The following is a 51,424-nucleotide window of genomic DNA, read 5'->3' as shown; positions in this document are numbered from 1 at the left end:
CACGTCGTTCACATAGTATATCGGCGTCGTGATGTAGAACTTCTCCATCGGCCACACCCTTCTCGGAAGCCGCGACAGACCCCCGGTCCGCCAGGCGTAGGTCTGATTCTAGGCCCGGCCGTTTGAGAGTGTCAAATGCTGGGGTTCTTGTAGGTCGCTTTCCAGCCCCGAACTAGACACCGCCTCACAGCATCATAGGAGGAGGACCGCCTGCGCCTGGACATATGCCCGATGCGGCCTCCACATCCTGCTCCTAGACTAGAAGCGGAGGTGGGTGCCATGCAGCACCAGACCACGGGTCCGCCGCAAGCAGCGCAGAAGAGCGGGATCCTGCCCCGCGCAGCCGGGCTGAGCTTCGCGCTGGGCCTGATCGCCCTGCGCGTCTGCTGGCTGCCGGGCATCAACTGCATCCTGGCCCTCGGGGCAATCACGCTGGGGATCCTGGGGCTGTACCGGGTTCTCAAGACCCGTGGAGTGGGCGGTCTCGATGAGGCCGTCACCGGCATCGTGCTGGGTATCGTGGTTCTGGGCCTCTCCACGTTCTTCATCGCGGCGTTCACGACCGCGTGGCGGTAGAGGATCCGGCCGCCTGCCTGTGGTCCATGACAGGGCAGCCCGCCAGGCGGCTCAACGCCTCTCGGCCACGAAGACCGCCGCCTCCGAGTCCATCGTGTAGGGCTCACCTGCAAGACTGCCGTAGAGGGCCACCAGCGCGAATCCGGCCGCGCCGAGCATCTTCCTCACCTCCGCGACCGTGAAGGCCCGGATGGACTGCGTCCATGCCTCGCGGCGGCCGTCGGGATAGATCACGGTGTTGACCCAGCTCAACCGGCCTGCCAGCGGCTCGAAAGTCCAGTCCTCGATCTCCAGGATCTCGTCGTCGCGCCGGTCCAGCACTACCGGCTGGAAGTTGCGGATCTCGTGCTCGTGGTTCCAGAAGTCAATGAGCAGGCGGCCGCCGCGGCGCAGCACCCGCGCCACGCCGTCCAGCATCGCCTGGCTCTCGGCATCGGTCGCGAAGTAGCCAAACGAAAGGAACATGTTGATCGCGGCATCGAAACCGGCCCCTAGCGGGAGCGCCCGCGCATCGCCCACCACGAACGCAGGGCCGACGCCGGCAGAGGCGGCATGGTGGTGCGCCTGCGCCACCTGGGCCTCGGAGATGTCCACGCCGGCGACCGCGAACCCCCTTCGGGCCAGCTCCACGCTGTGGCGGCCGTAGCCGCAGCAGACGTCCAGCACGCGCGCGGGCGGGCGGAGGTCAAGCAGGGAGAGCGCCTGATCTACCTGTTTTGCGGCGCGGTCCAGGTCGGCCTTCTGGTAGAGAGCGAAGAACGCCCGCCGGTTGAACACGTCCTGCCACCATTCGGAACGGCGGGTCACGGCGGAGCGTCCTCCTCCTCGAGTGCGGCCAGGTAGTCGGCAATCAGCGCGCGGGCGTCGTCCTTCTGCTCGGGGCGCACGATGATCTCCGCCACGATGCCGGCCTGGTCGCCGGCCATCGTCGGCACCCCGTAGCCGGGAACCACGCGCGAGCGGATCATCGCGTGCACGCCGACGGCCTCGAGCAGATCGCGGATCGCGATGGCCTCGAACTCGCTGGCGGCGCTGTGCACCACCACGACGTCTCCCGGCGCAGGCCAGACGGGCATCTCACACTACCCCGCTGGCGATCTTGTAGGCGTCGCGCGATGGCAGGCCGTACGCCTCGGCGAGCGCCTTGGCAGCGTCACGCCGGGAGAGCCCCTGCGCCACAAGGCGCGCCGCGAACTCCTTGGGGGACGCGCGCTCCTGTGCCCGGCCGCCGGACGGCGAAGATCCGGCCGCGATCACGGCCTCGCCCGCGCCCGCAACCGAACCCTCATCCGCGCCCTCAACCAGCAGCGTAACCTCGCCCCTGGGCGCCGCGCTCAATGCCGCGCGCACCTCGGCCGCGGTGCCGCGCAGGACCTCCTCGTGCACCTTGGTAAGCTCGCGCGCCAGCACCACCCGGCGCGGGCCCAATACCGACTCGATGTCGGCCAGCGTGTCGCGCACGCGGTGCGGGCCCTCAAACAGCACAAGGGCCATCGGCAACTGGGCCAGCGCGGCAAGGACGCGCCGCCGCTCGCCGGCCTTGGCCGGGAGGAATCCTATGAAGGCGAACCGATCCGCCCGGAAGTCGGCCAGGGGCACGACCGCGGTCACGGCGCTCGCGCCTGGGACCGGCACTACCTCGAACCCGCCCTGCACAGCCGCGGCCACCAACCGAGTACCTGGGTCGGAGATCGCGGGCGTGCCGGCATCGGACACCACGGCCACGCTCCTGCCCTCGCGCAGCAGGCCCAGGATCTGCGGGATGCGGGCGCGCTCGTTGTGCTCGTGGAGACTGAGCGTCGGCGTCCGGATCCCCAGGTGGGCCAGCAGGCCGCGCGTGTGACGCGTGTCCTCGCACGCGACCACGCTGGCCTCGCGCAGCACGCGCACCGCGCGGCCCGTAATGTCCTCCAGGTTGCCGATCGGCGTCGCCACAAGGTAGAGCGTGCCTAACGCGCTCATCTCTCGCCCCTCGACCCTGCAATAGCACCAGCGCCGCCTGCTTGTCCAGCGGCATAGAGCGGCACCTGCCGCGTCCTTGACAGCACCGCGGTTGGCTGGCTATCCTTGATTTTGGATTTTGCACTAGATGCGTGCGGAAGTGGCGGAATTGGCAGACGCGCAGGCCTCAGGAGCCTGTGGGCCAAAAGCTCGTGGGAGTTCAAATCTCCCCTTCCGCACCAACCCCTATTGATCTTTCCAGGTCTTCAGCCGGTCGAAGTTGGCAAGGCCCCCTCCGCCGATCCTCGATGCCGGATCCCAGTAGAAGTCGGTATTCTGGTCGAACTGCATCTGATACGAGAGGATGGCGCCGTTGGTGAGCTGCGCCTGGTCCAGCTCGAAGCCGCCGCCCGGCACGATGAAGGTCCCGGAGATCAGCCCGGATTGGTTGAAGTGCACGGCGCCGCACGTGGCATCCCCGGCCAGACAGTCGCCCGCGTCTCCATTCGGCTTGTTGGACAGGACGTTGATCGTGAACCGGTCGCCGGTGATTGCAGAGGGGGTCGCTCCGGTTGTGGTAGATCCGAAGACGGACAACTGCTCTGCCTTGAGCGCCTGCCTGGCCGCGCTGGCAGGGTTGGATTCGGGCTCCAGCAGCCAGAGCGCCACCCTTCCTGATCCGGTGATCACCAGGCGGGCGCACTTGCCGACCCAGAGCCGGCGCATACGCACCGTGACGGTGGCGCTGGGATCAGTGCCGGAGTCTATGATCAGCGTAGCGCGCTGGGATACGTCGGCCGGGCAGACACTGGTACCGGATGAGGCCAGGGTCACGTCGCCGTAGTTCACCGACGGATCGAGCGTTACGGTGGTACCCGCGGCCACAGTGAGGGGGCTGGCACCCGCCGACGAAGGAGGGGCAAGCGTCACGGCCGGGCAGACCGACCCTGCCGGTTGGTTGGGCGCAAGGGTCCCTTCGATCTGCGCCGAGGTGCAGGCGCCGCCGCCGCAGGTAATCGAGCCCGCCGCGTAGACGCTCCCGGAGTAACCCTGCGCCGGGGCCGGCACCGGTGCCGGACAGGCGCCGCCGGCGTTGGAGTCACAGACCTTTGACGGTGTGCCTCCCCGGGCCAGGGTGATGTTGCCGTTGCTGCCCACGTCGCCGTAGATCCTCACGCCCTGATCGAGGTTGACACCGTCGTAGGCACAGATGGCGTAGTTGCTGGTGGAAGAGGTCGTGCCCTCAACTATCGCGCTTACCACACGCGTGGGACCCGGGGTGGAGAGACGGCCCTCGGACCGAATCCGCCGGTAGGCGGAGTTCTGGGTGCAGCCGGTGCCGGTAGGGATCGTGGTGTCCAGACACCTGACGGTGATCGCGGCGAAGCCTACTGCCCCGCCAGCGGTTCCGTCGGTGCTGATGGGCACAGCCGCGGCCTCGCCGGTGTAGGTGGCGGAAGCCGGGCCGAGGGCCTGCATGCGGGCGATGGCGTAGTGAAGGCCGGCCTCGGCCACGTTGAAGACCTGCACGGCCTGCTGCTGGCGGATTCCCGCCGCCAGGTCGGACCTGACCACGATCATCACGGCAGCGGTAACTATCATGATCAGCGTGAGTACGAGGTGAGTACGAGGATCGTGGAGAGCAGGGCCGCGCCCCGCTCGATGCTGCTTGCGGTTTTCATGGCGGATTCGTCTCCGATGGGCTTATCCAGTTGTTCACGTCGGGCCGGGGATTGCGCAACATGACCAGGCGCGTGAAGGTCTGTGTCTGCGCGCCGGACGTGCCTTCTTCTCCCTGGACGGTCAGCGTGACCTCGATGAGCCGGATGCCGCGGACCTGCTCCGGGTCGGTGATCTGCCCGCCAGAGGGGACGGGAATCAGATCGCCCGTGCGCGCGAAGTACCTGAACACCAGCGAGGTCACAGGGATGCGCGGGTTAGAGACCGCGGACGAGGAGACGGTGGAGGAGTTCCAGGCCACGGAGCACGGAGCCATCTCCTCTACGACCACGCCGTTCTCGAGGCGGTAGCCCAGAGTGATGACCTCGTTGCCCGCGACGAGGTCCGAGTTCAAGATCTCGCCGCTCACATGGACGCTTCCCGACCGGGGGCGAAGGCCGGAGTCCTCCGCCACCACCATGTCCCTGCAGCGCAGCTCCACCTGGGCGTTTGGATAGACGTTCAGGCCGGCGTTGCGCAGCCGTTCGGACATCCACTCCAGGGTCTGCCGCGCCGACTCGGTATCGGCGGTACGCACGGCGACGATCATCTTGCCGCGCACCGCTGCGCCCACCAGCACCGACATCGTCCCGATCACAATAGCCATCACGAGGATGGCAACCAGCATCTCGACCAGGGTGGTCCCGGCCTGACCCCGGAGTACGCCCGCCGGCCCCTGCCCCTGCGCCGGCATCCTGGTCGGGGCCCTACTGGTAGGTGAAGTTCGACACATAGGTCACCAGGATTGTGTATGGCTGCGAGGTCGGCGTCTGATACAGCCGCACCACAAGCCGCTTGAGCGGTATGCCGGAGACCGGGGTCACCTCTACTTCGGCCTGATAGAACCCGGCCGGAACGCGGGGCTCAAGCAGATTCGCGTAGTCAATGTACCCTTCGTTGGGCTGAGTGGTGTCCGGGAACCGGCGCGGCGCCGTCGTGACCGGAATCCCGTAGCCCTGGACCCGCAGGAAGTCCAGCTCCGACTGCACCCAGGCCGCGGCCTGTGCCCGAATTTGGGCCCTGCGCGACTGGGTCAGGCTGAAGAGAACCCCTCCCAGCACGGTGGTGGCCATCACTCCCAGAACGGCCACGGCAACGACCACCTCTATGAGGGTGAAGCCGCCCCGGTTCCTCCTACTGCTCACTGTAGCTCACCCTGCCTGTGCCGCCTGCCACCTGAATGGTGTATGACCGCCCTGTGGAGATGCTGCTTACCGTCAGCGTCAGCGGTGCCGAAGGTACGCCCCTGCGGTCGAAGACCACCTGCTGCTGCGGGGACCCAAACGTGATGTGCCCGGGCAGGATCTCCTGCCGGAGGATCGCACCGCCGTCCACGGCGATCGTGTACGTTTGATCCATGAACGTCGCCCGCACGCTAGCCCGCCGGGTGATCGCGTCCTGCTGCCCGGAGCTGAGGTCGGCCGCGACGCCGCGGACCCACCCGTCAATCTCCTCGCGGGCGGCGGCCAGGCGAATGCTATGAACGGCCAGCGAGAGCAGGATGCCCACCAAGGATAACACGACCACAAGCTCTATGAGCGAGTAGGCCCGCTCTCCACGACTTCCGCTCACCGTTTGAACCCCCTGCCTTCCATGCGCCCGACCGTTAGCCCAGAACAATACACAATAGATAGAACGCACGCGACGCGGCAGTGATTCCGAAGTCGGCCAAGGCCACGCCTGGCGCGCCGCAGAACGCCCTACCCATGGTATGTGGCCCCGTGGGTATGCGGTCCCATGGGTCCGTGTACCCGGGTGGGGCCTGTTCTAGTCCCTACCGAACGCGAACACCTTCTCCAGGCGAATCACCGCGCGCACGGCTCCGCGCGGCATCGGGGTGCGGTTATCCGCCATTATCACCTCTTCGCCCACCCGCACGTACGCGCGGTATCCCGCCCCCAGGAAGAGCACATCCACAATCTCACCATCCACCCAGGCCGAGCCCGCGGGCGCCGGTTCCCGCGGCGATGCCAGTTGAATGTCCTCCGCGCGGAAGATGAGCGAGCCGGCCGCGGATGGCAGGATCCGGCCATCGGGATCCATCACCGCCGCAAGCACGTTCGTGGAGCCCAGGAACTCCGCCACAAATGGGCTCTTGGGTCGCGCATACACCTCTTCGGGACGGCCTGCCTGCGCAACGCGCCCGCCCTCCATGACCACGACCATGTCCGCGATGCTCATCGCCTCTTCCTGGTCGTGGGTGACGTAGATGGCGGTGATGCCTGTCCGGCGCTGAAGCGCCCGGATCTCGACGCGCACGCGGTGGCGGATTTTCGCGTCCAGGTTGCTGAGCGGTTCGTCCAGCAACAGCACCTGCGGCCGCACGACGATGGCCCGGGCAAGGGCCACGCGCTGCTGCTGCCCGCCCGAGAGCTGGCGGGGCCTCCGATCCTCTATCCCGGGCACGCGGTCGAGTTCTACCAGGTCCAGCGCCTCACGCACCCTCCGCCCGACATCGCCGCGGGAGACCTTGCGCAGTCGCAGGGCAAAGGCCAGGTTCTCAAAGACCGTCATGTGGGGCCAAAGGGCATAGCTCTGAAAGACCATGGCCGCGTCGCGCGATTGGGGCTGCGTGTGCGTAACGTCCCGATCACCCATCCAGAGCCGGCCGCGGTCCGGGGCCACGAATCCGGCCAGGCAGCGCAGTAGCGTGGTCTTGCCGCACCCCGAGGGGCCGACCACCGCGGTCAGGGCGCCCGACGGGAAGGTCTGGCTCACGCCGTCCAGCGCGGTGACCTGTCCGTACCGCTTGGTTAGGTCTTCGACGCGAACGTGCATCGTTCTATGTCACCCTCCGACCAGATCACACTCCGGGCGCGCTCACAGGCGCCCAAAGAACGCCAGGTATTCGGCCCGCAGGAAGCGTTCCATGAGCACCAGGAGGAGCACCCCGGGCACCATCAGGACGAGCGCGGTGACCGAGGCAATCTGGAGTTCATATCCCAGGCTCGCTGTGTACATGTAGACGGGCAGCGTAGTGACGTACGGTGCGCCCACCAGCAGGGTTCCGGTGAACTCATCCAGCGAGTATATGAAGACCAGGATCGAACTGGCCACCACGCCCGGCAGCGCCAGCGGCAGCGAGATCCGGAAGAACGTCCGCGTAACCGAGGCGCCGAGATTTATGGCCGCCTCCTCAATGTCCTCCCCTATCGCGCGGAAGACGGCGGTCATTGTCCAAACGGCGTAGACCAGCCCGCCGACCAGGTGGATCAGCACGACGCCTGCATACGTGCCCGCCAGGTTCCAGCGGTAGAACAGCACCGCGGCGCTGGCGAAAACCGGCAACTGCGGAAAGGCCTGGGGCAGAAGGAACAGCATGAGCAACACCGGGCCCAGCGGCAGGCGCGCCCTGGCGGCCCCGTAGGAGACCGGGATTGCGGTTACCAGAGCCGCCACGGTGGTCACCGATGCTATCGCCACGCCGCGGGTGAGGGCGGCCAGCAGATCTCCCTGGGTGATGCGGGCCCAATACTTCAGTCCGACCTGCTGGGGCAACAGCGCCGGCCAGTGCCAGCGCTCGGCAACCGACCACAGCACCAGCCCTGCCAGCGGCCCGACAATGGCTCCCAGGAGCACGGCCACGAGCGCCGCCCTCAGGGCCAGCGCCAGCAGTCCCCTGGGCCGGTCTCGCAGGTTGGGCGCACGCAGCCCGGTCGCGTTCACTGTCGCATGACGCCCTTCAGGTAGTAGTAGGCCGCGCCCGCGGCCAGGAGGTAGGACACGACACCGATAGCGCTGGCCGTACCGAAGTCGCCGTGCAGCCCGTAGCGGTGGTACAGATCAATCATCAACATCTGCGGCCCGGACCCCTTCGTCATCATCAGGGGGATCGAGAACGAGGCCAGCATCGACGTAAGCGATAGCACCGCGGCCAGCCCGATTGACGGTGCCGCCATGGGAACTAGCACCGCCCAGATCTGCCGGAACGTCCCAGCGCCGAAGCCCCGCGCGGCCTCCAGGTACTCCTCGCCCACCCCCCGGAACGCGCCCATCAGCAGCAGGACCACCAGGGCCAGGTGCTTCCACGCCAGTGCTATCGGAAGCCCAATCCATCCTTCGCTGATTGCCAGGGTCGTGTCTGGTGATACCAGCCCCAGCGCGTGCAGCAAGGAAGGCAACGTGCCCCGCGGTGCCAGAAAGATGCGCATCGCGTGCCCGACGACCACGAACGGCACGAAGAGCGGGACCTTCAGCAGGAACTCCGCGGTCTGCGAGTGGCGCAGCCGCAGGTAGCCGCTGAGGGGGATGCCGATCCCGAAGGTCAGCACCAGTCCCGCAGCGGCCACCATGACCGTGTAGACGACGTCCTGCCTGTACAGCCGGTAGACCAGCTCGTAGTTCGCCAGCGTCAGGACGCCGTCGCGCGTGAACGACGCGACCAGCGACTGCACCAGCGGAAGCCCAAAGCCAACGATGATCACCATGGTGGCCGGTATCGCCGCCAGCCACCACAGGACCTGCTCTACCGGACGAGCCGCGCTCACCTAGCGGACGATCTCCTCGTAGGCCAGCAGGATGAAGTCGTAGTACTCGGCCAGCGGCATTTGCCTCGAATAGCGGGCCAGGTCCTCAGCGGTCACGCCTCGGAACAGCAGTGCCTTGGCCTTGTCCGACACCAGCGGCATCACCCGGTTGGGATCAATCCCCGGATACCAGCCGAACTGCTCCACGATGACCTTCGCCTGGATGTGCGGGTTGGCAACCAGGTCAATGTACCGCGCGGCCCAGTCGCGGTTGGCCGCCTCGCGCGGTACCGTCAGGTAGAGCGGGTAGATGGGCAGGCCGGGCCCGATCAGCACCGGCGTAATCTCCGGGTTCATGCGCCCCTCGTTCTTCCAGGCCACGAGCTGGTCCACCCACACCGCGCCCATCCATATCTCGCCGCGGTTCAAGGCGTCCAGTGTGCCGGCATTGCCCGAGGTGACCGTGACGTTCCGGTTGAACTCCCGGAGCTGCTCGACGGACGAGCGGATCATCCCCTCATGGGCCTTGTCGTAGGGTCCCTGGACGAACAGATCGTACTGCCCGGTCTTGTAGAACACCCACCCCATGGTGAAACCGATCCCGGAGACACCGCCGCGTATTCCGTTGTAGCCGAACCGCCGGGGGTTGGCCCTCACCCAGGTCTCGAGTTCTGCGAACGTCCGGGGCGGCTTGCTCACGAAGTGCGGGTTGTAGGCTATGGCGATCTGGTTGCGGAACATGGGGACCACGTAGCCCTTGATGTCCACCCCGAACGCCCGTACCGTGTCTGGGCCCACGACGTAGGGCGCGAACTGGAGATCGGAGGTGAACCGGTGCAGCAGGTTCTCCCTCGCCATCTGTGCGGCGTAGCGCATCGAGACCAGCGCCACGTCAATGTCCCAGTTCCGGCGCCCGGCATCGGCCTGCGCCTTGAGTTTGGCATAGATCGCCCGGCTGGCCGCCTCGCCGGTGCCGGTGCCCACAACGTTGAAACCCACCGTCGGATGGTTCTTGCTGAACGCCACGCCCAGGAAGTTCCGGTGAACCTCGACGACGTTGACGTCCGCGGCGATGGCCACCTGCAGCGTCACACGAGACTGCCCGTACCCTGTCGGGCCTGTGGCCGCGACGGCCACCAGCACCACCAGGACTGCAACCAGCCTTCTCATGGTTCTTCCCTCCTCCCCGTTGGGGAACGTGCTTCGTGAGACACGATGCCCTCCAGCGCGCGCCGGCGCTCGACGGCCGCCTCCCAGGCAAGTGCCACTGCCTCAATGGGTCTGTCCACGCGCCAGATGGGATCGGCCTGCAGCCCGGCCCGCTGGAGCACCCATGTCTGATAACCCACCACCGGGACTCCCATCTTGAGCGCGTATGCGATCTCCGAAAGCGTTCCGAAGGCGCCGCCGATCGCGATCACCGCCTCCGCCGTACGCGCGATCAGGACGTTGCGCCCCTCGCCCATGCCCGTGATGATGGGTATGGTCACGTGGGGGCTGCCTCCGTCGGCGGTTGACCCAGGGAGGATGCCGATAACGACGCCACCCTCGCGGGCCGCACCCCGCGCCGCGCCGGCCATCACCCCTCCCATCCCGCCGCAGACAACCACGCCCCCCCTGCGGGCGACCTCCCTGCCGACTTCCTCGGCCGCGGCAACAAGCGCCGGAGTGGCGTCCTGCTCGCCTATCACGCCGATCCGCAGCGGCCTATTCACGGTAGACCTCGTAGCAGTAGTCTATCGGGATCTCCCGGTCCACGAACGTCGTGCCTTCCACGACCAGCACCTGGTCGCCCGGCGCAACCCCCAGTAGCGCGGCCTCTGCCCGGCTGGGTTTGGCGGCGCGGTAGGCCCGGTCGCCGCGCGTTATCCGATAGCCGTACCGGTTCTGGATGATGAGGTAGAGCGAGTCTTCCTCGAGGTTGCAACGGTCCAGATCGGGGCAGCGGGACACCGGAATGTTGGAAACGTTGTAGGCGATGGGCTGGCCGTGCACAGCGCGGATGCGCCGGATCTGCAGCACGCGCTCCCCCGGCCGCAGGCGCAGCGCCTTCTGGATACGGCCGGATGGGATCACGCGCCGGACGCCGAGCAGCCTGTTCTGGACCTCCAGCCCCCGGGACCTCATCTCCTCGGTGAAGGAGATCACCGTCCAGAACCGCCGGAGGGCGCGGGGCCGCGTGACGAAGGTGCCCTTCCCGTGATCGCGGCGGAGGAAGCCGTCGTTGACCAGTTCGGCGACGGCCTGTCGCACCGTCATCCTGCTTACCCCAAGCTGCGAGGTCAGCTCTTGATCAGACGCGAACCGTGCACCCTCAGTCCAGCGTCCCTCCTGAATCTCGCGCATGAACTCTGCTTTGAGCTGAAGGTACTTGGGAACGCGGGAGTGGGGGTTGATCGCAGGCCGCACTAGACGTCTAGATGACATTGCCCTCTAAGAGTGACCCAGGTGGCGCGCCTCTGTCAATAGGGTCCTTCTGGTGCGGCCTTCGGGATCTCCTTGCGCGATGACCGCGCATCACCCACGCCCTCCGGACCGCAGCAGCCGCCCCGAGTTCAACAGTATCAGGAAGTCGGGAATCACCTGCGCAGCCGCGGCCAGCACCGGAGGCAGCAGGCCGACGGCCGCCAGCACAATGCCCGTCAAGTTGTAGGCAACGGTGCCGTACAGGTTCTGGCGAATGACGCCGAACGCCTCCCGACCGATTCGTACCGCGTCCGGCACCAGGCGCCAGTCATCCCGCATGATGGCGACATCGGCGGCCTCCAGCGCCGCCGATGTCCCGGTGGCGCCCATGGCGATGCCAACGTCGGCCTGGGCAAGGGCCGGGGCGTCGTTGATGCCGTCACCGACCATGGCGACCACCCGGCCTTCGGCCTGAAAGGCCTGCACTACGGCGATCTTGTCCTCCGGAAGCATCTCTGCCCGGTGGTCCACCCCCAGAGCGTCCGCGATCGCCCTGGCGGCGCGCGCGTTGTCGCCGGTGAGCATGGTGATGCGCTCCAGACCTAGAGTACGCAGCGCCCGGAGCGCTTCGGGCACCTCGGGTCTGGGCGCGTCGGCGATGGCAATGAGACCGACGGTGCAGCCATCATCGGCGACGAACAGCACCGTCTGGCCGGCGGCCTCCAGCGCCGCCGCCTCGTCGGTCAGCCGCTCGGGCAGGGGAAGATCGCGCTCGGCGAACAGTCGCTGGCTCCCAACCACGACCTGCCGGCCGTGCTCGCGCACGATCACGCCGCGGCCAGGAGCTACCTCGATCTGCGCCGCGTCCTCTCCTCCGCCGGCCTGTGGGGCCGCGGCCATCACCGCCGCGGCCGCTGGGTGTTCGGAGTAGCGCTCGGCGATGGCGGCGACTGCCAGCACCTCGGCGGTGGTGCGGCTTCCATCTGGACGGACGCGGGTCACCTGCGGCCTGCCCACGGTCAGGGTCCCGGTCTTGTCCAGCAGCAGGATCTCCGCCCGCGCCAGGCCCTCCAGCGCGGTCCCGCCCTTGACGAGGATGCCTCGCCGGGCGGCGCTTCCGACAGCCGCGACCACCGCGACCGGGGTCGCCAGCGCTATCCCGCACGAACACGAGACGACGAGCACGGCCACCCCGGCGCTTGCCGAGCCGCCGATCAGCCATGCTGCCGCGGCCGCCACAGTCACGACCGGGATGTAGTACGCGGTGACGCGGTCGGCCAGACGCTGCGCACCACTCTTGTGGGCTTCGGCTTCTTCCACCAGCCGCACGATGCGGCCAAAGGTGCTGTCGGCGCCCACGTGCTCGGCGCGGATCCGGAGCGCGCCATCCAGACTGATCGTGGCGGCGAGCACGGCCTGTCCCTCGGTCCTCTCTACTGGCATGGCCTCGCCGGTGATCGGGGCCTGGTTGATCGAGGCCCGCCCGGAGATAATCGTGCCGTCAACCGGGATCCGCTCGCCCGGTTTGACCAGGACGATCTCACCGGCGCCGACCTCGGAGGCGGGCACGTCAATCTCGATGCCGTCGCGGATGATCCGAGCCTCGAGGGGCTGCTGCGCCACCAGTTCCTGGATCGCCTGCCGGGCGCGGCCCGCGGTGTAGGCGTCGAGGAAGTCGGCGAAGCGCATGAAGAAGACGATGACCGCGGCCGCACCGTACTCTCCGATGATCAGGGCTCCTGCGATGCCCAGCGTCATCAGGGCGTGAGGGGTTACGCTTCGGGCGCGGACTGCCAGGAAGACCTTGCGGAAGACCGGAAGGCCGCCTACCAGCACCGCGGCAAGCGCGACCGGCGCAGGAACCAGACGGGACGCCGCCTCGATCAGCCCCAGGCGCTCGACGGCCAGTCCGATCAGGACGACGCCGGCGACCGCCACCACGAAAAGCCCGGAGGCGATCCCGAAGAGCCGGGGCGCGGCTTCTTGACGGGCCCGGAGGGAAGCGCGTAGGCCTGGAGCACTGGAGCCCGGCACACTGTAGCCCAGCGCCTCCACAGCCTGCGCCAGATGCGCCTTTGACGCCTTCAAGGGGTCGAATACGACCGTGGCGCGGCCGGTGCCCAACGAGACGTGCGCGCTTTCGACCCCTGCGACCCGGCCCAGCGCACGCTCGATCCGAGCGGCGCAGTCAGCGCAGTCCATGCCGGCGATAGGGAGATCGCAACGCTCCGTGGCCGCGGCCACTACCGGCGTCCTTCGTAGCGGGTGCAGCGGAAGACCTGTTCGCCGACCCGCTCCAGCAGGCGTTCGGAGCCGCGCAGCAGGTCGAGGACGATGGGATCTGCGATGGCGTACTTGACGAACTGCCCCTGCCGCCGCCGGGTCACGAGCCCGCATCCTTCAAGGCATGCCAGGTGCATCGAGGCGTTGGGCTGGCTCAGCCCGGCGCCGCGCGCGATCTCCGACACGCACTGAGGACCGCCGCGCAGTGCCTCCAGGATGGCCAGCCGTGAGGGATCGGCGAACCCGCGGAAGAGCTTTCCCTTGAGCGCCAGGGCGGTCAATGCGGCAGGCATTAGGGGCCCACCTCTATATCAGCGTATACTGATATTCTAATGGACCTGCGGGCTGTCCGTCAACGGGGATCAGGCCCGGCCGAAGAGCGCTACGATGTTCTGGCCGCCGAAGCCGAATCCGTTGGCCATGGCGACCCCTACCTCCATGCGCCGGGCCACGTTCGGCACGCAGTCCAGGTCGCACTCCGGATCCTGCCGTTCGAGGTTGATGGTGGGAGGTACAACGCCTTCGTGGATTGCCTTGACCGCGACCAGCGCGCCCAGGGCGCCGGCCGCGCCCATGAGGTGTCCTACCATGGACTTCGGGGCGCTGACCGCGACGCGGTCCGCGCGGTACCCCAGCGCCTGCCGGATCGCGCGGGCCTCGGCCACGTCGCCAACCTCGGTGGCTGTGGCATGGGCGCAGATGTAGTCCACTTCATCGGGGGAAAGCCCGGATTGCTGCAGAGCGCGCATCATCGCCCGCGCCGCCCCTCTGCCATCGGGATCGGGCGCGGCCACGTGGTAGGCGTCGGCGGTAACGGCACCCCCCAGCACGGCGGCGTAGATCCGCGCCCCGCGGGCCTCCGCGTGGTCCCGACGCTCCAGCACCAGCGCGACCGCTCCCTCCCCGAAGACGAACCCGTCGCGGTCCAGGTCGAAGGGCCTGCTGGCCCGTTCGGGCTCGTCGTTGCGCCTGGAAAGGGCCCGCATGTTCGACATCGCGGCGAACGAGAGCGGAGTCAGCGCCGACTCGCACCCGCCGGCGATGATGACGTCCGCCTCGCCATTCCGGATCAGCCGGACCGCGTCCACCACCGCTAGCACACCCGCGGCGCACGCGGCCGTCGAGGTGAGGACAGGACCGCCAAACCCCAGCGAGATCGAGATCTGGCAGGCGGCGATGTTGGACATCATCATCGGGACGAACAACGGGCTAACGCGGCGCGGACCGCGTGCGTCCATCACGGCCTTCTCCCGCTCCACCAGGCCCACCCCGCCGCCGCCCGTGTTCATCACCACGCCGATCCGGTCCGCCTCGGCCTCGCCTGGGTTCAGGCCCGCGTCCGCGAGCGCCTCGGTAGCGGCCGCCATCGCGAACTGCGCGAACCGTTCCAGGCGGCCGGCCATCTTGCCGTCTCCGCACCGCGTGGGATCGAACCCGCGCACCTCGGCTGCTATCTGCACAGGCAATGCGGAGGCGTCGAACTGCGTAATGCGACCTACGCCGGACCGGCCTGCACACAGGGCCTGCCATGTCTCGGGCGCGGATAGGCCCACGGGGGTGACGGCCCCCAGGCCGGTGACGACCACATCGTCGCGGGAGGAACTCACGGGGCTATGGTATCAGAGTTCAGCGGGGGGGAGTAACCCCACCGCACGAGTCTGTTCTTGCGTATGGTGTCACTATTTGCAAGAGTGCCTGCGTTTGGTACGCGGATCCTATCCCTGCCGGTTACAGAGGGGGGCCGGGGCCCGGGCCGACTTCCCAGACGGAAGGTACCGCGGCGCCGGCGAAGAAGCCACATAGAGTGAGCCCCCGCCCCAAGTCCGCCAGGAGGTTTCCATGATGCACCCCGTCGCCATCATCGGCGTAGGCTGGTCGGGCTTCCGACCGGTTACCCCTGATGTGTCGTATAAGGAGTTGATCTACGAAGCAGCGGTCCGTGCCTACGCCGATGCCGGAGTGGACCCACGGCGCGACGTGGACAGCTTCGTGACCGTCTCCGAGGACTTCCACGAGGGTACCAGCATCTTCGATGAGTACGTGCCCGACCAGATCGGCGGGGCGCAGCGACCCGTGCACACAATCACCGGCGACGGCCTGCACGGGCTGGCCGCCGCGGCGATGCAGATCCTCACCGGCCGGTTCCGGGTCGTCGTTGTAGAAGGGCACAGCAAAGCCAGCAACATCCTCACCCTCCCGCACATCACAGCCTACGCGATGGACCCGATCCTCAACAGGCCGCTGCGGGCCAACCCGCTCGCCGTGGCCGGGCTGGAGGCCTGCCGCTACATGCACGAGTCCGGGACGACGCGCGAGCAGTGCGCGGCGGTCGTGGTGAAGAACCGGCGCAACGCGTTGCGCAACCCTGCCGCGGCGTTCGGGGCCGACCTCCGGACCGAGGACGTGCTTGTCTCCGAGGCGGTCGCCTCGCCGCTTGCGCGGCTGGAGATCAGCGACCACGCCGACGGCGCGATCGTCCTCGTCCTGGCAGACGCGGAGACAGCCGGGCGCCTCTCTCCCCGTCCTGCATGGATACGCGGAATCGGCTGGGCCAACGACAGCCCCTCGCTGGAGAGCCGGAGCTGGGCCAGGGCGGTGTATGCGGAGCAGGCGGCGGCGATGGCGTACAAGATGGCCGGCATCGGCAATCCGGCGGAGGAGATCCAGTTCGCCGAGGTGGATGACACCTACGCGTACAAGGAACTCCAGCACCTGGAGGCGCTGGGGCTCTGCTCCCTGGGGAGGGCCGGACCGCTGACCGTGGAAGGCGCGACCGCCCCGGACGGATGCCTGCCGATCAACGTATCCGGCGGGAGCCTGGGAGTCGGCCACCTGCTGGAGGCCTCCGGGCTGGCGCGCGTCTTGGAAGTGGTGCTGCAGCTGCGGGGGCAGGCAGGATCCCGACAGCTCGGCGACGTCTACACAGGGCTCGCTCAGTCCTGGCGCGGGGTGCCCACGACCAGCGGCGCCGTGGCGGTGCTGAGCAACCAGTTGGGCGGGAGGGAATCATGAGCATGCGACGCGTCGCCGTGGTGGGCGCCGGAATGACCCGGTTCGTGCGGCGGGCCATGGAGACGCCGAAAGAACTGGCCTGGCACGCCGCCCGGATGGCCCTGGACTCCTGCGGGCTCACGCTGAAAGACGTCGGCGGCGTCTGCATCGGCAGCGCGCCCGACGCCTTCGACGGCGTGCACATGAAGGGCGAGTACCTCTCCGACGGTAGTGGCGCCTGGGGTAAGCCGGTGATGCGCTCGTACGTCGGGGGCGGAACCGGGGTGTTCCTTGGGCCGCACGGCTGGTACCACGTCGCCAGCGGCCTGTTCGACGTGGTGCTGGTGGTCGCCGAGGAGAAGATGTCGAGTTTCCACCCGCACGCCCAGGCCGCGTTCCTGACCATCTTCGACCACACCACCGAGCGCCCGCTGGAACCTAACCTGCTGTGGATCTTCGCCCTGGAGATGAACCGCTACATGCAGACCTACGGTATCTCCAAGCGCGACATCGCGCAGGTCGCGGTGAAGAACAAGCGCAACGCCGCCGACCACCCGTGCGCGATGCTCGGCGAAGCCAGCATAACGGTTGAAGACGTATTGAACTCCGAGGTGCTGGCCTGGCCGGTGCAGCGCCTGGACGTAAGCCCGGTAAGCGACGGCGCGGTCGCCATCGTCATGGCCGCCGAAGGCGTGGCAGAGCGGATCACCGACCGGCCGGTCTGGGTGCAGGGCGTGGGCTGGAACCTCGACACCGCCTACTGGACAAACCGCGATCTGGCCTACCCGGAGTACGTCGAGCGGGCCGCGCGCATGGCGTACGAGATGGCCGGCGTGCGGGAGCCCCGGAAGGAGATCCACATCGTCGAGCCCTACGACCCGTTCGACTACAAGGAGCTGCACCACCTGGAAGGGCTGCTCCTGGCCGACCGCGGCAAGGCGCCTGAGTTGACCGCGCAGGGTGTGACCGGGCGAGGGGGCGCCATGCCGGTCTGCCCGTCCGGCGGCCTGCTCGGGGTAGGCAATCCAATAGCCGCGGCCGGCCTGATGAAGGTCGCGGAGCTGTTCTGGCAGTTGCGCGGCGAGGCAGGGGCGCGCCAGGTGCCGGGGACGCCCGAGCGCGGCCTGGCCCAGGCATGGGGCGACCTGATGCAGGTGGGGACAGTAACGATACTGGGCACGCAGCGGCCCGCGTGAGCGAGGGGTGAGGAGATGACCCAGCGGATCGCGTCCTACCCGGGCACCACCCTCAGCGAGGAACAGATCGAGCAGGGGCGCGTGCTCTCCGTCCACGACCGGCTCCGGGCCGACTACACCTGGGACGCGGGCCTGGCCATCGGCCTGTACCTCGATGGTCTGAAGGCCGGCGTGATACTGGGGGTGCGGTGCGCGCGCTGCGACCGCACGGTCGTGCCGCCGCGCGCGTTCTGCGAGCAGTGCTTTGCTCCGATGGACGCCTTCGTGCCCCTGGCGGATGTCGGAATCGTGAACACCTTCTCGCTGTGCTACGTCACGTGGGACGTGAAGCGGATTGCCGAGCCGCTGATCCCGGCGGTGATTGACCTGGACGGCACGTCGCCGCCCGCGGGCATCATGCACCTGCTGGGCGGGATCGCCCCGGACCGGGTGCACATCGGCATGCGGGTCCGGGCGGTGTGGAAGCCCGCGCGCGCACGCCAGGGCGCCATCACCGACATTCGGTACTTCAAGCCGCACAGGAGAGGATAGCCATGCCGCTTGATCCCACTCTGCACGCGGACGACCTCCAGGCCTGGTATGGGAGCATGCCCGTAACCAGCCGCTACACCTACGGCCCGGCAGGCGAGCGTTTCTTCCGCGCAATGAAGGACGAAGCCCGCATCCTCGGGACCCGCTGCGGACGGTGCAGCTTGACCTACGTGCCTGGAAGGCTGTTCTGTGAGCGGTGCTTTGACGAGCTGACGGATTGGATTGAGGTGGGGCCATCGGGCACCATCGAGGCAGTAACAGTGGCGTACCTGGCCCTGGACGGAACCCTGCTCGACCCTCCTGTGTTGATGGCGCTGGTGCGATTGGACGGCGCCGATACCGTAATGTACCACCGACTGGGCGGCGTGGCCGCATCCGATGCGAAGATCGGCCTGCGTGTGGAAGCCGCCTTCAGGCCCTCGGAGGACCGGACGGGCTCGATCCTGGACATAGCCGGCTTCCGACCGCTGGGTGTGAACGAGACCTAGCGCCCACTCTCAGGGCGCTTGAGGATTCCGACCAGGTCCATCACGCTGATTACTCGACACTTGCTCCGTTCTCGATGAGGAGTTGCTTCAGAACCAAACGGTGGCAGCGGCTCTCGTCCTCGCAGTAGCAGCCCACAGAGAAGTTTGTCGTGTGGGATAGCACGGCCAGGAGTTCCAGGTCGCGCTTCGCCTCGGGCGCAGCCATTTCGGTCCTGTACTTCCCTGTGAACGCCGCCCATTGCGCTGGTGACGCTGCTTCTTGCCCAAGCTTCATGGTCTCCACGTTTGGAGCTAGGTTCGGGAACCAGACGTCGTACCAGTTCCGCCTCGAGAACAGTGCCTTCGGCACACCGCGGGGAGGCCGACGGACGGTTCCGATTCTTGTTCCCTCTCCCGGAATCCGCTGGGTTCCGAGGCGGACAACTCGCACACTCATCGAGGACTCCTAGACTAGCGGAAGCGCTTCTGCCAGGCGCCACAGGCCCGCGGCTCCCAGCTCATGACGCCGAACGCATCGCTCAGCGGCTCGCCGCTTGGCGCGTTGCCCGCGAACGCACGGGACTTGACGTACGGCCCGGCCGCTGAGGCGCGATGTTAGGCCGTGCCTTGCTGACGAGGGGGTAGCGCTCTGGATGTTCGATTGAGTCCACTGCGAGATCCACATCGAGATCAGGCCAGTAGAGGTGGTTATTGTGGGGCCGTTGGACATTCAGAAGCTGCCCGATAGTGGCCGCGCGGAACCAGGGGAACTGCTCGAATGGCACGAACAACTCCCGCTCGTCCACGAGGAGCCAGAAGCCATTCGCCGAGACGTTGGCCACCTCAGCGACCAAAGTGCTTGTGCCACGCCGCCCGGATCTCATCTTCGTGCTCCTTGATCAATCGTAACGCTCGCGGCACCGCTTGTGGGCCGAGACCGTAGTCCTCCGCCAATTCGATCTCCGGGTCGAGCCAGAACTTGGCCTCGCCCCGCGCACCCTGAGCATGCACGTGCAGCCGCCGCTCTTCTCGCGAGAAGAAGTAGAAACGGAAGCCGCGGCCTAACGGCTTGGCCCTCACCTGCGAGCACCAGAGACGATCGGCAGGTGCAGGGCCATGTTAGCCATTCAGGGATTGGGAACCTCCAGATCGCGGCAGATCTTCCTGGCCAGGTCCTCGTTTATCTCGCGGTGACGGGGAATCGTGGAGCTCTTGCGGACCTTGCGGTTCACGTACACGGTGTGCTTCGCCCCCTCACGAAGGAACTCACACCCGTGCCTCTCGATGTGCCCGATGAGTTCTCGCCGCTTCATGCGGTCGGGAGGGGCTCCTTGATAACCTCCTGACCTTCAAGGCTCTCCTCCGTCAAGACCCGATTCGCCTCCAGGACGAGCTCTACTGCCTCCTTCAGGTTCTCTCTGGCCTCCTCAAGGGTCGAGCCCTGCGTGTTAGCGCCCGGTAGCTCTTCCACGAAGGCGATGTAACCCTCAGGAACCTTGATGTAGACTGCCGTGAACTTCATCATGTCGGCACCTCTCGGATATTCTACGCCATGAGGAGACCCGAAGCCAGATATGGCTAACGATCGGCTTCACCCGCGGCGCTTCACGATCGCAGCGAGCGCCGTCGGGTGCAAGCCGTGGTTAGACCGTTGGGTTACGTGAGTGCGGCAGCCCAGTGATCTTCATTCACTATGGCCAGCGGCTGCCCGGCGTTGCGGTACTCGACGGCTTTCTCGATCTTGCGACCGAACGAAGTGTGGACCCAATCGCGACTTCCGAAGGTTCCGATGACCAGGTAGTTGGTCCGTCTCGTTACACTCGACTCGCACATACCACCAAGACGCATGACTTGCCGTTCGCATTCTGCTCGGGGACCGAACGCGAACTTGCCGGTGAACACAAAGACCGAGCCGCGCCAAATCAACGGTGGGGGAGGCTGGTCGATAGGCAGATCCGTTGCTGCATCCTCGCCAACGATGATGCCGGCTTGTCCGCCGACCAACGCGGTAAGGAGTTCCGCGAGATCCTGTCGCTCCGTTTCGTCGACCCGGCCGTCTTCATAGATGCGGGCGAGTCGCGCGTGCAAGACGTTGACAGGCCACTGCTCGACGGCGTCTGGATGGCGCTGTACCCATCGGGCGCAGGTATGTGGCAAACGAGTGGCGGAAGGAGTGACTCGTGCAGTTGATGCCATGCCGCATCCCTGTGCGGCGATCCAGGTAGCTTGGCATCGCCGGCTTCCAACCGCTGGATGTGAACGAGACCTAGCGCCGCGCGGGGATCAGCGGCGGGGGGGCGACTGCTCTTCGGCGATGCGGCGCATCTCTTCCAGCAGGCGAAGGGTGTCCATCTCAAAGGTCTCCTGAATCAGCGCAAATTTGGCCTGCTGTTCAGGGGTAAGCACCGCGGCGATCATCTGCAGCTGGCGCCGCCTGCCCGACTCCATCTCGGCGCGCAGCAGGTTGAGCTCGGCGACCTTGACCCGGATGGCCTCCTCGTCACGGGGCTGTTGCACGGAAAGCTGGCGGATCTCCCGCCGCAGCACGGGCACCCGTCGGCCCATTTCGATCCGGATGGTCTTGAGGGCCTTCAGCCGGGGCAGTATTCGGATGATCTGCCCCTCCGTGAGGTCGAGCTCGTCCACCAGGCGCCAGATGAAGATCGCCTCGATGATCCGCTCTCCCCGCTGCCGCGGCTCCTGCCCCACCGCGGGCAGAGCCAGCGCCATCACCACCACCAGGAGTGCAGGTGCCAGGCGGCGCACGGCGACCACTCCCCCTACCTCGCCCCTCTGTCCACGACCGAGTCGGTCTCGTGAACCAGCCCGGCGCGCCAGACATCGAGCATCTCTCCCAGCGAGGGAAGGCTTGAGGTCATCGTTGCGGTCACCAGCCCGCGTGCGCGAATCACGACGGGATCGGACGGGGGCGGTATGGTCCGGACCGCCGCGAAGACCGCCAGCACCGTGACCGCTGTGACCACGGCCGTGCCCAGCGCATGCCGCGGGGAGGCCAGCCACCGGCGGAGGCGGGCGCCTGCCGGCGCCCTCTCCTCCTCGATCCGGTCGGCAAGCCGCCGCATGAACTCCTCCCAGAAGCCCGGCGGCGCCACAAACCTGGCCCCAGCATGCAGGCGCGCGGCAACGGCTTCCAGCGAGGCTGCCTCGTCGCGGCAGCGGGCGCACGAGGCGAGATGGCCGGCGACGGCGGCGCGCTCATCCGGAGGCACCGTGCCGGTCACACCCTCGACCAGGCGCTCCAGCACCTCCACGCAGCGGTCGGTCATGGCGCTCGGACGCCCTCCTCGACCAGCACGCGGCGCAACTTGCGCAGCGCCGCGAACATCGTTGCCTTCACCGTGCCTTCCGAGCAGCCCATGATGCGGGCGATCTCCTGGTAGGGCAGATCCTGGTAGAGCCGCAGGACGGTCATCGCGCGCTGGCGCGGCGGGAGTTGGGCAACGGCCCGCGCCACCAGCCGTCCGGCCTCCCTGCCCTCGGCCTCATCTTCCGCGGCCGGGATGCCGCTGCGGTCGCGCGCGCCGTCCTCGTCATCCAGCAGAGGCAGCCTGGATGACCGGCCGCGAAGATCCAGGCAGAGGTTGACCGTAATGCGGTACAGCCAGGTGTAGAGCTGCGACCGGCCGTCGAATCGCGGCAGCGCCCGGTGCGCGCGGATGAACACCTCCTGGGCCACATCCGCGGCGTCCTCGTGGTTCCCGAGCATGCGGCGCGCCACGCGGTAGACGCTCTCCCGGTACTTGATCACGAGCGCCGTAAAGGCGCTCTCCTCCCCGCGCGTGAAAGCACGGAGCAGTTGCCGGTCCTCAGCGTCCACGCCCGCCCCCTCTGTGCCAACCGTGTGACGGCGGCCGGGGTGTCCTAGGTTTACTGGATCACGTTCAGCACGAACTTCGCCTGATCCGCCACGGCCGCCCAGTCCAGGTTGCGGAAGAACGCGTCCACGTACGCCGCCTTCGCGGTCTGGTAGTCCAGGTAGTACGCGTGCTCGAAGACGTCCAGCGCGACCACGACCGTCGCGTTCCAGACCGGGAAGGTGTTCTGCTCGTCCCCTATGTAGTTGAACAGCCGCATCGTGTCCCAGTCAAACGCCGTCCAGGCCCAGCCCCGGGCCGCGATCGCGGTGGCCTTCAGATCGCGCTGCCAGTTCTCGACGCTGCCGAAGTCCCGCTCGATCAGGCCGAGCAACTTGCCCGACGGCTTCCCGCCTCCGCCACCCAGGTGAGAGAAGTAGATCTCGTGGTTCTTCACACCGCCCACGGCCCGCGTCAGCTCGACCTTGAGCTCGCGGATCTCGGAGAAGGTCGGGTTGGCCTTGGCCGGGTCCTTGTCGAGGGCCGCGAGTTTCTCGTGAATCTCGTTGGCCTTGTTGACATAGCCCTGATAGAGCTTGTAGTGCTCCTCCATGGTCTTCTTCGAGATGCCGTCCAACTCCACGTCAAACGAGCGGAACTTCTTGGGCTCGTACTTTGGATATGCCATCCTGCTCACCCTTTCTTCGCGCGCCGTGCCGGCGCGTGGCACGGGTACGTTGTACCCGCGCCCAGAGGAACGCCGCTGCATGCCCCATGTATGCCCGCCTCTCCCTCACCCATCAATCAACCCGTCGAGCGCGCCATCAAGCGCGCCGGCCGCGTGGGCGATGCGTCCGCCTACCACCGTTGCCAGCACCCTGACCCGCAGCAACTCCTCCGGTGGGCCCGCGTATGGATCGCGGTCGAGCACGATGAAGTCGGCCGCGCTCCCCGGACGAAGCGCCCCCTGCCACCCCTCGGTGCCGGCGGCAAAGGCGGCGCCAGCAGTGTAGGCGCGGACGGCCTCCTCCAGCGAGATGCACTCCTGGGGATACCATGCCTCGGCATGCCCTGCGTTGCCGTCCTTCCCGTGCTCGCGACGTCGGGTGACCGCCGCGTATATTCCCTGCCACGGATCCGGCGTCTCCACCGGAGCGTCCGATCCGAAAGCCAGCACCGCGCCGCTGGCGGCGAGCGAGCGCCACGCATAGGCCCAGCGCGCGCGTGATCCCCAGTAGCGATCGGCGATATCGCGATCTTCAGTGGCATGGATCGGCTGCATGGAGGCCACCACGCCGATCCGTGCGAGTCGCGGCAGATCGTCCGGATGCAGGAGCTGCACGTGCTCTATGCGATGGCGCGCTCCCAGGCGCTGCGATGCGGCCTGGTGGCGCTCGAAGACATCGAGGACGTCTCGGTTGGCGCGGTCGCCAATGGCATGGGTCGCTGTCCACAGCCCGGCATCTATTGCGCGGGCCACCAGACGGTCCAGCTCGGCGGGCGACCGCACCTGCACTCCCAGGTTGTCCGGCTGGCCGTCGTAGGGCGCAAGCATGCTCGCGGTCTGCGATCCCAGGGCGCCGTCGGCGAAGATCTTGACCGGGCCGACGCGCAGCATCTCGTCGCCCAGCCCTGTGCGCATCCCGCACGCGGCAGCGGCCTCTATGTGTCGGTCGGGAAGGGAGGCAACCACCCGCATGCTCAACTCGCCCCGGGCGTGCAGGCGCTGGAGCGCCACGAAATCCTCCGGGCCCGAGGCCGTGGTGCCCGTGAAAGTGTGCACTCCGGTGATCCCGAGACGGTGAAGGTCGGCGATCGCGGCCGCCGCGGCGCGCTCGCGCATCTCGGAGGTCGCCGGCGGCACAACCCGGCGCACGAGCGCGGCGGCTTCTTCCTTGAGGATGCCGTCCGGCTCACCGGCGGCGTCGCGGCCGATCACGCCTCCGGGCGGGTCAGAGGTATCGCGCGTGATCCCGGCCGCCCTCAGGGCCGTGGAGTTGACCCAGAGCAGGTGGCCGTCCTTGCTCGCCATCACCGCCGGCCGGCCGGCCGTGGCCGGGTCGAGATCGTGGCGCGTGGGGAAGCGGTCCTCGGGCCACCTGTTCTTGTCCCACCCATGCCCCAACACCCATGCATCCTCCGGCAGGCGCGCGGCCGCGGCAGACACCAGCCGGGCGGCCTCCCGGCTCGACCCGGCCCCTCGCAGGTCCACCTGGAGCAGGCCGAAGCCGTAGCCGATCAGGTGGAGGTGCGCGTCAATGAGCCCGGGGAAGACGGGTAGCCCTTGGAGGTCCACGCGGCGCGCACAGGGGAAGGCGGCGGCCAGGCCGGCGGTATCACCGACTGCCAACACGCGGCCGCCGGCCGCGGCCAGGGCATCTCCCGGTGATACCGAGCCGCCGTTGGGCCGCACGTCCGCGTGCGCGTACAGCGTGACGGTCACTTTTCCGCGGCCTCCAGCGCCCGTATCAGGTTGGCCATCTGGATCGCCGCGTGGGCGGCATCGGCGCCGAGGTTGACCCTGCCCCCTGAGCGCGCCGCTGCCTGCTCGGGCTCGAAGACCGCCAGCACCTCGTTGATCACCGGGACACCTGTCTCCAGCGAGACCCTGGCGATTCCGGCCGCGGCCTGCTGGGCCACGAGGTCGAAGTGCAGCGTCTCGCCCTTGATGACGCATCCCAGGCAGATGACGGCATCGTAAAGGCGCGCGCCGCGCCGCCCGGTGGCCCCCTCGCCCCGCGCCTCGGCCATGCGCCGGGCAACCAGGGGGATCTCCAGCGCGCCTGGTACCCATGCCACGTCGGTGCGCACCGCGCCCTTCGCAGCGAGTACCTCCAGTGCGCCGTCGAGCAGACGCTGCGTGATCGCCTCGTTGTACCGGCTGACCACCAAGGCGAAGGCCAGCCCTGCGGCGTCATCTCCGCCGCGGAAGGTCGCTCCCCTCTGAGCCATCATCCTCCTGTCACCCTCCCATCACCAGACCCGGCCGTGCCTCACTCTATGCTGAGCAGGTGTCCCAGACGGTGGCGCTTGGTCTTGAGATAGCCGTAGTTCTCGCTGTTGGGCGGGATCTCCAGGGGCACGCGTTCGATGACCTGGATGCCGTACCCCTCGAGGCCCGCGCGTTTCTGGGGGTTGTTGGTGAGCAGCCGTATGCGCTTCAGCCCGAGATCGGCCAGGATCTGCGCGCCGACGCCATAGTCACGGGGATCAGGCGGGAATCCCAGCAGCTCGTTGGCCTCCACCGTGTCCGCGCCCTGGTCCTGGAGCGCGTAGGCCTTGATCTTGTTACCCAGCCCGATGCCGCGGCCTTCCTGGCGAACGTAGACGATCACGCCGCGCCCCTCGCGCTCGACCGTCCGCATGGCCGTCTGCAACTGCTCGCGGCAGTCGCACCGCAGCGATCCGAACACCTCGCCGGTGAGGCACTCTGATTGCATTCGCACGAGGGCAGGTGCGCCGTCGCCCACGTTCCCCTTCACCAGCGCCAGGTGGTGCGAGCCGTCGAGCGTGTTCTCGTAGACCACGGCGGAGAACTCCCCGACCGCGGTGGGCAGTCGGGTCTGCCCTTCCCTCCGCACGAAGGGATCGTGCCGCAGCCGGTGCCGGATCAACTCCCTGACCGTCAGCACCTTGAGGCCGTGGCGGGCCGCAAACGCGCGCAGCTCCGGGAGGCGCGCCATGGTTCCGTCCTCGCCGACGATCTCGCAGATCACACCGGCCGGCTTCAACCCGGCCAGGCGGGTCATGTCAATGACGGTCTCGGTGTGCCCGGCGCGGCGCAGCACGCCCCCGGGAGCCGAACGCAGGGGGAAGACATGCCCCGGACGGGCCAGGTCGTCGGGGCTTGTGTTGCCGTCCCCTTCAGCGCCGGCCAGCAACCGGATCGTCAGCGCACGATCGTGGGCCGAGGTGCCGGTCCCTCCGCGGCGCGCGTCCACTGAAACCGTAAACGCGGTCCCGTGGTGGGAGGTGTTCTCGGTCACCATGATGGGAATCCGCAGTTCATCGCACCGCTCGGGAGTGAGCGGCGCGCAGATCAGTCCGCGCGCGTGCATCATCATGAAGTTGATCGCCTCGGGCGTGGCGAACTCGGCGGCCATGATGAGGTCGCCCTCGTTCTCGCGGTCCTCGTCGTCCACCACAACGAGCATCCGCCCGGCGCGCAGCTCCTCAACCGCTTCGGCCACCGAGGCCTGTGGGAATACCGCGCCGCCTGTCAGCTCGTCCACCGTCCCGCCACCCCTTCCAGCAGCTTTTCCACGTGCTTGGCCAGGATGTCCACCTCGATGTTCACCCGGCCACCCACGCCCCAACGTCCCAACGTGGTCACGGCCAGGGTGTGAGGTATCAGCGCAACCGCAAACCCGGGTGCGTCCGTGATTGCCGCCACGGTGAGACTGACGCCGTCGGCGGCAACCGAACCCTTCTCCACCAGGTAGCGCATGAGCGCCGGCGGCGGCGCGATCTCCATCCACACGCCCTCGCCCTCGGGCCTGATCGAGGTGATCGTGCCCACACCGTCCACGTGCCCCTGGACTATGTGCCCTCCCAGACGCTGGTCGAACCGCAAAGGCCGCTCCAGGTTCACCGGATCCCCTGGCCGCAGCCCTCCCAGCGTGGTCCGCCGCAGGGTCTCGGCCACCACGTCGGCCGCGAACGCCTTGCCCTCGACGTCCACGATGGTCAGGCACACGCCGCTGACGGCAATGCTCTCGCCAACACGGGCACCGTCGAGCACCGCTCCTGCCCGTACCCTCAGGCGCACACCGTCGGCGTTGCCGGTGATGATCTGGATCTCGCCGAGCTCTTCTACAAGGCCTGTGAACATCTGTCTTCCACCTTCCCTTCGATCAGTATGTCCTTTCCCAGTTTTCGGGTGCGCACCTCCGACAGGCGCACGGCCCCTGTGACGCCCGCGAGCCCCGGGCCGTCCACGGGCGTGGGCGCCAGGGTTCCGCCGATCAATCGGGGCGCCACGAGCGCGACCACCTTGTCAACGACGCCGGCGGCAAGCGCGGAGGCGTTCACGGTTCCGCCGCCCTCGATCAGGACGCTTTGCACCCCCCGGCGCCCCAACTCCTCCATGAGGGCGCTCAGGTCCACACCCTGCGGCGCCTGATCTAGTACGAGCACCTCCACGCCGACCCGCCTCATCGCCTCGACCTGCGCAGGGAGCGCCGTTGCCGTCGTGGCGATCAGGGTCGGCGCTTCGACGACGCCGGCGGCCACGCGCGCATCCGGCGGAGTGCGCAGTCGCGAGTCCAGGACCACGCGCAGCGGATTGCGGCCGCCGGGGATCCTGCACGTCAGTTGGGGGTCGTCGGCGAGCACGGTCTGCACTCCCACCAGCACCGCGTCGTGGGTGTTGCGCAGGGAGTGCGCGAAGCGCCGCGCCTCCTCGCCGGTGAGCGCGGTCGCGCTCCCGCGATCAGCGCCGATCTTGCCGTCCAGGCTCATAGCCCACTTGAGCGTGACGAAAGGAATCCCGGTCCGGCGGTGCTTGACGTAGGACTCGTTCAGCCGCAGGGCCCGGTCTTCGAGCAGGCCGATCTCCACCTCGATGCCGGCTTCACGTAGCCGCGCGATCCCCCTGCCGTCCACTTTGGGGTCGGGATCGCGCATGGCGACCACGACGCGGCGGATGCCCGCGTCAACCAGCGCCTCGGTGCAGGGACCGGTGCGGCCGGTGTGCGCGCACGGCTCGAGGTTCACGTAGAGGGTGGCTCCGCGGGCGCGGGTGCCGGCCTTACGCAGGGCAACGACCTCGGCGTGCGCCTCGCCTGCTCTGGCGTGGTACCCCGACCCGACGATCTCGTCGCCTGCGACGATCACCGCCCCGACCATCGGGTTCGGGCTGGTGCGCCCGACGGCACGCCGCGCGAGGCGGAGGGCCTGCTGCATCATCGTGGTGTCGTCGTGCGTTCCCATGAGCAAATGATCACGCCCGGGGTCCATAGACCTCCGGGCGCAGGTGCATCGGAACGCGGGTTCGGGCTGGAGGCCGCGGCGCGCACAAAGCACACCGTCGGTCCCGGCGACCGAATCCCGGGTTCCAATCCTGACCTTCTTCCATCCGGACTTTACCGTCGGCCCCGGAGTCTCACCGGATCTGCCTGGCTGCTTGCGCAGCCGGGCTAGCGGGCTCTACCGCCGATCGGGAATTGCCGGCGCACGCCGGCTCACCCTGCCCCGAAGGTCTGCTATTCGATTGGACCGCCAGTTCAGTCTACCACCGGGCGCGGTCGTGGGCAACGCAGCCCGCTCGGGCAATTGCAGAATTCCTGCCGTCGGCGTCGGGCGCGGGTCTGACCCCCTTGTCTTAGTAAAGACTACTGGTTATCCATTACTTACGGCGGTAGTCGGTTAAGGATAAGATGCGCGGACAACTCCTGAGGCGAGTCTGGAAGTACAACCACGCGCTACATGCGCCCCAAGGTATCGGCGCGCCTGCGAGTACGATGCATTCGTGCCCGAACCCATAGCAGGCCTCTCTATCTCGTTGCCCGGAGAGATAGCAGCAGTCGTATCTGATGCAGAGGCAGCCGTCGCCAGACTGAATAACCAGGCCAGCCCGGCACTCGTCCCGCTCGCCAGATTGCTGCTCCGTGCCGAATCGATCGCATCGTCAAAGGTCGCAGGCATGCAGATTGATGCCCGGACACTGGCGCGTGCTGAAGTCGCGAGCGATGCGGGGCGCAGTATCGGCCCGAACGCTATTGAGATCCTCGCCAGCATCGACGCAATGCAGTTCGCCATCGAGGAGATGCCTGCAGCGCGAGAGGTCGCTCCCGAGGATCTGCTGGCGATCCACCGCGTGCTTCTGGAGCGGGCCCCCAATCGTGCTATGGCAGGGCGGTTCCGTCACAAACAGAACTGGATCGGGGGGAACGACTACAACCCTTGCGGCGCAGAGTTCGTACCACCTCCGCCCGAAGAGGTGGTCAGGTTGATCAACGACCTGTGCAGCTTCTGCAGCATAGACGACCTCCCGCCACTCGTGCAGGCTGCAATCGCACACGCGCAATTCGAGACAATCCATCCTTTCGAGGACGGGAACGGCCGAACGGGGCGCGCGCTCGTTCAAGTGATACTGCGCAGGCGACGCCTCGCTCCCACGCTCGTGCCACCGATCAGCGTCGTGCTGGCACGAGACAGAGAACGCTACATCCGGGGGTTGACATTGTTCCGCCAGGATCAGATGGCCGAATGGCTCGAGATCTTCGCCGCTGCCGCCGCCCGAGCCGCCACGCTGGCGACTCGATACGTGGAGCTGGTGGCCGAGCTGCGGGCGGGGTGGCGGGGGCAACTCCGCGAGGCGTCTTCCCCACGTGCAGACGCCGCGTCCTGGGCGATCATTGAAATCCTACCTGCCTACCCAATCATCACGGTCCCGGTCGCAGTTGCCGCGACCAGGCGTTCCAAGCCAGCCGTCAACCACGCCATCCGAGAGCTTGTCAACGCAGCCGTGCTTGCACCGGTTTCCGAATCACGGCGCAACCGGGCATGGGAAGCCGCTGGCCTACTCGACCTGATCGTTCAGCTCGAGGCGGGAGCCGCTTAGGGGCCAGGCGAGAGGCCGGCAGGCTTTCTGAACGGATCGCGCGAACATTCGCCGCCGTGACCCACCAGCCGCCACCCCGCAGTGCCTTCACCCGGAAGGAACGCGCCGTCATCGACGCTCTCCGCACACCGTGGCAGGTGCAGCGGTACCTCAACTCGCTGCGGTACAACCACCACCGCGTCGGCAAGACCCTGGCCTCCTTCCGTGAGGTCGTCCGGGCGGGTGAGGTCATGTGTGTGGAGTCGGCGCTGGCGGCAACCGTCATCCTGGAGCAGCACGGCCACCCGCCGCTGGTTGTGAGTCTGGAGTCGCAGGACAACCTGGATCACGTGCTGTTCGTCTTCAGGCGGCGCGGCCGGTGGGGCGCCGTGGCGCGATCCCGGGACGCCGGACTTCACGGCCGCAGGCCGGTCTTCAGGTCAATCCGCGACCTTGTGTGGAGCTACTACGACCCCTACGTGGACTTCACCGGACGGCTCACCGGCTACGCGCTGATAGACCTCCGCGACCTCGGAGACTACGACTGGCGGTTCAACCGCCGTAATATGTGGAAGCTGGAGCGCCACCTGATCGCCGCGCCCCACAGGACGCTGCGCTCATCCGACGCGCGCTACCGGCGCCTGCTGCGGCGCTACCGGGAGTTCCGGCGCCGCCATCCCGATGCGCCGGCGACCTACTACCGCGGACGGGAACGCTGGATGTAGCAGCACCCCCACCACCAGCCGGGCAGCTTCCTCCAGGTTCCGTGGGTCCACGATGGGCGGCAGGTCGGTAGGCTGGTGGTAGTGCGGATCAACGCCCCTGTGCAGGAAGACGGCGGGGACCCCCACCCGCTCGAAGCTCGCGTGATCGCTGCCCGCCATGCGGAACCGGCTGACCGGGATACCCAGCGTCCGCGCCACCTCGAGCGTGGCGTTTACCAGGGCCTCGTCGCGTCCGGGAGAACTGCCCACCATCAGGTCGCCCCCCCATCCCACCATGTCAAGGTTGATCATGGCAACTACGCCCCGCCTTCGCTCGTCCGCGAATGCCACCGAGCCAAACAGGCCCAGTTCCTCTGCCGCGAAAAGGACGAACTGCACGGTGCGTGGGGTGGGCGCACCGGCAAGCACGCGCGCAACCTCGAGCACGACCGCGACCCCGGATGCGTTGTCGTTGGCGCCGGGACTGCCCGGCACCGAATCGTAATGGGCCCCAACAACCACTATCTCCTCAGGCCGCGCCGCGCCCCGCTTGGTGGCCACGACGTTTGCGGTCGAGCGCGTCTCGAGCACGGTGTCCACGAGCAGGCGGACACGGAGACGGCCCTGCTGCGCCGCCTCGATCAGGCGGACGCCGTCTTCGTTGGAGATCGCCACGGCCGGAATCCTCGACGGCTGGGTCAGGACCCCTGCCATTATCCCTTCCGGCTGGCTGTTGTAGATCACGACCGCCGCCGCGCCTCGCGCGGCCGCGTTCGTCGCCTTTTCCGTGAAGGTGATCGAGCCGCGCGCCACCAGGGCGATCGCGCCTGTGACCTGCCGGCCTTCGTAGTCCGACGGCCGGCCCAGCCCGACGTGGACGACGTCGGCCTCCAACCCCGTGGGCGCGCTGGGCGCCGAGTAGAATAGCGCCATGGCCGGTACCTGACGGGAGACCGCGCCCAACTGCTGCATCTCGACCCGCCGTGCCTCAAAGTACGGGAATCGGAACGAATGGAGGTCCACCTGGTATCCGAACTGGCGTAACTGCGCTGCCAGGTAGTCCGCGGCCTGCCGCTCGGACAGCGTCCCGGTGGGTCGTGGTCCGATCGTGCCTGCCAGGTGCTGCACGTGCGCGAACGCCGCCTCCCCGGATGGCGCGGGCGGCACCGGCTGCCCCAGCGCCGGCACCGGAGCAAGCGCAAAGACGGCGAGTGAGAGCAGGATCGGGGCGATGCGACGACGCAGCAGGTACATCCGGTCACTCCTTCTGTTTGCGCTACTGCGGCTGGGCGAGTTCCGCGACCCGGCCGCCGGTCACCCTCACCAGATCGCTCGGGGCAATGGGAAAGATCGCATTCGGTGTGCCGGCCGCCGCGTAGACGATCTCGTACGAGAGCAGGTCTACGTCTATGTAGGTTTCCATCGGCGCGGCGTGCCCCACCGGCGGTACGCCGCCGATCGCGAAACCGGTGGCCGCGCGAACCCGGTCGGCGTCGGCGCGCTCGATCTTCCCTGCGCCTGCGGCGCGGGCGAGCTTCCCCGAGTCCACCCGGTTCTTGCCCGAGGCCAGGACCAGCACTGGCCGCCCGTCCGCCAGGAACACCAGGGACTTCACGATCTGGCCCAGCGTGGTACCGATCGCGTCGGCAGCATCCTGGGCCGTGCGCGTTCCTTGCGGGAACTCCTGTATCTCCGCGCAGACCCCCAGCGCAGAAAGTGCCTGGTACACGCGGTCGGTGGCAGAAGACATCAGCGGCCTACTGCCTGGTCGGGAACCGGCCCAGGAGCGCGTCCTGCACGATCGCCTTGACCTCCGGTCCGAACTCCTTGCGCAGGATCCATTCCAGGAACCCCCGATCCTTGTCGGCCAGATCGCGCAGGGACCGGCCGCGCACGCCGTCTGGCCCGAAGGTCAGCACCGCTTCCCCGCGCTCCCACACGAACTTCCCATCGGGGTCAATCGCGTTGGGATCGCGCGGGTTGAACAGGTCCGCGAGTTCCTGCGGGCTCCTCGGCAGGTCGGGATAGGCCGCGAGTTGGGCGTCGAGTATCTCGGCGCACGCTTCAACGTCTGCCTGGGCGCCGTGGGCTCCCTCCAGCTCCCTGCCGCAGTAGTACCGGTAGGCCGCGGTCAGGTCGCGCGGTTCCTTCCGGTGGAAGATCACCTGCGCATCCACGACCGCGCGGCCCTCCATGTCCAGGCGCGCGCCGACCATCGCCAGTTCGCGAAGGAGCACCGGGATGTCGAACCTCTGGACGTTGAAGCCGGCCAGATCGGCGTCTCCGATGAACGCCACCACGTCGGCGGCGATCTGAGAGAACCGCGGCGCGCCGGCCACGTCGGCGTCGGTGATCCCGTGAATGCTGGTGGAAGCAGGAGGAATCGGCATCCCAGGATTCACGCGGCGGGTCATCGCATCACGCCGGCCGTCTGGATGCGCCTTGATCAGGCCAATCTCTACGATGCGATCGGAAGCAGGGTTGACGCCCGTGGTCTCCAGGTCGAGGAAGACGAGCGGACGGCGCAGGGCCAGGTGCTTCACCGCCCGAGCAACCCGCCGCGGCCGGTCGGCATCAGTACGCCCGCGCGTAGTACACGGTCGCGGAAGATGGCTTGCCACACGCCAGGCAGGTCCCCTCCGGAGCATCGTTCAGCGGTGTGACCCGCGGTGAGGCGCCGGTCCTCTCACGAATGGCATCCTCGCACGCCTGCTCCTGGCACCACCCTGTGCGCACGAACCCACGCCGCTCCTGAATCGCCGCCGCGAGCTGCTCGATTGTCTCGGCTGAGACGGTATGCTCGTCCATGAACGCCTGGGCCCTGTCGAAGTACTCCTTCTGCACATCCTCCAGCGCCGCGAGCACCATCTGCTCGATGCCGTCCTGCGAGATGGCCTTCTTGCCGCCGCCGGTACGCTTCACCATCACCGCTGCGTCGGAGGCCACGTCCCGCGGTCCGATCTCCAGGCGTAGCGGCACGCCACGCATCTCCCATTCGTTGAACTTCCAGCCGGGCGTGTACTCGTCTCGGTCGTCCAGCCGCACCCGCGCCACCTTCCCCAGGCGATCCGCGAGCCCCCGGGCAGCGGCCAGGACTCGTTCGCCTTCCTTGCCAAGGATCGGAACGATCACAACCTGGATCGGCGCGATGCGCGGGGGCAGGCCCAGTCCGCGGTCGTCGCCGTGCGCCATGATGAGCGAGCCGATCAGGCGCGTCGAGACCGCCCACGAGGTGGACCAGACGAACTTCTCCGTGTTGTCGCGGTCGAGGAACTTCACGCCGAAGGCCTTGGCGAAGTTCTGTCCCAGGAAGTGGCTGGTCCCGGCCTGCAGGGCCTGCCGGTCGGGCATCAACGCCTCCAGGGTGTAGGTCCAGTCGGCGCCGGCGAACTTCTCTGTCGGCGACTTGCGCCCCACCAGGACCGGGATGGCCAGTACGTCCTCGAGCAGCTGCCGGTAGATCTCCAGGATCGTCAGGCACTCCTGGTCGGCCTCCTCCAGCGTGGCGTGCGCGGTGTGCCCTTCGTGCCAGAGGAACTCGCTGGTCCGCAGGAACAGCCGGGTGGACTTCTCCCAGCGCACCACGCTGTTCCACTGCAGCAGCAGCACCGGCAGGTCGCGGTAGGACTGGATCCAGTTGGCGTACATCGGCAGGATGATCGCCTCGGAGGTCGGCCGCACCGCCAGCCGCTCGGCCAGTTCCTCGTCGCCGCCGTGGGTCACCCAGGCCACCTGGGGAGCGAATCCCTCGACGTGCTCGGCTTCCTTCTTGAGGAACGACTCGGGGACGAACAGCGGAAAGTAGGCGTTGACGTGCCCGGTCGCCTTGAACCGCTCGTCCAGCCAGCGCTGGATGCCCTCCCACAGCGCGTAGCCGTAGGGCCGGATGACCATGCACCCGCGCACCGGAGAGTAGTCGGCCAGCTCGGCCTTGAGGGCGACGGCGGTGTACCAGTCCGAGAAATGCTCGGACTTGCTGGGTATCTCCTTGACGAAACCCTGGCCCTCGGTTGACATACTTCCCCCTAAAACGAAATGGCCCCCCGCCCCAAGGGACGGGAAGCTCCCGCGGTACCACCCTTGTTCCGGTTCCGCGCACCCCGGCTCCCCCGGTGGGGGCCGGCTGTGCTGTGCAGGTCCGGCGCTTGCCGCGCTTATCGGGCGCGCCCGGCGGCCTTCTCGGCCGCGGCTTGGGGGTGGGTCGGCCCCGTCATCGCCAACTGTACGGAGAGTCTAGCACGGCCCAGAATCAGCGGGCAAGGCCTGCGTCTTCCTCATCCGAACCGTGCGGAATGCGACGCAGGTCGTAGGGAGTTTCCTGGTAGACGTAGTAGTTCAGCCAGTTCGAGAACAGCAGGTTGGCGTGTCCGCGCCAGCGAACAACCGGCAGCCGGCCCGGGACGTCGTCAGGGTAGTAGTTCCTGGGGATCGAAATCCGCAGCCCTCGCCGAAGATCGCGCTGGTATTCCAGGTGCAGGGTCAGTGGATCGTATTCCGGATGGCCCAGAACGAATACCTGATGGCCGTCGCGCGAGATGATCAGATAGATCCCAGAATCATTCGACTGTGACAGGATCTCCAGATCTGACGCCCGCGCAACGGCCTCGCAATCCACCTCGGTGTGGCGAGAATGCGGCGCGTAGAACGTGTCGTCAAAGCCGCGTAGCAGCTTGACGTTCTGGCGGGCCACGTGGTGTGGGAAGACTCCAAACTGCTTCTGAGGAAGGGGGCGCTTGGGAATCCCGTAGTGATGGTACAATGCCGCCTGCGCTCCCCAACAGATGTGCAGCGTGGCAAACACGTGTCTGAGCGACCAGTCCATGATCTCCTGCAACTCCGGCCAGTAGTCAACCTCCTCGAACGGCAGGTGCTCGACAGGCGCGCCGGTGATCACCAGCCCGTCGAACTTGCGCTCACGTATCTGGCCAAAGGTCTGGTAGAAGGCCAGCAGGTGCTCTTCGGGCGTGTTCTTGGGCTGGTAAGAGTTGGGGTAGAAAAGCGTGATGTTGATCTGTAGCGGCGTGTTTCCCAGCAGGCGGATGAGCTGGGTTTCGGTGGCGATCTTCGTCGGCATCAGGTTGAGAGTGGCGATCTCCAGTGGCCGGATGTCCTGGTGCTCGGCTCGCCGCTCCTCCATCACGAAGATGTTCTCGCCCATCAGCACTTCCTTGGCCGGCAGGTCGTCGGGTATTCGTACGGGCATTGCCCACCTCTTCTCGCTCTCTTTCCGCCAGGCGGCGGAGCAGGACTGCGCGTGGCGCGCTCTCAGGCACACAAGGCCTGGTCGAGGTCCCAAAGAATGTCCTCGATGTCCTCCAGCCCGACGCTCAGGCGGATGAAGTCAGGCGTGACACCTGCCGATGCCTGCTGCTGTGGCGTGAGCTGGCTGTGGGTCGTGCTGGCGGGGTGGATGGCAAGGCTCTTGGCGTCGCCCACATTGGCCAGGTGGCTGAACAGCTTGAGCCCGTCTATGAACCTGCGGCCGGCCTCGACACCGCCCTTGATGCCAAAGCCCAGGATCGCGCCGGCACCCTTCGGCAGGTACTTCCGGGCAGCGGCGTGGTGCGGGCTGTCGGGTAGGGACGGGTAGGAGACCCAACTGACCCTCGGGTGCGCCGCCAGGAACCCGGCCACCTGCTCCGCGTTCCTGACGTGCCGCTCCATGCGCAGGGTCAGCGTCTCCAGCCCCTGTAGGAGCAGCCAGGAGTTGAACGGGGACTGGCAGGCCCCTATGTCGCGCAGCATCTGCACTCGGGCCTTCAAGATGAACGCCGGCGCACCCAGATCCGCGTACTTCAGCCCATGGTAGCTGGGGTCGGGCGTCGTGAAGCCCGGGAAGCGCCCGCTGGCTGCCCAGTCGAAGTTGCCCGCGTCAACGATGACCCCGCCGATGGACGTCCCGTGCCCGCCGATGAACTTGGTCGTAGAGTGCGTCACGATGCTCGCCCCCCACTCGAACGGGCGGCACAGGTAGGGAGTCGCAAAGGTGTTGTCAATCACCAGCGGGATGTTGTGCGCACGGGCAATAGCCGCGACTTCCTCGAAAGGAAAGACATCAATGCCCGGATTCCCGAGGGTCTCGCCGTAGAGGATCTTGGTATTGGGACGGATGGCGCGCCTGAAGTCCTCGGGATCCCTGGGGTCAACAAGGGTCGTCTCGATTCCCAGCCGCGGAAAGGTGTAGGCGAACTGGTTGTAAGTGCCGCCGTACAGCGTCGATGAGGAGACGATGTGGTCTCCGGCACCGCACAGAGTCAGGATGGCAAGCGTCTGGGCGGCGTGACCGGAACTGGTCGCCAGGGCGCCGACACCGCCTTCCAGGTCGGCGACGCGTCGCTCGAAGACATCGCTCGTGGGGTTCATGATGCGGGTGTAGATGTTACCGGACTCCTCCAGGGCGAAGAGGCGGGCCGCGTGGTCCGTGTCCTTGAAGACATACGACGTCGTCTGATAGATCGGCACTGCTCTTGAACCCGTCGTTGGGTCGGGCTCCTGGCCGGCGTGAAGCTGGCGTGTGTTGAAGCCGAACCGCCGCCCGTTCTCGCCAAGTGTCATGATCCTGTGATCTCCCTTCTACTTGTCGGCCGACGAAAACAATAAACCCCTCCGCTTCCTGCTCTTGGAGGGGTTCACTCCCTCTTATCCGCCGGAACTGGTTCCCGCGGGGGTTGGCACCTTACCTGACTGGCAGGTTGCCGGGGGTCATCGGGCCCGTCCCTCACCCACTCTTGATAAGAGCAGCTATTCGGCTAGGCGCGATGATAGCACGCGCCGTTGAACGCGTCAATCGGACCTCAGGGTGCGCCTGCCCTACCCAAACCTCCTGTTGGCCCTCCCTATCGCCCCTCCAGCCACACGTTCCAGAACGCGTGTCCGGGCTGCCCGGTGTAGCCCCTCAGCTCCTTCCGGTGCAGGTGCAGGGGGAAGTAGTCGCCGTACTTGATCGCCGGCACGTCCTCCCAGAACAGCCGCTGCGCGCGCTTCCAGATCTCCATGCGGACCTTCGGGTCGGTGTGCCGCGCGAGCAGTGTCATCATCGCCGCCATGTCCCGGCTCTCGTACCAGCCCGGCCAGGTATGGCTGAGCACCAGCACCTGAGTGGGGTCAGGGAAGGTGAGCTGTGCCGTGTTGAGCGCGTCCCAAAGCTCAGAGCGCGCCCTGCGCGAGATCAGCGTGGCCCAGTCCACCACCTGGAAGTCGAAGACGAAACCCGCCCTCTCCAGCATCGGCTTGGCGATCTGCGCCGAGATCCCGTAGGCCTGGTACTCCATCGTGGTCATCCACTTGATCGGCTCGCCGCGGTACCCGGCCTCGGTCAGGAGCTGCCGCGCCCGCTCGGTGTTCTTCTGGTTGAATCGCTCCTTGCCGACGTCGGTCCACATGTAGTGCGGCTTCGGGAGCAGCGCCGGGTCCAGGCGCCAGAACTTCGGGTTGCCGAACGTCCCGCGCATGATAGCTTCCATGTCCAGGGCCGCCAGCCATGCCTGCCGCATCTTGGGGTTGACAAACGGACCGGTGCGCTTGTTGAACACGGTGGTCAGCCACAGCGGCACCGGCGGAACGAAGGGCACCAGGTTGGGATCGCCCTGCAGCCGGGTGAAGTCGTCCTGGGGCACGCTCTCGGCGAACTGGTATTCGCCGCGCGTGACGCCGGCGATGCGGACGGCCACGTCGGGGACGGGCACGATGTAGATCGTGTCAAGGTAGGCGCCTTTGCGGCCGGCGAACCCGTCGGGCTCCTCCGTGCGCGAGCTGTACCCATCGAACCGGTCGAGCCGCACATGGCGGTCGGGCGCGTGCTCAACAAACCGGTAGGGCCCGGTGCCTATGAACCGGCGAACGGGGCCTGCCCCTGCTTCGTCGATGACCTCCTTCGGATAGATAACAGCCCCCTGCAGCGCCAACGCCAGGTCCACCAGGACCAGCCCGTAGGGTTCCTTGAGTCGGAGCACGACGGTGTGGGCATCCGGCGCGGACAGCGATTGGGTCACCGCGAACAGCGCCCTGCCGCGCGTGGACAGCCGCCCCCAGCGAGAGAGCGACGCCACCACGTCGTCGCCGTTCAGCTCCCTGCCGTGGTGGAAGCGCACGCCCTTGCGCAGATTGAACGTGTAGACCAGCCGGTTCGGGCTGATCTTCCAGGTGTCAACCAGCATCGGCTTCGGCTCGAACCCGCTGTTCAACGCGAAGAGCCCCTCGTAGACGTGCAGCATGATGTCCTGGACGATGAGCGCCGTGGTCGTGTGCAGGTCCAGGGTGGGCGGCTCACCGATGTGCGCCATGCGTAGAACCCCGCCGCGCCGGGGCTGCTGCGCCCCGATGGTATCGACGGGAACGGCTACAAGGGCCAGGGCCACCGCCAGCACGACGGAGCAAAGTGCCAAACGTTTCACAACATCCCCTCCTGTGCGTTGCCGCGAAATGCATTCTCGCTGGATCATGAATGCCTATCTCTTCTCTCTTCTATGCAGGTGCCGCGGCGCCTTCCCTCACCCGTCAAAGAGTCACCGCATCGTAGCAGGGAGCCTTGCCCCAGGCAAGCAAGCGATAGCCCTTGCGGAGCCCCAGTCTGAAGAAGGGATCCGACTCGGCGAGCTTCACGGCTTCTTCCCTGGAGTCAACCTCCATCACCCAGAGCCCCCCGCAGAACCATTCGTCCGGCGCCGGGCGCAGCCCCCCGGCGATCACTATCTTGTCGCGATTTGCCGCCAGGTAGTCATAGTGCGCGTTTGAGTGCTCCTTGCGAATCGACTCTTTGCCCTCGTTGTCTTCAAAGATCGCAACCCACCGCATGACCGTCCTCCTCGTGTCCGTCTGTGGATCGCCGGTCGGTTCCGTATGCAACTTCGCAAAGGAGTAGGTGCTTCCTCTTGTGGCTGCGCCGGCGCGTTCCGGCGCCGCTTTGGCTCCTCCGTGGATTGACGGCCGGCGCGCAATCCTGCTAGGTTGAGGGCTGGTTGTCCAGGGGGTGCGGTCCCTGATGAGCTTCGAGCAGATCATAGCGCTGGCGATCTTCGGCGCAACGTACGCGCTGGCCCTCACCCGCCGCATCAAAATCGCCTACGTCTCTCTGACCGCGGCCGTGCTGCTGGTCGCGCTGCGCATCCTGACACCGCACGAGGTCGTGACACAGGCCCTGAAATGGGACGTGTTGGGCATCTACTGGGGCTTCATGATGGTCTCGATCGCCTTCATGGACAGCGGCGTCCCGAAGCTCCTGGCCGAGCGCATCCTGAAGGCCGCCCACGCCGAGAAACACGCCATCCTCTATCTGGCCGCCTCGACCGCCTTCCTGTCCGTCTGGATGGAGAACGTGGGCGTGGTATTGATGATGGCGCCGATCGCGCTGGCGATCAGCAGGCGCCTGAACACACCCCTCTTCCCGTACATGGTCGTCATTGGTATAGCGTCCAACGTGGTCACGACCGTGACCATGGTCGCTGACCCGCCGTCAATCATCCTTGCCATCGAGACAGGAATGAAGTTCATGGACTTCTACTGGTTCCAGGGACGGATCGGGCTGGGTACGCTGACGGTCGTCGCTGTTGTCGCGGCGCTGCTTACCCTGCTGTTCCAGTTCCGCCACATGTCCAGGCGGATTGACCTGCCTACCGACGAGGTGCCGGCCACCTACGGGGCGACGGTTCTGTTCGTGGTATCGGTAGCGGTCCTGGCCTTTGGACACGGCCGCGGCCTCTCGCCTGGAATCGTCGGCGTGGCCGCCGGCGGCGCCGCCCTGTGGCTCAACCGCCGGCGGTTCCGGGCGATGTTCGTCGAGTTCGACTGGAACTCGTTCGCCTTCATAATGGGCATCTTCGTGGTAGCGCACTCGCTGCGGTCCACCGGGCTGCTTCGGGAGTTCGCGGGCCTGCTGCACGGGGTAGGGCTGAAGACCCCGGGGCTGGCCATGGCCGCCCTGATCTGGATATCGGTAGCCATCTCGTCGTTCGTGGACAACGTGCCGTTCACGGTGCTGATGATTCCGGTGGCCCAGGACCTGGCCGGGCTGCTGGGGACAAGCGCGTGGCCGCTGCTGTTTGGAATGCTGATCGGCACGGGCAGCGGCGGCAACATCACGCCGGTGGGCGCCACGGCCAACGTCTTCGCGTGCGGCTTCCTGGAAAAGCACGGCGAGCGGGTGGAACTGGGCCGCTACATGAAGATCAGCATGCCCTTCACCATGGTGGCCGTGGGCGTGGCCCACATCCTGCTCTACATCTTCTGGCTGCGCTAACGCCAGCTGTGCGCGTGGATCCAGGCCATGGCCGCCTCGGTGGCCGCGTTCTGCGACGCCCGTTCGGCGCCCGGCGGCGACAGCGGCGGGCCGATCCGCACGGCTACACGGCCTGGCCGTGGAAGCCAGGCACCCAGGGGAAAGACCCGGCCGGTTCCTGCGAGCGCGATCGGAACCACTGGCACGCCGGCGCGCGAGGCCAGCAGCGCGGCGCCGCGCAGCCCCGGGCGCCCGTTCGGATGCGGGGTCACGCGGCCCTGTGGGAAGACCGCCACCTTGCGCCCGCCCTCCAGCGCGAGCAGCGCTCCCCGCACCGCCGCGGCATCCACCTCGCCGCGGCGGACCGGTATGCACCCGTAGATCCGCATCGCCCAGCCCACCGCGGGCAGCGCGAAGAACTCTGCCGCTGCCAGGAACAGCAGGCGATCGGGCACGGCCGCTGCCAGGAACAGGGGGTCCAGCGCGCTCGGATGGTTGGCGACGAGGACCGCAGGGCCCGCGGGAAGGTGCTCGAGGCCTTCGACCCTGAAGCGAAACAGGAGCCGGAGAAGGGCGCGCACGGCGATCCATGCCGCCCGGAACAGCCGGGTCTCGCGCGGCCAAGGGTGACGGGCCAACGGCTAGACGCCGCCTTCGGTTCGCGCCGGCGCGCGCGCCCGGACCGGAAGTAGCGTCGCTTCGATCTGCTCGAGGTGCGCCAGCATGGCCTGCTCGGCCGTGCCGCCATCGCGCCGTCGTATGGCCTCCAAGATGGCCCGGTGCCCTCGGAGCGACTGCCGCGGCCGGCCCCGTGCCCGCAACGCCAGCTCGCGGTCGCTGCGCAGCAGGTGCAGCAGCAACTCGACGACCACCCCCGCGACCTGGTTGCGCGCCGCGCGCGCAATCAGGCCGTGGAAGGCCCCGCCTTCTTCCACGCCCAGGCCACCCGCCTCTACGCGGACCGTCTGGTCTACGAGTATCGCCTCCAACTGGCGCACCTCATCCGGGGTCGCGCTCACAGCGGCCTGACGGGCCAGGGTGGGTTCGATCATCTTGCGGAAGGCCATGACATCTGGCACTAGGTCGGGTCTCATCCCCAGCGCCGACGCGATGGGCGCCACCAGACCGGCAGCGGAGAGTTCCCGGATCACCGTGCCGTGGCCCTGCCGGGGCTCAAGCAGGCCGGTCGCCTCCAGCGTGCGGATGGCATCGCGGATCGAGGTGCGGCTTACGCCCAGGGCCGCGGCGAGCTCGCGCTCGGGCGGGAGCTTGTCTCCGGGTTCAAGCCGTCCCTCGGAGATAAGGCGTAGAATACGCGCCGCCACCTCCTCGTAGATCTTCGTGCGGCGCACGGGCTGGCGCACGGGGTCTGGATTGGTCCGATGGTCCGACATCTGCAGGCAGGGCAATTGTCGCGCGTAGTGAAAAGACTGTCAACGCAGCACACGAACCTCCGGGCGAGGTGGACGATGGAGCGGAGATACGTGCAGGGCCTTGTACTGATAGTCGTCGGTGTCGTCCTGCTGCTGGCCATGAGGGCATTGCCCGTCGGTGATCAGAGCGTCCTGTTTGTCGGTGCGCTCCTGCTGGTGGCCTATGCCTTCACGGGCAGGTATGGGCTCCTGGTGCCGGCCGGGATCGTGACCGGGCTGGGCGCCGGCATCGCGGCACGCGAATGGGTCGGCGCCGACCGCGCGCCGGTGCTGCTCGGGCTGGGTGTCGGCTTCCTGTTCATCTATGTCGTGGATCTCGCGAGAAGCGGCAGGCAGGCCGCCGAATGGTGGCCGCTTGTACCAGGCGGGATCCTGGTGGCCGTCGGGCTGCTGCGGATCGTGCGGGGCGCGGGCATCCTGCAGGCAATGACCGCCTGGTGGCCCGTACTATTGGTCGTGCTTGGTATCTGGCTGCTGGTGCGGCGGAGGGCGGCGGGCTAGCCCTGCCTCATGGCCTCCAGGTACTCCCGCAGGGCCGGCTCATCCAGCCCTGCCATCCTGGCGATGTTCGAGAGCTTTGGCAGCGCCCATGTGCTCGTGCTCTCGGCCAGCACCTCGTGTTCCGGGTGGCCCGGCAGCGTGACGCGTGCGCGCACGACCGCAACCCTATCGTCGCTGCTGACAACCTGCCCCTCAACATGCACTTCGGCACCGGTCGGCACGGGCCTGATGTAGCGGATCGAGATCTCGCGGGTGACCCCCAGCCGGCCAAGACGTGCGATGACGGTCCAGGCCGATACCTCGTCCAGGAGCGTCGCGACAATCCCTCCGTGAGCAACCCTGTCGAAGCCGCAAAGGTGCTCGGGGACGGCGTACCTGGTGTAGCAACCCTGCTCCGAGTGCCAGAAGCGAAGGCGCAGTCCGTGCGGGTTGGCCGGCGAGCAGCCGAAGCAGTGGCCAGGCCACCGGTTAGGGATCTCTGGGTGGTCCATCTTGCTCACACCTCCCGGAAGGATCTCCGCCGCGCGCGCGGCAGGCCCCATGCGGACAGCACCGCGGCCAGCCCGCCGACGCCCAGCACGACAAAGGCCCATCCCCATCCGGATGCGGGCGACCCTGTTGGGTTGGTCGTGTCCAGCACCAGGCCGAAGACGACAGGCGCGACCGCGCCGGCGCCGAATCCCAGGAGCGACCGGATTGCCAGGGCCGACCCGAGATATGCAGGGCGCACCGCCTCGGTCAGTGCAACAGACAGCACAGGCGAGTCACCCAGGGCCGTGAAACCGTAAACCGAGCCCACAACAGCCACCAGCAGCAGCGGTCCTCCCACCAACCATCCAAAACTGAACGAGCACGCGGCGCTGACCGCTGCCAGGACCAGAATGACCGTGCGGCGCCCGAGTCTGTCCGACAGGAGTCCCATGGACGACGACGCCACCCAACCCATCAGGTGGAAGGAAGCCGAGAGATATGCGCCGAGCTCGGCGGCCCGCAGCGTCATCGCCCCGGATGCGGCAAAACTGGCCGCCACGAACGCCGGCGCCCACGCCCACATGCCCAGCAGTTCCCACGAATGACCCGTGTAGCTGATGATCAGGCGCGCAGCATGCGGGTTGCGCAGCAACTCGGCCCCGGCACCGGCCCCACCCTCGCTGGGATGGATCACGTTGGCCGTCCCCCGCAGCATGATCCAGCCAATGAGCATCCCTGCGAGCGTGCCGGCGGCGGTCACTAGGAACGCCAATTGATACCCGCCGCGAGACAGCACTGCTCCCGTAACCAGAAGCGATGCCGCATGGCTCAACGAGGAGGCGGCGATCAACCATCCAAGTGCCGCGCCCCGGTGCTGCGAACGGTAGCGGTCGGAGATGAGCATGATGGCCGTGGTGTAGGTGCCGCCCTGGGCGAGCGCGACCAGCGTGAACAACACCAGCCCGGAAGCGTACGACCGCGCGAAGAGCGCGAACCCCAGCGCCGCAATCGTGCTCAAGGCGCCGGAAGTCAGAAAGATGCGCCGTGCGCCGACCCGGTCGGCCAACCAGGAGAAGCCAAGTAAGGATACCGCGTAACCGATCTGGAAGCCGGTGGCCACCGAACCGGCCTGGGCCGCGGACATGCCCCATGCCCCCCGGAGCACGGGCAGACATGCGGCATAGGTCATGTGGATCAGGTTCATGAAGAAGCGCGAGGCGCAGAGCCCCGGCAGCCAGAGGTCGAGTTGGGCGCGGACCTTCACGGTCTACCCCGGCGATTCACAGCGGCGATCCGTGGCGATGGGCCTATCCTACCTCCGCCCTACGAGCAGCGGCAGAATCTCGATGCCGCGCAGGTGCCCGAGCGCTCCCCGGGCAGCGGCGGCCTCGGTGAACCGGCCGGCGCCGTCGGGAGCCGTGCCCCCGCCGCCGATCAGCAGGGGCACCGGGTCGGGCGAGTGACCGCGCACCTCGCAGGGGGTTGCGTGGTCGGCGGTCACGGCCACTATGGCCGTGGATGGATCGAGTGCCGGAAGCAGCGTGCCGAAGAAGTGCGCGTCGATCTCCTCGATTACCTGCTGCTTGGCGGTGAAATCCCCGTCGTGCCCGGGCTCATCGGGCCCCTTCAGGTGCATGTAGAGACCGTCATATTGCGGAAGCGCCTCGATCGCGCGGCGCGCCCAGGTCTGGTAGGCCTCGGCGCGGCTGGCCGACGTGCCGTGCGGTATCTCGACCACGCCCATTCCCAGGAAGCGCGCGATCCCTCGCTCGACCGGCATCTCCACGAAGCACCCCAGCCGCACGCCGAAGCGCTCGTGTACCGAGGGGACTTGGGGCAGATGGTCGCCGCCGTCGCGTAGCAGGATCAGGTTGCCGGCCAGCTTGCCCTCGGCCCGCCGCTGGGCGTTCAGCGGGTGCGCGTCCATGATCTTGCGGCTCTTCCAGGTGAACTCGTTCACCAGCGCCGCGGACGCGCGCGCCTCGGATGATCCATCGAGAGGAACGCACTCCTCAACCTGATTCCCGAACGTGGCCCGGGCGACGCCCATCCCGCCGATGCGCGCGTAGGCCGGATCGGTGTTCGAGATCTGGGCGCTCAGTCGCCCCTGGGTGGGATGGAAGACCACCGCGCAGCGGTGTCCGATCGTCGCCGCAGCAACTACCCTGGCCGGCGCGCTTTCCAAAGTGATCTGCGCGGTGATCGCCTCGGCCAGCGTGCGGGCCTCTTCAGAAGAAAGGTTGCGGCCCACGCGCCGGTCAACGATCGAGGCGCCTTCTCCGCCGGTGGCGAAGTTACCGCGCAATGCCAGGTCGCCCCCCCCGAAGTCCAGCCCGGCGCCGAGCGCCTCCAGCGGCCCCCGGCCCACGTGATAAACCAGAGGATCGTATCCCAGGATGGCGACAACCGCCACGTCCGACTCGGGCGCGATGCCTTCTCCCACCGTGGTGACCAGCCCCTGCTGGCCCGCATCTGCAAGGCGGTCGAGATGGGGGGTGCGCGCGGCCTCAAGCGGCGTGCGGCCTCCCAGCGCCCCGATCGGCCGGTCGCCGACCCCATCCAGGATCACGTAGAGGACCTTGCGGCTCATGACTGCCCTCCCATCGCCGCTACCAGATCGGCGCTGAGCGACCCCGCGTAGACCTCGGACGCCGGGCCGGTCACCCGGATGCTCCAGTCGTCGCCCACGGTCACGCGCAGGTCTCCTCCGGGGGCGGAGACCGTGATCTCGCGGTCGGTCATCTCCTCGCGCACCGAGGCGGCCGCCACCGCGCTGGCGCTTGTACCCGAAGCCATCGTCTCGCCGACGCCGCGCTCCCAGATGAGAATCTGCACCCGGTCGCGCGCCACCACCTGCGCGAACTGAACGTTGGTGCGCTTGGGAAACAGGGGATGGGTTTCAAGGAGCGGCCCGAGCCGGTGCAGATCAATCAGACCCAGGTCGGGGACGAAGACGACGCAGTGCGGGTTGCCGACCGAAACCGCCGTGATCTCCAGCTTCTGTTCGCCGACCTCGATGATCTCGTCCACCACCTCGCGGGGCGGACCCGCGACAGGGATCTCGGTGCTGTGGAAGGTCGCGCGCCCCACGTCTACGGTCATCTGCTCGATGCGCCCGTCCACCAGGTGCAGCGTGATGCCTGCGATCCCGCCGGGCACCTCCACAGTGAAGGCCGTCTGATCGGTGTAGCCATGGTCGTAGAGGAACTTGGCGAAGATGCGCAGGCCGTTGCCGCTCTTCTCGGCCTCGCTGCCGTCGGGGTTGTAGATGCGCAGGCCAAAGTCCGCGCGCGCCGAAGGCGCGAGCGCCAGGATCCCGTCAGAGCCAACGCCGAGGTGCCGATCGCATATGCGCTGTATCGCCTGGGGCGTCAGATCGAAGGTGAGCGCCGCCGGGTCGAGCACCAGGTAGTCGTTGCCGAGCGCGTGCGACTTCACTATCCAGTTCTGCCCTCCGGGGGGCGTCATTTCTCCTGCACCTCCTGGGATGGCCTTCGGGCACGGCGCAGCGCGGATGCGATCAGGCGGTCCAGCACGGCCGCAAACTCCAGCCCCGCGGCCAGCGCGGCCTGCGGGAAAAGACTCCGCTCGGTCAGACCCGGAATCGTGTTCACCTCGAGCACGGCGACATCGGCCTCGCGCACAAAGAGGTCCACGCGCGCGAAGTCGGCGCAACCAAGAGCGCGGTAGGCGCGCAGCGCGGCCGACTGCGCGCGCCAGACCGCCGTTGCATGCAGCCGGGCCGGGCAGATCTCATCCGCTGCTCCCGGAGTGTACTTGGCTTCATAGGTGAAGAACTCCCGCTTGGGCACGATCTCCACCAGCGGCAGCGCCACCGGACCGGCGCCCTCGGGATCGTCAATGATCGCGCATGTGAGCTCGGTGCCGGTGAGATACTCCTCGATGAGGGCGGCCCGATCGAGGGACAGCGCCTCTCGAAGGGCGCCTTCCAACCCCTCCGGCCGCCTGACCAGGCTGACCCCGATGCTGCTGCCCAGGGCGTTGGGCTTGACGATGCATGGAAAGCCCAGCGTGTGCGCCACCTCATCCACCAGCGAGGGCAGCCTGGCCGTGAGCTGATCGCGATCCACCGCCAGGTACCCGGGCACCGGCACGCCGTTCAGCGCCATCAACTGACGTGAGCGCCGCTTGTCCATGGCCAGGGCGCTCGCCAGGACGCCCGAGCCGGTGTAGGGGATGCCCATGAACTCCAGCATCCCCTGCACCGTCCCGTCCTCGCCGAACGGCCCGTGCATGGCTATGAAGGCGACGTCCAGGTTCGCCGGAGGGAACCACGCGCCGGCGGACGGCACCGGCAGCGGCAGCACATCGTAGCGCGCGCGGTCGAGTGAGGCAAGGATGCGCCTTCCCGACGCGAGCGACACCTCGCGCTCGGGCGAAGGGCCGCCCATGAGCACGCCGACCAGCAGCTTCCTCACAGAGGGCTCACAGCTTCCTGCCGCACTCCTGGCAGAACTTGGAATCCTCCTCGTTCAGCCTGTTGCAGGAGGGGCACCTGATCATCACGACGCGTTCGGGTCCTGCCTCTGCGGTCTTGATCTCGGCCTCGTCCAGGGCGTCCTTGACCATGCCGCCTGCCATGCGCGCGTAGGGCTCGAGGTCGCGGCGCGCGCGTTGCGGGTCCAGTATCACGCCCGAACCGGCCAGGCCGCGCGCCCCAACCGCCCGCAGAGCGCCGCCGATCAAGAGGAGAGCCGCCGCCAGTATCATGCGAACTACGAACGACGGGATGACCCTCTCGGTGTCTGGACCCCCCATGGCGACCACAGCTACCGTGAAGAACAGCGATGCGAACACCAGTCCGCCGGCAACCAGGAGAACCGTGCCCAAGTAGAAGGTGGTCCTTCTTGCCGCTGATACCTGCCTGCTCATGCCATCCTCCTTACCCAACTGCCCCCGAGATCCCCCGGCGGTACGGATTCTCCTTGCGTTGGACAGTTCACTAGACGCGCTGCCTTACGAAGAACCGTTCCGCCGGGCATCCAAGGTCCCTTTGCGCGCAATGCCGGCATGCGAGCGAGCCTCTTACGAGCGCGTTCCCCGCAGTGGCAAGAAGTACGATCAGGAGCATTGAGATCAGGAGCATCCAGTTGAATCGCATCACTAGGAGCCCCACGCCGCCTATCAAAGGCACGGCTGCCACCAGGAGATCAGGAATGATCGTCCGGATCGATACCCGGCGCTCGAGGAACTTCTCGGGACTACCTCGCCTGAAGAAGAGCGAGCAGATTCTACCCCTGGCGAGCCCACATACCTTCCCATAGTAGTAGCAGTGAACGCAGCTGCCTCTGAGGACAGAGATCTCGATGGCCGCGCAGTATCCGATGTAGAGGATGGATGCGGCCATTCCGAAGCCAAAGAGAATGTAGGCGCCCAGGATGTACGTAGCGACTGAGACGCCGATTCCCACAAGCCCCATCCACAGGGGAAAGCGGTCGAACGTCTGGGAGTACGTCGTGTCTCCACCCTCCTGTTGCAAGCGCACGCGGATGGGGCGGGCGAGGCGTAGCTAGGAGACCCCAATCAGGTGCTGCCCCACCAGGTGTTCGACATCTATCCCACGAACACCCGCCGGACGATCGCAAGTACCAGCACGGCGCAGACGATCCAGGTGATGACCACCGCGATTGCTGCGGCACGGCTGACCGGACGGCCCTGCGCAAACGCCTCCTCGGCGCGCGCCCGGCACTTCGCCATGACCGGGGCCGGCACCAACCTGATGGCCAACGCTATCCCGGCCGGCACGATCAGCAGATCGTCGAGGTATCCGATCACCGGTATGAAGTCCGGTATGAGATCAATCGGGCTCAGCGCATAGGCAGCTACACCCGCGGCGAGCGCCCGCGCGTACCACGGTGTGCTGGGATGGCGGGCAGCCAGGTACAGGACTAGCGTCTCCTGCTTCAGGCGCCGGGCACGCTGTTTGAGGCTCTCGATCACGCTGCGAACGTCCAAGCCACACCTCAGGCGATGCGCTTCAGTTGTAGGAGAACCGCACGTCCCCACCATTGTAGTGACCAGCTCCCTCCGGCATTCGCGACGAGGAAGCTGTGACCCTCGATAAGCCTTTGGCGCAGGCACCGCCTGACACCGGAACTGTGAAACCCGGAGGGCAGCGCTGATCCCACGGCATGAAGGAACCGCCCCACCGGCGTCGCCGACCTCGTCAAAGGGGGCCTCCCTACCTCTTGACGGGAGGAGGCCTCATAAGGGTTGGGCGGGATTCGGCTCAGGCGTAGGCCTTCCTTGGGTCATAGAAGATGATCTCTTCAGCGATTGTGCTTCCTGTGAGCCGGAAGAGGGAGGCGCCGCGGATCGCAAACGGGGTGCCGGTCTGGCGGGACGTGCCCTGCCACGTCCACTGGCCTGCGCCCCTGTCTGCGATGCCGAAGAAGTGAACGTCGGAGAACTCGACGTTGGGCCACGCGAAGAGAGAGTCGAAGTACTCCTTCAACGCCTGCTTGGTCTCTATGCGAAGGCCGGCGGAGATGTCCTCAAACAGGAATGTGTCGGCGTAGAGGGAGACCAGAGCGCGGGCATCGAGGTCAATGAGAGCTCTCTTTGCGCGCTCGAGCACGTTGACTGGCATCTGGCACCTCCTTGGTTGCGGGTGATCGCACCGCGGGAGCGGGAATTCCGCATGACGGCTTGGCTCAGCGGCGGGAGCGGAGCGACCGTCCGCTGGAGCCAGTGTTGGCGGTGTTCTATGACGCAAATCTGTTCTCCAGAATGCTCTGCTTCACCAATGTTCGTAACGCACTAATTCGACCAGAGGCTTACGTATCTTGGGACCAGGTTGGTCGGCAGGATAACCGAGCGGTGTAAAGATTACTGGCTCGACTTCTTCGGGCAGCTGTAGAACGCTGCGCGCAGCCTCAACATTGAAAGCCGCAATCCAACAGGTTCCCAATCCCAAGTTTGCAGCAGCCAAGATGAGGTGATCAGCTACGATCGCTGCGTCGATCAAGCGCGCATTGAAGCGGTCGCTTTCCCGGACCCATGCCTGCGAAGAGATCGCGCAGACAGCAATCACTAACGGCGCCTGGACAAACCACGGGCGACGGTAAATCTCTCCGATCTCTTCCTCGCGCCCAGTAGTGTGCAACACAATCAATTGGAAAGGTTGGCGGTTGGCAGCGGTTGGCGCCAGACGCGCCGCTTCCAGAACCGCTTGCAGTTTTGTGTCGTCGACAGGGTCGGGACGATAGGCTCTTACGCTATATCTTGCGGCAATCAACTCAGAATACTCCATATTCTCTTTACCTCGTTTTCGTCTGACAACGCCCAACGTCGCCCCTCACGGGCGCGCGGTCCCCGCGCGTCCCGTGCAGGGGCTGGTTCGATGGTTCATTTGGGTGCCCAGCGCTTCAGTCTTGGAATGCTCCTCGTGAAGAACCATGCGAGGAACCCTGGCGTTCCCATCTCCTTGAGCTTGCCGATGCAGAACCTCTGCATCGCCTGGGGGGTGTCAATTTCGGGAGATGTGAAGGTGCCATTCACGTAGCAGTAGCTACAGTACTCCGTGCTCTTGCTCCCGTCGGAGTTGGTACCACCGTTCTGGGGGTCCTTCTTCATCGGCATGCCGCAGCTCTGACAGAACTTGCTCATATCCTATTCTCCTCATCGAACGGCATCGATCTGAGCCGCCTGGCCAGCCCAGACCCGATTATCGCACGAGATCTTAGCTCCGGGCTGGCCATGTCGGCTCCGGCGGGTTGCTAGGCAGCGCCAATCGGACGAACTGTGTGGCCGGCAGCGGATAACGCGGCGATGGCCGAATTGATGCTCTGGCCTGGAATGAAGAGGTAATCGGTCTGGTAGGTGGAGAGAGCGAAGATGCTGATGCCTGCCTGGGTAAGGGGGTCCGCCAGGGATGCCAGCACGCCGACCAGGGAGAAGTCCAGCGGGCCAAGCACGCGGAGGCATCGAAGGCCTCGTTGCGCCTGAACATCTGGCGGAACGGCGGAGTCGTTGCATACGATTGAGAGTTCGGCGGGGGTGTGGGTGACGGAGAGGAAACCGGCCCGTTCGGCCCATGCCGGAACTGGTGAATCCGGCGGCAGAAGCGCGACAGCGAAGGCGCCTGGGAGCAAGTCGAGGGTGAGACGGTTCTGAAGCACGGTGACCTCGAGACCGAGGCGCTGCCT

62 protein-coding genes, 1 tRNA gene and 2 riboswitches are annotated in these 51,424 nt (G+C 67.0%); of the genes, 10 read left to right on the top strand and 53 right to left on the bottom strand.

What is annotated here, in order from left to right; all coding sequences use genetic code 11:
* Positions 1 to 279: 279 nt before the first annotated feature.
* Positions 280 to 576 carry a hypothetical protein gene (locus FJX73_10350; protein ID MBM3471171.1) on the top strand — a complete coding sequence of 99 codons (297 nt, stop codon included), beginning with the start codon at positions 280 to 282 and terminating at the stop codon, positions 574 to 576.
* 51 nt (positions 577 to 627) lie between these two features.
* Here the strand turns inward: FJX73_10350 and FJX73_10345 are convergent, their stop codons facing one another.
* From FJX73_10345 to rsmI, 3 genes are read right to left on the bottom strand one after another with little or no spacing between them, the layout of a single operon-like run.
* On the bottom strand, positions 628 to 1,383 hold the full coding sequence (locus tag FJX73_10345) for a class I SAM-dependent methyltransferase (GenBank protein MBM3471170.1): 756 nt from the start codon (positions 1,381 to 1,383) through the stop codon (positions 628 to 630).
* Positions 1,380 to 1,652 (bottom strand): hypothetical protein, encoded by a 273-nt coding sequence (locus FJX73_10340; GenBank protein ID MBM3471169.1) that lies wholly within the window; start codon positions 1,650 to 1,652, stop codon positions 1,380 to 1,382. The genes FJX73_10345 and FJX73_10340 overlap by 4 nt, the downstream gene beginning before the upstream one ends.
* Before the next feature lies 1 nt (position 1,653).
* On the bottom strand, positions 1,654 to 2,538 hold the full coding sequence (rsmI, locus tag FJX73_10335; protein MBM3471168.1) for a 16S rRNA (cytidine(1402)-2'-O)-methyltransferase: 885 nt from the start codon (positions 2,536 to 2,538) through the stop codon (positions 1,654 to 1,656).
* A 133-nt stretch (positions 2,539 to 2,671) separates the two neighbouring features.
* Between rsmI and FJX73_10330 the strand changes: the two genes are divergently transcribed.
* Positions 2,672 to 2,759, top strand: a tRNA-Leu gene (locus tag FJX73_10330).
* 4 nt (positions 2,760 to 2,763) lie between these two features.
* On the opposite strand, the gene FJX73_10325 is transcribed toward FJX73_10330, so the two are convergent.
* The 13 genes from FJX73_10325 to fabF all read right to left on the bottom strand — a co-directional run bounded on the left by FJX73_10325 (position 2,764) and on the right by fabF (position 14,977).
* A complete protein-coding gene (locus FJX73_10325) occupies positions 2,764 to 4,119 on the bottom strand; it encodes a hypothetical protein (protein MBM3471167.1) in 1,356 nt (451 codons plus the stop codon).
* 76 nt (positions 4,120 to 4,195) lie between these two features.
* A complete protein-coding gene (locus tag FJX73_10320; protein ID MBM3471166.1) occupies positions 4,196 to 4,930 on the bottom strand; it encodes a hypothetical protein in 735 nt (244 codons plus the stop codon).
* A 13-nt stretch (positions 4,931 to 4,943) separates the two neighbouring features.
* On the bottom strand, positions 4,944 to 5,381 hold the full coding sequence (locus FJX73_10315; GenBank protein ID MBM3471165.1) for a prepilin-type N-terminal cleavage/methylation domain-containing protein: 438 nt from the start codon (positions 5,379 to 5,381) through the stop codon (positions 4,944 to 4,946).
* Complete coding sequence (locus FJX73_10310; protein ID MBM3471164.1) at positions 5,371 to 5,808, bottom strand: prepilin-type N-terminal cleavage/methylation domain-containing protein; 438 nt, start codon at positions 5,806 to 5,808, stop codon at positions 5,371 to 5,373. The genes FJX73_10315 and FJX73_10310 overlap by 11 nt, the downstream gene beginning before the upstream one ends.
* Positions 5,809 to 6,003: 195 nt before the next feature.
* Positions 6,004 to 7,014: an ABC transporter ATP-binding protein gene (locus tag FJX73_10305; protein MBM3471163.1), complete on the bottom strand. Its 1,011-nt coding sequence runs from the start codon at positions 7,012 to 7,014 to the stop codon at positions 6,004 to 6,006.
* 42 nt (positions 7,015 to 7,056) lie between these two features.
* Positions 7,057 to 7,851 (bottom strand): ABC transporter permease subunit, encoded by a 795-nt coding sequence (locus FJX73_10300; protein ID MBM3471162.1) that lies wholly within the window; start codon positions 7,849 to 7,851, stop codon positions 7,057 to 7,059.
* A 47-nt stretch (positions 7,852 to 7,898) separates the two neighbouring features.
* Positions 7,899 to 8,723, bottom strand: coding sequence for a sugar ABC transporter permease (locus tag FJX73_10295; GenBank protein ID MBM3471161.1), 825 nt, complete (start codon positions 8,721 to 8,723; stop codon positions 7,899 to 7,901).
* On the bottom strand, positions 8,724 to 9,872 hold the full coding sequence (locus FJX73_10290; protein MBM3471160.1) for an extracellular solute-binding protein: 1,149 nt from the start codon (positions 9,870 to 9,872) through the stop codon (positions 8,724 to 8,726).
* A complete protein-coding gene (locus FJX73_10285) occupies positions 9,869 to 10,405 on the bottom strand; it encodes a TIGR00725 family protein (GenBank protein MBM3471159.1) in 537 nt (178 codons plus the stop codon). The genes FJX73_10290 and FJX73_10285 overlap by 4 nt, the downstream gene beginning before the upstream one ends.
* 4 nt (positions 10,406 to 10,409) lie before the next feature.
* Entirely contained in the window at positions 10,410 to 11,129 is a 720-nt protein-coding gene (locus FJX73_10280; protein ID MBM3471158.1) for a GntR family transcriptional regulator, read from the bottom strand.
* A gap of 90 nt (positions 11,130 to 11,219) precedes the next feature.
* Complete coding sequence (locus FJX73_10275) at positions 11,220 to 13,310, bottom strand: cation-translocating P-type ATPase (protein ID MBM3471157.1); 2,091 nt, start codon at positions 13,308 to 13,310, stop codon at positions 11,220 to 11,222.
* Between the two features lie 41 nt (positions 13,311 to 13,351).
* Positions 13,352 to 13,684, bottom strand: a complete 333-nt coding sequence (locus FJX73_10270; protein MBM3471156.1) for a winged helix-turn-helix transcriptional regulator — start codon at positions 13,682 to 13,684, stop codon at positions 13,352 to 13,354.
* A gap of 69 nt (positions 13,685 to 13,753) precedes the next feature.
* Positions 13,754 to 14,977, bottom strand: a complete 1,224-nt coding sequence (gene fabF, locus FJX73_10265) for a beta-ketoacyl-ACP synthase II (protein MBM3471155.1) — start codon at positions 14,975 to 14,977, stop codon at positions 13,754 to 13,756.
* Between the two features lie 256 nt (positions 14,978 to 15,233).
* Here fabF and FJX73_10260 point away from each other — a divergent pair, with 256 nt between their 5' ends.
* From FJX73_10260 to FJX73_10245, 4 genes are read left to right on the top strand one after another with little or no spacing between them, the layout of a single operon-like run.
* Positions 15,234 to 16,403 (top strand): acetyl-CoA acetyltransferase, encoded by a 1,170-nt coding sequence (locus tag FJX73_10260; protein MBM3471154.1) that lies wholly within the window; start codon positions 15,234 to 15,236, stop codon positions 16,401 to 16,403.
* Entirely contained in the window at positions 16,400 to 17,578 is a 1,179-nt protein-coding gene (locus FJX73_10255; protein ID MBM3471153.1) for a thiolase domain-containing protein, read from the top strand. Before FJX73_10260 ends, FJX73_10255 begins: the two co-directional genes overlap by 4 nt.
* 15 nt (positions 17,579 to 17,593) lie before the next feature.
* Positions 17,594 to 18,109, top strand: a complete 516-nt coding sequence (locus FJX73_10250) for a Zn-ribbon domain-containing OB-fold protein (GenBank protein ID MBM3471152.1) — start codon at positions 17,594 to 17,596, stop codon at positions 18,107 to 18,109.
* Positions 18,110 to 18,111: 2 nt separating this feature from the next.
* The gene (locus FJX73_10245; protein ID MBM3471151.1) at positions 18,112 to 18,597 is read left to right on the top strand and encodes a Zn-ribbon domain-containing OB-fold protein; all 486 of its coding nucleotides are present in this window, start codon (positions 18,112 to 18,114) and stop codon (positions 18,595 to 18,597) included.
* 49 nt (positions 18,598 to 18,646) lie between these two features.
* On the opposite strand, the gene FJX73_10240 is transcribed toward FJX73_10245, so the two are convergent.
* The 15 genes from FJX73_10240 to ribD all read right to left on the bottom strand — a co-directional run bounded on the left by FJX73_10240 (position 18,647) and on the right by ribD (position 28,298).
* Positions 18,647 to 19,033, bottom strand: coding sequence for a DUF488 family protein (locus tag FJX73_10240; protein MBM3471150.1), 387 nt, complete (start codon positions 19,031 to 19,033; stop codon positions 18,647 to 18,649).
* Positions 19,034 to 19,115: 82 nt separating this feature from the next.
* Positions 19,116 to 19,460 (bottom strand): DUF2442 domain-containing protein, encoded by a 345-nt coding sequence (locus FJX73_10235; GenBank protein MBM3471149.1) that lies wholly within the window; start codon positions 19,458 to 19,460, stop codon positions 19,116 to 19,118.
* Entirely contained in the window at positions 19,420 to 19,656 is a 237-nt protein-coding gene (locus FJX73_10230) for a DUF4160 domain-containing protein (GenBank protein MBM3471148.1), read from the bottom strand. Before FJX73_10230 ends, FJX73_10235 begins: the two co-directional genes overlap by 41 nt.
* A 47-nt stretch (positions 19,657 to 19,703) precedes the next feature.
* Entirely contained in the window at positions 19,704 to 19,889 is a 186-nt protein-coding gene (locus FJX73_10225) for a type II toxin-antitoxin system HicA family toxin (GenBank protein ID MBM3471147.1), read from the bottom strand.
* Positions 19,886 to 20,098 (bottom strand): type II toxin-antitoxin system HicB family antitoxin, encoded by a 213-nt coding sequence (locus FJX73_10220; protein ID MBM3471146.1) that lies wholly within the window; start codon positions 20,096 to 20,098, stop codon positions 19,886 to 19,888. The genes FJX73_10225 and FJX73_10220 overlap by 4 nt, the downstream gene beginning before the upstream one ends.
* Positions 20,099 to 20,232: 134 nt before the next feature.
* On the bottom strand, positions 20,233 to 20,772 hold the full coding sequence (locus FJX73_10215) for an NAD-dependent DNA ligase (protein MBM3471145.1): 540 nt from the start codon (positions 20,770 to 20,772) through the stop codon (positions 20,233 to 20,235).
* A gap of 87 nt (positions 20,773 to 20,859) precedes the next feature.
* Complete coding sequence (locus tag FJX73_10210; protein MBM3471144.1) at positions 20,860 to 21,342, bottom strand: hypothetical protein; 483 nt, start codon at positions 21,340 to 21,342, stop codon at positions 20,860 to 20,862.
* A gap of 14 nt (positions 21,343 to 21,356) precedes the next feature.
* The gene (locus tag FJX73_10205) at positions 21,357 to 21,863 is read right to left on the bottom strand and encodes a hypothetical protein (GenBank protein MBM3471143.1); all 507 of its coding nucleotides are present in this window, start codon (positions 21,861 to 21,863) and stop codon (positions 21,357 to 21,359) included.
* Positions 21,860 to 22,516 (bottom strand): sigma-70 family RNA polymerase sigma factor, encoded by a 657-nt coding sequence (locus FJX73_10200; GenBank protein ID MBM3471142.1) that lies wholly within the window; start codon positions 22,514 to 22,516, stop codon positions 21,860 to 21,862. Before FJX73_10200 ends, FJX73_10205 begins: the two co-directional genes overlap by 4 nt.
* On the bottom strand, positions 22,465 to 23,079 hold the full coding sequence (locus FJX73_10195) for a superoxide dismutase (protein ID MBM3471141.1): 615 nt from the start codon (positions 23,077 to 23,079) through the stop codon (positions 22,465 to 22,467). Before FJX73_10195 ends, FJX73_10200 begins: the two co-directional genes overlap by 52 nt.
* 105 nt (positions 23,080 to 23,184) lie before the next feature.
* Positions 23,185 to 24,834, bottom strand: a complete 1,650-nt coding sequence (locus FJX73_10190; GenBank protein MBM3471140.1) for an amidohydrolase — start codon at positions 24,832 to 24,834, stop codon at positions 23,185 to 23,187.
* Positions 24,831 to 25,343: a 6,7-dimethyl-8-ribityllumazine synthase gene (locus tag FJX73_10185; GenBank protein MBM3471139.1), complete on the bottom strand. Its 513-nt coding sequence runs from the start codon at positions 25,341 to 25,343 to the stop codon at positions 24,831 to 24,833. The genes FJX73_10190 and FJX73_10185 overlap by 4 nt, the downstream gene beginning before the upstream one ends.
* A gap of 41 nt (positions 25,344 to 25,384) precedes the next feature.
* A complete protein-coding gene (locus FJX73_10180; protein MBM3471138.1) occupies positions 25,385 to 26,545 on the bottom strand; it encodes a bifunctional 3,4-dihydroxy-2-butanone-4-phosphate synthase/GTP cyclohydrolase II in 1,161 nt (386 codons plus the stop codon).
* Between the two features lie 65 nt (positions 26,546 to 26,610).
* Entirely contained in the window at positions 26,611 to 27,222 is a 612-nt protein-coding gene (locus FJX73_10175) for a riboflavin synthase (GenBank protein ID MBM3471137.1), read from the bottom strand.
* Positions 27,204 to 28,298 (bottom strand): bifunctional diaminohydroxyphosphoribosylaminopyrimidine deaminase/5-amino-6-(5-phosphoribosylamino)uracil reductase RibD, encoded by a 1,095-nt coding sequence (gene ribD / locus FJX73_10170; protein ID MBM3471136.1) that lies wholly within the window; start codon positions 28,296 to 28,298, stop codon positions 27,204 to 27,206. The genes FJX73_10175 and ribD overlap by 19 nt, the downstream gene beginning before the upstream one ends.
* A 153-nt stretch (positions 28,299 to 28,451) precedes the next feature.
* A riboswitch (FMN riboswitch) is annotated at positions 28,452 to 28,595 on the bottom strand.
* 439 nt (positions 28,596 to 29,034) lie between these two features.
* Between ribD and FJX73_10165 the strand changes: the two genes are divergently transcribed.
* Both FJX73_10165 and FJX73_10160 read left to right on the top strand, forming a co-directional pair.
* Entirely contained in the window at positions 29,035 to 29,955 is a 921-nt protein-coding gene (locus FJX73_10165; protein MBM3471135.1) for a Fic family protein, read from the top strand.
* Between the two features lie 56 nt (positions 29,956 to 30,011).
* The gene (locus tag FJX73_10160; GenBank protein MBM3471134.1) at positions 30,012 to 30,659 is read left to right on the top strand and encodes a hypothetical protein; all 648 of its coding nucleotides are present in this window, start codon (positions 30,012 to 30,014) and stop codon (positions 30,657 to 30,659) included.
* Here FJX73_10160 and FJX73_10155 read toward each other — a convergent pair.
* The 8 genes from FJX73_10155 to FJX73_10120 form a co-directional block, all read right to left on the bottom strand.
* The gene (locus tag FJX73_10155) at positions 30,552 to 31,892 is read right to left on the bottom strand and encodes a M20/M25/M40 family metallo-hydrolase (GenBank protein MBM3471133.1); all 1,341 of its coding nucleotides are present in this window, start codon (positions 31,890 to 31,892) and stop codon (positions 30,552 to 30,554) included. The genes FJX73_10160 and FJX73_10155 overlap by 108 nt on opposite strands.
* Positions 31,893 to 31,914: 22 nt before the next feature.
* Complete coding sequence (locus FJX73_10150; GenBank protein MBM3471132.1) at positions 31,915 to 32,388, bottom strand: YbaK/EbsC family protein; 474 nt, start codon at positions 32,386 to 32,388, stop codon at positions 31,915 to 31,917.
* 7 nt (positions 32,389 to 32,395) lie between these two features.
* Positions 32,396 to 33,286: a 3'-5' exonuclease gene (locus FJX73_10145; protein MBM3471131.1), complete on the bottom strand. Its 891-nt coding sequence runs from the start codon at positions 33,284 to 33,286 to the stop codon at positions 32,396 to 32,398.
* Positions 33,213 to 34,655 (bottom strand): proline--tRNA ligase, encoded by a 1,443-nt coding sequence (locus FJX73_10140; protein MBM3471130.1) that lies wholly within the window; start codon positions 34,653 to 34,655, stop codon positions 33,213 to 33,215. Before FJX73_10140 ends, FJX73_10145 begins: the two co-directional genes overlap by 74 nt.
* A gap of 232 nt (positions 34,656 to 34,887) precedes the next feature.
* Complete coding sequence (gene metA, locus FJX73_10135; protein ID MBM3471129.1) at positions 34,888 to 35,841, bottom strand: homoserine O-succinyltransferase; 954 nt, start codon at positions 35,839 to 35,841, stop codon at positions 34,888 to 34,890.
* A 62-nt stretch (positions 35,842 to 35,903) separates the two neighbouring features.
* Positions 35,904 to 37,193 carry an O-acetylhomoserine aminocarboxypropyltransferase/cysteine synthase gene (locus FJX73_10130; GenBank protein MBM3471128.1) on the bottom strand — a complete coding sequence of 430 codons (1,290 nt, stop codon included), beginning with the start codon at positions 37,191 to 37,193 and terminating at the stop codon, positions 35,904 to 35,906.
* An 81-nt stretch (positions 37,194 to 37,274) separates the two neighbouring features.
* Positions 37,275 to 37,376: riboswitch (SAM riboswitch) on the bottom strand.
* Between the two features lie 98 nt (positions 37,377 to 37,474).
* Positions 37,475 to 39,079 carry an ABC transporter substrate-binding protein gene (locus tag FJX73_10125; protein MBM3471127.1) on the bottom strand — a complete coding sequence of 535 codons (1,605 nt, stop codon included), beginning with the start codon at positions 39,077 to 39,079 and terminating at the stop codon, positions 37,475 to 37,477.
* 55 nt (positions 39,080 to 39,134) lie between these two features.
* Complete coding sequence (locus FJX73_10120; GenBank protein MBM3471126.1) at positions 39,135 to 39,431, bottom strand: hypothetical protein; 297 nt, start codon at positions 39,429 to 39,431, stop codon at positions 39,135 to 39,137.
* A 187-nt stretch (positions 39,432 to 39,618) separates the two neighbouring features.
* Here FJX73_10120 and FJX73_10115 point away from each other — a divergent pair, with 187 nt between their 5' ends.
* Positions 39,619 to 40,872, top strand: a complete 1,254-nt coding sequence (locus FJX73_10115) for a hypothetical protein (protein MBM3471125.1) — start codon at positions 39,619 to 39,621, stop codon at positions 40,870 to 40,872.
* Here the strand turns inward: FJX73_10115 and FJX73_10110 are convergent.
* Positions 40,869 to 41,489, bottom strand: a complete 621-nt coding sequence (locus FJX73_10110) for a 1-acyl-sn-glycerol-3-phosphate acyltransferase (GenBank protein MBM3471124.1) — start codon at positions 41,487 to 41,489, stop codon at positions 40,869 to 40,871. The genes FJX73_10115 and FJX73_10110 overlap by 4 nt on opposite strands.
* A gap of 3 nt (positions 41,490 to 41,492) precedes the next feature.
* Positions 41,493 to 42,245 carry a FadR family transcriptional regulator gene (locus FJX73_10105; protein MBM3471123.1) on the bottom strand — a complete coding sequence of 251 codons (753 nt, stop codon included), beginning with the start codon at positions 42,243 to 42,245 and terminating at the stop codon, positions 41,493 to 41,495.
* Positions 42,246 to 42,320: 75 nt separating this feature from the next.
* Here FJX73_10105 and FJX73_10100 point away from each other — a divergent pair, with 75 nt between their 5' ends.
* Positions 42,321 to 42,785, top strand: coding sequence for a hypothetical protein (locus FJX73_10100; protein MBM3471122.1), 465 nt, complete (start codon positions 42,321 to 42,323; stop codon positions 42,783 to 42,785).
* On the opposite strand, the gene FJX73_10095 is transcribed toward FJX73_10100, so the two are convergent.
* The 12 genes from FJX73_10095 to FJX73_10040 form a co-directional block, all read right to left on the bottom strand.
* Positions 42,782 to 43,276 (bottom strand): PaaI family thioesterase, encoded by a 495-nt coding sequence (locus FJX73_10095; GenBank protein ID MBM3471121.1) that lies wholly within the window; start codon positions 43,274 to 43,276, stop codon positions 42,782 to 42,784. The genes FJX73_10100 and FJX73_10095 overlap by 4 nt on opposite strands.
* Before the next feature lie 5 nt (positions 43,277 to 43,281).
* Positions 43,282 to 44,520, bottom strand: coding sequence for an MFS transporter (locus tag FJX73_10090; GenBank protein MBM3471120.1), 1,239 nt, complete (start codon positions 44,518 to 44,520; stop codon positions 43,282 to 43,284).
* A gap of 48 nt (positions 44,521 to 44,568) precedes the next feature.
* On the bottom strand, positions 44,569 to 45,846 hold the full coding sequence (apgM, locus tag FJX73_10085; protein MBM3471119.1) for a 2,3-bisphosphoglycerate-independent phosphoglycerate mutase: 1,278 nt from the start codon (positions 45,844 to 45,846) through the stop codon (positions 44,569 to 44,571).
* Positions 45,843 to 46,724, bottom strand: a complete 882-nt coding sequence (locus tag FJX73_10080) for a diaminopimelate epimerase (protein ID MBM3471118.1) — start codon at positions 46,722 to 46,724, stop codon at positions 45,843 to 45,845. Before FJX73_10080 ends, apgM begins: the two co-directional genes overlap by 4 nt.
* Entirely contained in the window at positions 46,721 to 47,668 is a 948-nt protein-coding gene (locus tag FJX73_10075) for a D-alanine--D-alanine ligase (protein MBM3471117.1), read from the bottom strand. The genes FJX73_10080 and FJX73_10075 overlap by 4 nt, the downstream gene beginning before the upstream one ends.
* Positions 47,669 to 47,702: 34 nt before the next feature.
* Entirely contained in the window at positions 47,703 to 48,149 is a 447-nt protein-coding gene (locus FJX73_10070; GenBank protein MBM3471116.1) for a zinc ribbon domain-containing protein, read from the bottom strand.
* Between the two features lie 70 nt (positions 48,150 to 48,219).
* The gene (locus tag FJX73_10065; protein ID MBM3471115.1) at positions 48,220 to 48,762 is read right to left on the bottom strand and encodes a hypothetical protein; all 543 of its coding nucleotides are present in this window, start codon (positions 48,760 to 48,762) and stop codon (positions 48,220 to 48,222) included.
* A gap of 68 nt (positions 48,763 to 48,830) precedes the next feature.
* A complete protein-coding gene (locus FJX73_10060) occupies positions 48,831 to 49,217 on the bottom strand; it encodes a DUF1232 domain-containing protein (protein ID MBM3471114.1) in 387 nt (128 codons plus the stop codon).
* A gap of 289 nt (positions 49,218 to 49,506) precedes the next feature.
* On the bottom strand, positions 49,507 to 49,866 hold the full coding sequence (locus tag FJX73_10055; GenBank protein ID MBM3471113.1) for a nuclear transport factor 2 family protein: 360 nt from the start codon (positions 49,864 to 49,866) through the stop codon (positions 49,507 to 49,509).
* Positions 49,867 to 50,016: 150 nt separating this feature from the next.
* Positions 50,017 to 50,529: a nitroreductase gene (locus tag FJX73_10050; GenBank protein MBM3471112.1), complete on the bottom strand. Its 513-nt coding sequence runs from the start codon at positions 50,527 to 50,529 to the stop codon at positions 50,017 to 50,019.
* A 95-nt stretch (positions 50,530 to 50,624) separates the two neighbouring features.
* A complete protein-coding gene (locus FJX73_10045; protein MBM3471111.1) occupies positions 50,625 to 50,885 on the bottom strand; it encodes a hypothetical protein in 261 nt (86 codons plus the stop codon).
* A gap of 110 nt (positions 50,886 to 50,995) precedes the next feature.
* Positions 50,996 to 51,397 carry an ACT domain-containing protein gene (locus FJX73_10040; GenBank protein MBM3471110.1) on the bottom strand — a complete coding sequence of 134 codons (402 nt, stop codon included), beginning with the start codon at positions 51,395 to 51,397 and terminating at the stop codon, positions 50,996 to 50,998.
* Between the last annotated feature and the right edge of the window lie 27 nt (positions 51,398 to 51,424).

The sequence above is a fragment of the Armatimonadota bacterium genome, assembly GCA_016869025.1.
Classification (GTDB): Bacteria; Sysuimicrobiota; Sysuimicrobiia; order Sysuimicrobiales; family Humicultoraceae; genus VGFA01.
This window is presented reverse-complemented; position numbering and strand designations above follow the sequence as displayed.

Coding starts and splice junctions, on each gene's coding strand:
- FJX73_10175 (MBM3471137.1), bottom strand. CDS start 27,222: ATGTTCACAGGCCTTGTAGAAGAGCTCGGCGAGATCCAGATCATCACC.
- apgM (MBM3471119.1), bottom strand. CDS start 45,846: ATGAGCCGCAAGGTCCTCTACGTGATCCTGGATGGGGTCGGCGACCGG.
- FJX73_10180 (MBM3471138.1), bottom strand. CDS start 26,545: ATGCTCGTTGTGGTGGACGACGAGGACCGCGAGAACGAGGGCGACCTC.
- FJX73_10100 (MBM3471122.1), top strand. CDS start 42,321: ATGGAGCGGAGATACGTGCAGGGCCTTGTACTGATAGTCGTCGGTGTC.
- FJX73_10290 (MBM3471160.1), bottom strand. CDS start 9,872: ATGAGAAGGCTGGTTGCAGTCCTGGTGGTGCTGGTGGCCGTCGCGGCC.
- FJX73_10205 (MBM3471143.1), bottom strand. CDS start 21,863: ATGACCGACCGCTGCGTGGAGGTGCTGGAGCGCCTGGTCGAGGGTGTG.
- FJX73_10150 (MBM3471132.1), bottom strand. CDS start 32,388: ATGTCTTCTGCCACCGACCGCGTGTACCAGGCACTTTCTGCGCTGGGG.
- FJX73_10095 (MBM3471121.1), bottom strand. CDS start 43,276: ATGGACCACCCAGAGATCCCTAACCGGTGGCCTGGCCACTGCTTCGGC.
- FJX73_10305 (MBM3471163.1), bottom strand. CDS start 7,014: ATGCACGTTCGCGTCGAAGACCTAACCAAGCGGTACGGACAGGTCACC.
- FJX73_10120 (MBM3471126.1), bottom strand. CDS start 39,431: ATGCGGTGGGTTGCGATCTTTGAAGACAACGAGGGCAAAGAGTCGATT.
- FJX73_10080 (MBM3471118.1), bottom strand. CDS start 46,724: ATGACGCCCCCCGGAGGGCAGAACTGGATAGTGAAGTCGCACGCGCTC.
- FJX73_10185 (MBM3471139.1), bottom strand. CDS start 25,343: ATGGCTCAGAGGGGAGCGACCTTCCGCGGCGGAGATGACGCCGCAGGG.
- FJX73_10320 (MBM3471166.1), bottom strand. CDS start 4,930: ATGCCGGCGCAGGGGCAGGGGCCGGCGGGCGTACTCCGGGGTCAGGCC.
- FJX73_10270 (MBM3471156.1), bottom strand. CDS start 13,684: ATGCCTGCCGCATTGACCGCCCTGGCGCTCAAGGGAAAGCTCTTCCGC.
- metA (MBM3471129.1), bottom strand. CDS start 35,841: ATGCCCGTACGAATACCCGACGACCTGCCGGCCAAGGAAGTGCTGATG.
- FJX73_10140 (MBM3471130.1), bottom strand. CDS start 34,655: ATGTCAACCGAGGGCCAGGGTTTCGTCAAGGAGATACCCAGCAAGTCC.
- FJX73_10240 (MBM3471150.1), bottom strand. CDS start 19,033: ATGAGTGTGCGAGTTGTCCGCCTCGGAACCCAGCGGATTCCGGGAGAG.
- FJX73_10155 (MBM3471133.1), bottom strand. CDS start 31,892: ATGTACCTGCTGCGTCGTCGCATCGCCCCGATCCTGCTCTCACTCGCC.
- FJX73_10105 (MBM3471123.1), bottom strand. CDS start 42,245: ATGTCGGACCATCGGACCAATCCAGACCCCGTGCGCCAGCCCGTGCGC.
- FJX73_10215 (MBM3471145.1), bottom strand. CDS start 20,772: ATGGCATCAACTGCACGAGTCACTCCTTCCGCCACTCGTTTGCCACAT.
- FJX73_10235 (MBM3471149.1), bottom strand. CDS start 19,460: ATGAGATCCGGGCGGCGTGGCACAAGCACTTTGGTCGCTGAGGTGGCC.
- FJX73_10165 (MBM3471135.1), top strand. CDS start 29,035: ATGCAGATTGATGCCCGGACACTGGCGCGTGCTGAAGTCGCGAGCGAT.
- FJX73_10050 (MBM3471112.1), bottom strand. CDS start 50,529: ATGGAGTATTCTGAGTTGATTGCCGCAAGATATAGCGTAAGAGCCTAT.
- rsmI (MBM3471168.1), bottom strand. CDS start 2,538: ATGAGCGCGTTAGGCACGCTCTACCTTGTGGCGACGCCGATCGGCAAC.
- FJX73_10245 (MBM3471151.1), top strand. CDS start 18,112: ATGCCGCTTGATCCCACTCTGCACGCGGACGACCTCCAGGCCTGGTAT.
- FJX73_10115 (MBM3471125.1), top strand. CDS start 39,619: ATGAGCTTCGAGCAGATCATAGCGCTGGCGATCTTCGGCGCAACGTAC.
- FJX73_10340 (MBM3471169.1), bottom strand. CDS start 1,652: ATGCCCGTCTGGCCTGCGCCGGGAGACGTCGTGGTGGTGCACAGCGCC.
- FJX73_10275 (MBM3471157.1), bottom strand. CDS start 13,310: ATGGACTGCGCTGACTGCGCCGCTCGGATCGAGCGTGCGCTGGGCCGG.
- FJX73_10045 (MBM3471111.1), bottom strand. CDS start 50,885: ATGAGCAAGTTCTGTCAGAGCTGCGGCATGCCGATGAAGAAGGACCCC.
- FJX73_10250 (MBM3471152.1), top strand. CDS start 17,594: ATGACCCAGCGGATCGCGTCCTACCCGGGCACCACCCTCAGCGAGGAA.
- FJX73_10260 (MBM3471154.1), top strand. CDS start 15,234: ATGCACCCCGTCGCCATCATCGGCGTAGGCTGGTCGGGCTTCCGACCG.
- FJX73_10195 (MBM3471141.1), bottom strand. CDS start 23,079: ATGGCATATCCAAAGTACGAGCCCAAGAAGTTCCGCTCGTTTGACGTG.
- FJX73_10055 (MBM3471113.1), bottom strand. CDS start 49,866: ATGCCAGTCAACGTGCTCGAGCGCGCAAAGAGAGCTCTCATTGACCTC.
- FJX73_10225 (MBM3471147.1), bottom strand. CDS start 19,889: ATGAAGCGGCGAGAACTCATCGGGCACATCGAGAGGCACGGGTGTGAG.
- FJX73_10130 (MBM3471128.1), bottom strand. CDS start 37,193: ATGACACTTGGCGAGAACGGGCGGCGGTTCGGCTTCAACACACGCCAG.
- FJX73_10280 (MBM3471158.1), bottom strand. CDS start 11,129: ATGTCATCTAGACGTCTAGTGCGGCCTGCGATCAACCCCCACTCCCGC.
- FJX73_10255 (MBM3471153.1), top strand. CDS start 16,400: ATGAGCATGCGACGCGTCGCCGTGGTGGGCGCCGGAATGACCCGGTTC.
- ribD (MBM3471136.1), bottom strand. CDS start 28,298: ATGATGCAGCAGGCCCTCCGCCTCGCGCGGCGTGCCGTCGGGCGCACC.
- FJX73_10325 (MBM3471167.1), bottom strand. CDS start 4,119: ATGATAGTTACCGCTGCCGTGATGATCGTGGTCAGGTCCGACCTGGCG.
- FJX73_10125 (MBM3471127.1), bottom strand. CDS start 39,079: ATGATCCAGCGAGAATGCATTTCGCGGCAACGCACAGGAGGGGATGTT.
- FJX73_10070 (MBM3471116.1), bottom strand. CDS start 48,149: ATGAGCAGGCAGGTATCAGCGGCAAGAAGGACCACCTTCTACTTGGGC.
- FJX73_10350 (MBM3471171.1), top strand. CDS start 280: ATGCAGCACCAGACCACGGGTCCGCCGCAAGCAGCGCAGAAGAGCGGG.
- FJX73_10075 (MBM3471117.1), bottom strand. CDS start 47,668: ATGGGCGGCCCTTCGCCCGAGCGCGAGGTGTCGCTCGCGTCGGGAAGG.
- FJX73_10145 (MBM3471131.1), bottom strand. CDS start 33,286: ATGCTCCGGAGGGGACCTGCCTGGCGTGTGGCAAGCCATCTTCCGCGA.
- FJX73_10220 (MBM3471146.1), bottom strand. CDS start 20,098: ATGAAGTTCACGGCAGTCTACATCAAGGTTCCTGAGGGTTACATCGCC.